This is a genomic window from Mesorhizobium sp. B2-8-3 (assembly GCF_006440815.1).
Classification (GTDB): domain Bacteria; phylum Pseudomonadota; class Alphaproteobacteria; order Rhizobiales; family Rhizobiaceae; genus Mesorhizobium.
On the sequence record NZ_VFTW01000007.1, the window covers coordinates 110,007 to 165,752 of the forward strand.

Genomic DNA, 55,746 nt, shown 5'->3' on the forward strand with positions numbered 1-55,746 from the left:
CGACTGTTCGCCTACAAGACGGTCAAGACGGACGGCCTGGTCAAAGACGACAACCAGGTGGCGGCAGACACCGCCCAACAGAAACAGGACGCCATGCAGAAGACCCTCCTGGAGAAGGCCACCGGCCCTCTCGCCCAGGGCGGAGCCGACATGATCGGCAAGATGGTCGAGCAAGGCAACGTACCAGAAGGAGTGATGCAGAATGGCTGAGAACGCCGAGTACACCAGCCCGGAGACGCCGTTCTCCATCTCCATGGACGCTGACAGCGGCGACCTGGTGAGGAAACCCAAGGACGCCGTTGCGTTCGACAGCGACGACCTTCCAGCCGACGAGGAGAACGACGATGTGCGCACCGACGGGACTACCGATGGGGCTGACGGAGACGAAGCTGAAGGAGCTGACGAGGAGGGAGCAGCAGAGGATGACGGCGAGGGTGGCGAGGAAGACCTGGGAGCCTTCGACCCCGAGGACGCCGACAGCGTAGCCAAGTTCGACGCCAAGTACCTCAAGGAGGACGGCTTCCTGGACCTCGACGGGGTGCTGACCCAGGAGTTCTGGGCCAACCAGGAGGCCGGCAAAGAGGGTCTCAACGACGACACCTACGCCTACCTGGAGGCCCGTGGCATCTCCAAGGCCCAGGTCAAGCAGATCGAGGCCATGGCCCAGACCCAGAAGGCGTCCGACGCCGAGGGAGTGGTCAAGTCCGACAACAAGCTCTTCGAGGTGGCTGGCGGCGCGGACAAGCTCCAGGCGGCCCTGAAGTGGGGCAAGGACGGCGGCTACACCCAGGAGCAGCAGGACCGCTTCAACAAGATCACCAAGGGCAAGGACCAGGCGGCCAAGGAGGAGGCGGTGCTCGCCCTCATGGCCCGCTTCGAGAAGGCCAACCCGGTGACCAAGCCGAAGCTGCCCCTGCGCGACGGGACCAAGGGCCAGGGTCAGAAGGCTCCCTCGGTGAAGCCCTTCAAGGACCGCCAGGAGATGAAGGAAGTCCGTGACGCCATCAAGCAGGGCGACACCAAGGCCTGGGCGCTCTACAACGCCCGCCGCTCCGCCTCGAAGTTCTGACCATGGGATGGCTCGCAGCAATCCCCCTGGTCGAGTACCTCGCGAAGCAGCTCTCCGACTGGTCGGCCCGCCGAGACCAGATCAAGCAGGCGGAGACCGACGCCAAGGTGGCCGAGCTGAAGGCCAAGGCCGAGATCGCCGCATACAAGGTCAAGGCGGACATCGAGTGGGACCTGAAGTGGGCTGACCAAGCGGGGTCGAGCTGGAAGGACGAGTTCATGCTCATCCTCTGGTCGATGCCGATGATCGGGCTCTTCATCCCCGGACTCCGGCCCTTCGTTATCGAGGGCTTCGACTACCTGAAGCTCTTCAACCCTGATGCGCCTGCCTGGTACATGGCAGGATGGGCCATCATCTTCGCCGCAGTGTTCGGCCTCAAGCAGGCCACGGCGCTCATGCTCCCAGGTCAGGCTGGCAAGCTGGCCGGCATCCTGGCGAACATCCCGGACGACATTCCCGATGAGGTGGCCGGCAAGGCTCAATCCTCCATCGATGCCGTCCTGAAGGCAGGCAAAGCCGCGCTCAAGTAGCACGTCCCGACCCTACGCACCTTCACACAGTTGCCCTGGAGGATGGTCCTCCGGGGTTCCCTCATTCATGACAAAGGAACCCGAATGAGTTCACTTACCGACGCCCGTACCCTCCCTGGTAAGAAGGCCGGTGGTACCGATGAACGCGAACTGTTCATGCGGAACTTCACGGACTACACCCTGGAGGCCTGGGAAGAGACGTTCGACTTCAACGACAAGACCCACGTCATCAACATCTCCGCCGGCAAGTCCGAGGTCTTCCCGATCATCGGTCGCAAGCGGAACGCCATCGAGCACATCCCCGGTGAGCGTATCGAGGGCGGTGGCATGGAGCACAACGAGGTCGAGATCAGCCTCGACGCCATCCTCGTGGACTCCGCCTTCATCGCGGAAATCGACGAGCTGATGGTCCACTACCCGCTGTCCCGTCCGTATGCCCGCCAGATCGGCGAGAGCCTGGCCTCGGAGAGCAACAGCCGCATCGGTCGCGCCATGGTCAACGCCTCGCGCGTCACCGTGCCGCCGTATGTGGGTGGTCCGGTTCCGGGCTACGCCTGGCATGCCAACATGGCGACCGACCCGGCCCAGCTCGAAGCCGCTGCCTACTCGGCGGTCGAGTACATCCGCAAGAACGACACGGGCGGCGGCGAGCCGACCTACTGGCTCCCGTGGCAGCAGTACCTCCTCCTGTCCCGCTACACGGGCATTGACAGCGAGGTGACCTCCGGTGCGGGTAACCGTTCGACCGGCAAGGTCGGCCTGGTCGCCGGCATCCAGCCGCGCGGCACCAACTCGGTCCCGAAGACCAACATCACCACGGGTCGCGCCAAGTACCAGGGCGACTTCACCAAGACGGTTGGCATCATCTCCAACCCGATGGCAGTCGGTACGCTCCGCCGCCGTGGCCTCCGCGTCACGATGGACAACCAGAGCGACCGCCTGGGCACCCTGATGATCGGCTCGAAGTTCGAAGGTCACGACAAGCTCCGCCCGGAGTGCGCCTTCGAGGTCGCAAACGCGGCCCGTCCGTAACCCTCTGCCGGCCCCTGGGAGCAATCCTGGGGGCCACCCCTCCCAACCATACGGAGCACGTCATGGCCTCCCTGGAGACCCCCAAGCGCATTTCGGCCCTGGATGCCGTGAACCTGATGCTGGCCAACATCGGGGAGAGCCCGGTGACCATCCTCGGGCCTACCGCCAAGCCTTCCGCCAAGGACGCGGAGACGAAGCTGGCCGAGGAGAGCATCAACATCCAGTCCCAGGCCTACAACTCCTTCCGAGAGGTCAAGCTCACGCTGGACCCGGACACCCTCACCGGGGAGATCGCCCTCCCTGACAACATCCTTTCCTGGTCGCCCGTGGACCGGAACCTCCTGGACCTCCTCACCGAGGCGGATGGCAAGCTCTACAACACCGAGAAGAGCACCTTCGTCTTCACCGAGCCGGTCTATGTCGAGGCCGTCCTGGCGCGACCCTTCGAGACCCTAAGCCAGCCGGCCCGGTGGTTCATCGCCTGTAGCGCGGCCATCGCGTTCGCGAACACCAAGCAGCCCGGTGGGCAATACCTTCGAGTCACTGCCGAGACCTTGAACCAGGCGAAGCGAGCCTTCGAGGCCGCCGACCGCCGCCTCCGTAAGGGAGGGCTCCGGGTCCACAACCCACACTTCCGCCGATTGAGAGGTAACAGATGAGCACTGCCTCCTACAGCAGCCTCATTCAGGGCATTTCGCAGCAGGCCGAGACCTCGCGGGGTACCGCCAGCGCCGACGACCAGGTGAACTGCCTTAACGAGGTCCTGGACGGGGTGGTGAGCCGGATGGGCACCGTCTACAAGGCGAAGATCGCCAAGGACTACAACGAGCCCTTCTTCCACGAGATCACCCGCAGCTCCGGCGAGAAGTACCTCGTCATCATCGAGAGCGGCGACATCAAGATCATCAACAAGGCGACCGGAGTCCTGTCCTCCATCTCGGGCAGCATCGCGGCCTACCTGACGCACACCGGAGACGCCCGCAAGGCATTCCAGGCGGTGACGGTCGGGGACACGACCTTCCTCCTCAACCGCCAAGTCTCCCCCGCCATGGCTGCCACCTTGAGCCCCGCGCGGCCCAACAAGGCAATCGCCCACTTCAAGGCAGGAGGCTACAAGGTCACCTACACGCTCACCATCAACGTAGCCGGGGTGGACTACTCCACGACCTTCACCACGCCGGACAACTCGGCGGCTGGCAACGCGGCGTTCATCACGACCGACTACCTGGCCAAGCAGTTCAAGGACAGCTTCAACAGCACCTTGATCCCGGCCCTCAATGCTGCCGGCAAGACTGGCTTCACGATCACCCAGTACGGCTCGACGCTCATCATCTACGGCGGGGCCAACACGTTCGACATCTCGACAACGGACGGCGTGGGCGACAAGCAGTTCATCTCCCTCAAGGACAACGTGAAGGCGATCACCGACCTCCCCGCTAAGTGCGAGGACGGCTACCAGGTGTCGGTCGCCGGAGACGGCTCCGAGGAAAGCTCCAAGTACTTCCTGAAGTACCAGGGGTCTGTAAGCACTGGCCGCTGGGTGGAAGTCGTCGCGCCTGCCACCAAGACCGACATCAACGCGGCCACCATGCCGCAAGTCCTGACCAACACCGGGCCTAACGCCTTCACTGTGGGGACGGCTGCCTGGGGCAAGCGCCTGGCTGGGGATGGGGTGCTGACCGCACAAGACCCATCGTTCATTGGCGAGTTCCCTTGCACCCTTCAGTTCATCGGCGGACGCCTCGCCGTGGTCACCGAGTACCAGGCCACCATCAGCCGCTCCAGGAATGCATACGTGTTCTTCCCGGACACCGTGCAGACCAACCTGGACAGCGCCCCGGTGGACTATGATGTGTCCAATGGGTCCTCCACCCTGACCACCCATGCCATCGTCGGCGGGGGCAAGCTCCAGTTCTGGGGCGACCGGCAGCAGACCTACCTGGATAGTGGGCAGGACCCCATCCGGGAGGACACCACCGAGATACTGCCCCTGGCCAATTACGAGTTCGACGGCGAGGCAGCTCCCAAGACGGTCGGCCTGGGCTCCATCGTGTTCGGCACCCAGGTCGGCCTCTTCGCCAAGATCGTGGAGGTCTACTTCCGGGGCGGCAGGCCGGACGGCGAGATCGAGATATCCGCCCACGTCCCGAAGCTCCTCTCCGGCTCCCTCAAGCACATTGCCGTGGGCGAGAGCGCCAAGAAGGAGTTCTTCCTGACCTCCGGGGCCTCCAACCTGGCCTACCTCTACCAGTGGTACAACCAGGGCAACGAGCGGGTGCAGTCCGCATGGAACCCCTGGAAGTTCGAAGCTCCGACCCGCGTCCTCTTCGCCTCCATAGAGGGCTCCACCGCATGGTTTGTCTTCAAGTGGCCGAGCGGTACGACCCTGGAGTCCGTCATCCTGGACAGCACCGGGGATGAGAGCACCCAGAAGTTCCCCATCCGTCTGGACCACCGGCTGAGTGAGACGGCGGCCACCCACAACGGGACCTACTTCGTGATCAACCTCCCGTATCCGGTGCCTCTGGCCAAGCGGGGGACCTTCAAGGCTTGCGAGCGGCTGGACGTTGCGGATGTCTCACAGCGTGGCCGCGAGATACCTCTTGAATGGGTCTCCGACACCCAGGTCCGCGTCCTGTCAGCCAACCCAGCATTGACCTGGCACTTCGGCTCCATCCCGGTCGCAAAGCGGAAGTTCTCCAAATTCATCGCCAAGGACCAGAACGATGAGCCGATCCTCCATGACGAGCTGACCGTCCGGTCGATCACCATCGGCCACTACAAGACGGTCGCGTACACGGTGAACGTCACGGCCTACGGGGAGACGGTCTCCCAGCCTTACACCTCGCGCATCATCGGAGACCCGGATGTCCTGAACAACCAGGTGCCGGTCAAGTCGGGCAAGCATCGCGCCCAGGTCGGGCAGCCCACGGATGATGTCTCGATTGAGCTGGTGAACGATACGTTCTTCCCGGCCACCTGGACCTCCGCCAAGTACGACTACGCTCTGACATTGAGGGACGCAGCATGAAGGTGACCGTCGAGGACGCCACCATGGAGCACGTCTTCTCGGTGCTGGACGATATCCGCCTGGAGGACTACGCCGAGTGGTGGGCCGGCACCGGGGAGCCCTTTGAGGAGGCCGTGACGCGGACCTTCGAGCTGGGTGACCCCAAGCGTGTCGCCCTCCTCGACGGCATCCCGTTGTGCTTCTGGGGCTGGCACCCGGACGGCACCGTGTGGCTCTTCGCTACCGACCAGGCCGTCAACTTCGCCCTCCCGATCCAGCGGCACCTCCGCCCCGAGCTGGCCCGCATCCAGGCCGAGCTTCCAGTCATCAAGGCCACCGCCGACGCCAGGAACACGGTCCACCATGTGTGGCTTCGGTGGTGCGGCTTCGAGGAACACGGGGAGGTCCACCTGGCCCCCTTCGGCCTCCCCTTCAAGGTATTCACCAGAAAGGCATCACCATGTGCGTCGGCGCAATCGTAGCCGTTGCCTCCAGTGTGGTCTCCTTCGCCGCCGCCCAGGCCGACTACCAGGCCCGAGCCGAGCAGTGGAAGCAGAACTACGTCAACGCCCTGGCCTCTGGCCGTGAAGAGCAGCAGCAAATCCAGGTTCGGATGATGCAGGAGGAAGCGGCCCACTCCCAGAAGGACCAGGCTTCCAGGATCGAAGGCGCTGAAGTCGCGGCAGAGGCGGAAGTCTCGGCGGGCGCGGCAGGCGTCGGCGGCATCTCCCTGGACAACATCCTGACCGGCATCAACCGCAAGGTGGACATGAAGGTCCAGGCCGACAAGACCAACTACCTCAACACCGCCACCCAGCTCACCGAAGAGCTGAAGGCCACCAACACCAACATCAAGAACCGCATCAACTCCGTCCAGAGGCCGACCGCGCCGAACCCCCTCGGGTACGCGCTCCAAGGCATCGGCGGGGCACTCAAGGCATCGGCGCAAGCCGCATAAGGAGACGACATGGCACGAGCATCAGTCAGGGAGGTCTCCGGCCCCTCCGCCCTCCAGGGCATCGCCGCGCCGGTCAACACCTACGTCAGACCCGCTGAACCGGCACCGAGCAGCCTCCACCAGTTGGCCGAGGGTCTCGCCGCACTGGATGACGGCCTGGGCGACTTCATGGCCAAGCGGAAGACTAAGGACGACGAGGCGGACAAGCAGCGGGCCATCCGGGACGCCTACCTCAACAACGGGGAAGGCTTCGACGCGGCTGTCAAGGCAGGCACCATCCCGCCCCACGAGAGCCCCACCTACATGAAGTGGTACAAGAACGCCCAGGGCGATGTCCGGGGGCGTCAGCTCACCGACCAGTTCGACGTGGCATATAACCAGTGGGAAGGCCGCAACTCGGGAGACCCAGAGAAGTTCAAGCAGTTCGTCAGCGGCTTCCTCCAGGAGCACGTTGGCCCGGAGACCGACCCCGAGGTGCTCGCCGGCCTCAACCCTCACATCGAGAGCATCTTCCAGGGCGGCTACGCGAACTTCACCAAGGATCGCTCCGATGCCGTCTACAGCGGGGCTCTGGCAACCACCGGGGCCTCCATGACGGATCACATCGGCAAGGCCGAGGGTGACGCCAGGGCGACCGGCAAGGGCATCGACTACGAGACCCTCTGGGGCACCCTCATGTCGGAGCGCGGCGAGGCCCTGAAGCGGAACCTGGAGAAGGACGTGGACGGGTACTTGGTGGACAGCGTGATCCTCCAGGCCGAGGAGTCTAGTAACGAGGACCTTCTCACCCTCCTCGACCGCAAGCTCCCCGGCAAGGAATACGCCATGTCGTCGGACCCGGAGGTGCGCAAGAAGATATACGCAGCCCGCGAGCATATCGGCTCCAAGCTGGCCTCCGCAGCCACCACCCAGGCGGCCCAGGAGGAGAAGGAGGACAAGGCGAGGCACAACGCCCTGGTCGCCGGGGAACTCACCAAGATCAACGCCGACCCCAAGTACCAGATACCGGAAGACACCCTGAAGGAGATCAGCAAGCGCGACCCCGAGTTCCGCTCCAAGCTCCCAGGGTATCGTCGGAGCATCCTGGAGGGTGACACGGCGGAGGACCCAGAGGCGCTCATGGAGGCTTTCTCCAAGATCGACACTGGGGCAGGCGGCACGGCCTATGTCCTGGAGCTGAAGGCTAAGGGCGTCATCAAGGACCCCAAGACCCTGACCCAGATGCTCGACCGGGTGAAGACCGTCGAGAAGGCGGCCCAGTCGGACGGCATCCTCCAGTCGCCGGCCTACAAGGACACCGTGAAGATGATCACCAACGCCACGGGCGAGGGGCCGATGAACTTCATGGATAACATCCGGGGTCTGACCGACGATGGGGCCAGGGCGCTCTACGACTACCGCTCCCAGCTCCTCCAGTGGTCCGCCGACAACCCCAACGCCGGCATCATGGAACGCGAGAAGGCGGCCATGGAGATTGGCAAGTCGATCCGCGACCGCATCGTCTCGACCCCGATGGGCGAGCAGCAAGGCACCTATCCGCAGCCAGGCGAGAAACCGCAAAGCCCCGCAGAGGCCCCTAGCAGCCCCGCCAGCGAGCAGCAGCCCGCCGAGCAGCCGCCAGCAGCCGAAACGCCGAGCGATGCCTCTACGCCCCTGCCTCCCGGCCCGCGAGCGGACGCTGCCAATGAGCTGGCCCGCAAGTACAAAATCACGCCGGAAGCTGCCCACCAGATGCTCCTGGACGAAGAGCAGAACGACGCGGCACCCGCAGCAGCGCCGGCCCGGCCCGAGGCCACCCAGGAGGAAGCTCCGGTGAGCGGCTTTGGGATGCTGGGCTCTGTCTTCAGGGGGATCGGCTCCATGCTTGGTTTCGGGGGTGGCTCCAAGGAGCAGCCCCAGAGTCCCGACGACCGCGGTTCCCTCCCTGAAGAAACTCGCACCAGGCTGACCAACCTCCTTCAGAACCCTCCCATGCTCGAGGACGGAAGATCCTCCGCCGGCAATACTCCAGTGGCGCCTCTCTTGAACCTCATCGGCAGGACCGAGGGTACGGATAAGGGCGAGGGGTACAACGAGACCCTTGGCTACGGTGCATTCACCGGGGGCAAGGTCAACCTAACCGGCATGACGCTGGACCAGATCGACCAGCTCCAGACCCGAATGCTGTCCCACCCCGACAACAAGTACGACTCCTCGGCGGTGGGCCGCTACCAGATCATCAGGACGACTCTCCGGGGCCTCCGGCGTGACCTGGGACTGTCCGGCGACGAGGTGTTCGACAAGGACATGCAGGACCGGCTTGGAATGGCACTCTTGGAGCGCCGTGGCCTCTCCCAATGGCAGGCTGGTCAAATGTCGGACCAGGAGTTCATGCGCGGGCTCTCCGCCGAGTGGGCTTCCCTGCCGACCGCCTCGGGCCGTGGCACCTACCGGGGGCAGCGCGTCGGGGAGACAGCCTCGGGCGTCCGCACGGTCCTCGATCAGGTGAGAAGCGGGAAGGGCGTCCTAGACCCGGCAGCCGGCGTGGCGGAAGCGACTACTCCCGCAATCCCCAAGGCCTACTCCAAGATACCGGAGAGGGACCCCATGGGCCTCACCAATCAGCGGGCACAGTTCATGGAGTGGAACTCCGACCCTGTGGCCAACGAGGAGGCCAACCTCAAGTCGGTGAAGCCAAAGCTGGCCGCCGTGGTGCGCCGCGCCAAGGAGCTGGTCGAGGGGACCGACTTCGTGGTCGGCTCCGGGCGGAGGACTTCCGAACTCCAGGCAAAGGCCGTCAAGTGGGGCTGGTCGAAGACCAAGGACAGTGACCACCTGGATGGCTCCGCGCTGGACCTCTGGCCTCTGGATGAGGATGGGGCGGTCGTGTTCGACCCCCGCCGTCAGGCCCAGATCGTAGTGGCCATGAAGCAGGCTGCTAAGGAGCTTGGGGTCACCCTGGACATCGGGGCCGAGTGGAAGGGCTTCAAGGACCGTCCGCACTTCGCCCTCAAATCGTAATCATAAGGATACCCCAGCATGTTTGCATGGCTGTGGCCGTTTGGCCGCAAAGACACTCCGGCTGCCTGCCCGGTGCCGGAACCAGTGGTCGTCCGTGAGGCGGTCCACACCGAGCCGGCCCCAGCGCCGCTCCCTCCTGTCCCTCCGGTGGTCCCAGCCACGGGGGATGTCTACTACGTCTACCGCCCTCTGTTCGACCTCTTCGGCAAGTCCGAGGGGACCGACAAGAAGCGGGGCTACAACGAGACGCTGGGCTACGGAGCCTACACCGGGGGCGACGTGGACCTGGTGAACATGACGTTGGCCGAGATCGACGCCCTCCAGACCAAGATGCTGAAGCATCCGGCCAACAAGATGAACTCCTCGGCGCTGGGCCGGTACCAGATCGTCCGCACCACCCTCCGCAAGATCAAGAAGGCGATGGAGCTGGTGGACAGCCTGAAGTTCGACGCCAAGACCCAGGACTTCTGTTGCCTCTACCTCCTCAATGGTCGGGGCCTCGCGAACTACATGGTCGGCACCCTCTCGGAGGACGCCTTCATGACCAACCTGGCGAAGGAGTGGGCCTCCATCCCGACCCCCAAGGGCACCGGCTACTACAGCAACCAGTCCAAGACCCCGGTCACCCCGGCCCAGGTCCGCGAGGTCCTGAAGGAAGTCAAGAAGCGGGCGACGGCCTAATCGCTAGTATCCACCAGGGGCCTCCGCCGCGTAGGGGGCCTGTACTTCTCCAAGAGCCGGACGGCTGTGCGGTCCACGGTGACCAAAGCCCCTCGCAGGTTCAGGGTCACCTTCCCGTCCTCCCCATCAATCCGGGTCACCTCTCCGGTCAGTTCAATCTCCTGGCCGCGCTTCACCTTGGTATGGTCTCGGATTGAATGCGGGAACCCGTAAGTGGGCAGGCTGACGGCTACCCAGTCTTCATCCACGCGCCTCCGCACCGTGGCGGTGATTGCCACCTCATCTCCAATACCAATGCCCCGAGCCATACACGGATGGTGGGGCTTTGACTGCCCTAGTCAAGGGGTAGCTAATATTCACAGGAGTAATATATGGACCCGATCCAGGCCCCCGAGGCGGATGAGACTGCCGGCATTCAAAGGGCCTTCACCAGGGCAGACGCCAAGCTGGCCCAGCTCCAGAAGGACGGCAAGCTCGACCAGATCGGGCAGCAACCCATGGATGCCCAGGCGGCGGCAGACGAAGCGGAGCTGGTGAGGAACCAGAGCCCCGAGGGCACCAATCCCCTGGAGCGCACCGCCAAGGCCGCCGTCCTGGGTGCCGCCAAGGCCGGCTTCGAGACCTACGATTTCTTCGCGGGCGAGACTCCCGAGGACCAGAAGTCCGGCATCAGAAAAAGCGCCGAGGCCCAGGACCGGGCGTTGCGTCGCCACTCGGTCGGCTATGGGCTGACCTCCGATGTCTCCCAGATGGTCACCGGGCTCATCGGCGCGGGGAAGCTCATGGCTCCCCTCAAGATCGCCAAGTACTCCCGGTTCGGCTTCGAGGTGGCCAGGGGTGCGGCGGCGGGTGCCGTGGTGCTGGACCCGCACGAGGAGCGCCTTAGCAACCTCATCGAGTCCTACCCAGACCTCCAGAACCCGGTCACCGAATACCTGTCCGCCAAGCCGACCGACAGTGCCGCCGAGGGCCGCTTCAAGAATGCCCTGGAGAGCATCGGCGCGGACCTGGCCCTGGTGGGTGTCATCAAGACCATCAAGTACCTCCGGGCCGGCAAGAACGCCGAGGCCGCCAAGGAGATCAAGGCCCTCGAAGCCTACGAGGCCAACAAGCAAGCATTCGGCCTGCCCGAGGCCCCCTCCGTGGGTGGTGAGGTGCGGGCTCCCGAGCCCACGGTGAAGCCGGGGGCGACCATCGAACCGGAAGGAAAGCCCAGTGTCGATACAGGAAGCAGCAGTGCAGCTCCTCCCGCACTACCTACTCGGAGTGCAGATAGCGTTGACTCTCCTGGTACTGTCCCTGGAGAGGTAATCCGGGAGCAAGTCGGCACCAAGCCCGTCCTAGACGAGAAGGGTCAGCCGGTCCTCCCCACCGCCAAGACAGGTCCCGCCCAGATCACCACTCAGGAGATACCCGACGCGGACGTGGAGGCCATCCTCAAGAACTCCGCAGCGGACGCCGACGCGATCAAGAAGTTCGGCTCCAAGCAGGCCGCCGTGGACAGCGGCTACAAGTTCGGCTCCGCGCCGCTCCCCTGGCAGAAGCTCCACACCACGGGCAACGCCGCGTCCCTCATCCAGCGCTCCGCCGAGACCCTGGCCACCAGGTTCAACAAGGCCAAGGGCGGTGCAGTCCTGAAGGATGCCCGCGTGAAGGCCCTGGCGAACGACCTGTCAGAGGCCTACGGCGAAGACCCGGCCATGATCATCGGGCAGCTCGCCAAGGCAGGCCAGGAGGCCCCCATGATGGCGGCCCGGATGGAAGCCGCGCTGCGCATCGGCAACCGCATGTTCAACGACGCGGACACCCTGGCGGCCAAGATACGCAACGGGGACCTCACCGAGTTCGCCGGCAACCGGGATCACGCCATTCAGGAGTTCAAGGCGAGGCTGGGCGTGGCGTTCGATACGCTGGCGGCAGGCAACTCCGTCCTGTCCAACTCGGGCCGCACCCTCCGCAGGGCTCGCACCCAGTTCCGCATCCGTCCGGCTGACCTTCAGAAGCTCCGGGGTCTCGATCCCGAGAAGGCGATGATCATCATGGAGAAGGCCGGGGGTGACCCCAAGAAGGTCGCCATGCTCCTCAACGATACGTGGGCCAACCGCGTCCTCCGCGAGGGCACCTGGCACCTGACCAACGGCCTCCTCTGGATGTGGCCCACCCACCTGGTCAACACCACGACCAACGCCTTCATGCTCGCCGCGAGGCCGACCGAGAAGCTCTTCGGTTCGACGGCCATGAGGTTCCTCGCCAAGGACCCCGGCAAGCGGGCGGAGATGACCTCCGTCTCCAGGCAGGCCATGCGGGAGTACTACTACACGGTTGCCTCACTCTTCGACGGGTGGAGCAACGCGGTGGAGGCCTTCCGTCGCGGGGACAGCATCCTCTCGCCCCAGAACACCGAATTCTTCGACGCCGGGGGTGCCATCCAGACGCAGCCCCTCCCGTGGAAGCCGGTGAACTCCGTCTGGGACTTCGCCCAGAACGCCTGGATGTCGGCCTCCTATCGCAACGTGGTGGGCCTCCCCACTCGGGCACTCGGCGGCGCGGACGAAATGTTCAAGACACTCCGCTACCGGGCAGTCGTCCAGTCGAAGGCGGCAGTGGATGCTACCGACCTCGGGCTCAAGGGCCAGGCCTTCAAGGATTACGTCCAGAAGGCACTCGACAACGCGATCGATCCGGCAACGGGCAGGGCGCTCGACGCCAACGCCATCCGGGAAAGCCAGATGGTCTCCTTCCAACAGGACCTCAACTACGAGACCACCTTCGGCGGGAGCATCGGGCGCGGCCTCCAGAACCTCCGCAAGACGGCACCGATTACCTCCCTGGTGCTGCCCTTCGTGAAGACCCCGGTGAACGTCATCCGGTACGGCATCAAGCTGACCCCTGGGCTGAACCTCGCCCAGAAGGAGTTCCGCGATGCTCTCCTGGGCAAGGTTGGTCACGAGGCCCAGGCTCACGCCATCGGCCAGATGACCCTCGGCAGCATGTTCATGGGCATGGCGGCGCATCTCGCGGCGACTGGCTCCCTGACTGGCTCCGGGCCGAGCGACTACAAGCTCAAGCAGGAGCTTCTGGCGACGGGGTGGAAGCCCTACTCCATCACCTGGACGGGGGACAACGGCAGGCGGAAGTACTTCCAGCTTGGACGCTTCGACCCAGCCGCGACGGTCATGGGCCTGGTGTCCGACATCGTGCATCTCCAGGCCAAGAACCCGGATGCCGACTATTCGGACCTCATCATGGCGACGGGCGTGGCGGTGGCCAAGAACCTGGGCGAGAAGACGTTCCTCCTCAACCTCAACACCATGATGGACGCGGCGCTCGATCCCGAGAACAAGCTGCCGAAGTTCCTGGGCCGGACGGCGGGCTCCATGCTCCCGTTCTCGTCGCTCATGCGTGGCCACAATCCCGACCCGTACCTCCGTGAGGCGCGGACCTTCGTGGACAACGCCATCCGTGGCCTGCCTGGTGCCTCCGAGACCCTGCCTCTCACGCTCGACGTGTGGGGCGACCCGGTGGAGCGCTACGTGGGCGTCATGGATAGCCAGGAGAACGACCTGGTGGAGGCGGAGCACAACCGCATCATGCTCCAGACCGACAAGGGCATCGGCAAGCCCAGCCCCAAGTTCGAGGGGGTGGACCTCCGGGACCTCTCCCTGGCTGACGGCAAGAACGCCTACCAGCGCCTCCAGGAACTCTCCGGGCACATTCCGGGGCAGCCCTCCCTCAAGGCGGTCCTAGCGAAGATCATCAAGACCAAGGAGTACCAGGACCTCGTGGACGGGGACTCCGAGATCAAGGGGACGCGGCTCAATGCCCTCGGGCAGGCCGTCCAACGGTATCGAGAGTCGGCCAAGAAGGTCTTCCTCCAGCAGAACCCCGAGCTGCACTCCCTCATCGGGAAGCGGCAGCGAGAGGTGCGCGGGGCCGTCCTCACCAACCAGCAATCCAAGGGTCAACCAGGACCGGCAGCAAGCGCCATCCTCAAGGCCCTGACCTACTAAGGAGCCGGAATGGCTTATAGCTACAGCGACTTCCCGTCCAAGGTGGCGGGGAACACCATCACCGTGCCCTTCCCCTTCGAGAGCCGAGCCCATGTGTCGGTGACCGTGGGGGGAGTGCTGGTGGCGGCCAACAAGTGGTCCTGGGTCAATGACGGCCTCATCTCGTGCCTGGCAGGGTTTCCTGCCGGGGCGGGGAGGGTGCAGCGCACGACCCCGGACTCCAGCTTCGCGGGGCAACTGGTCGGGACCGCCGTCCTCGACTACCCCATGATCAACTCCAACTTCACCCGTGCGCTCTACATCCTTCAGGAAAAGGCGGACGTGGAGGCCGACCGCCAGGCCCAGATCAATGCGCTAGGTCAATCCGTGACGGACAGCCTGGTGACCTACGCCACGAGCCTTGCGGCGGCCAATGCGGCGCGGGACACGGCGATCACCAAGGCGGGGGAGGCTTCGGCTTCCGCCACCACTGCATCCACCCAGGCAGGCACCGCGACGACCCAGGCAGGCAACGCGGCGGCGAGCGCCACGCTCTCCCAGAAGTGGGCGGCCAACCCCGAGGACTCCGTGGTGAGCGGCGGCCTCTACTCCGCCCTCCATTATGCGGCCAAGGCGGCAGCCTCCCTGGCCAGCGTCGTCAACGGATTGGCTAGCTGGATACACGGGGCCACCTCCAAGGCCACCCCAGCGGATGCCGACGAGTTCCCGCTGTCCGACAGTGCGGGGGCCTGGGGCCTCAAGAAGACCACCTGGGCAAACATCAAGGCAGCAGTTCTCCCTACACGGCTTGGTGTCGTGGCCCAGAGCATAACGGATTGGAACAACGCTCTCGACAACGGCTGGTACATGGGCGGTGGCGCTGCCAACGCACCGAATGGTGACCCCGGTTGGGCTCTTGGTAACGTTGAGGCTCACGGTGCCACCGGCTGGCGTACTCAAACTGTCCACCTCTTCACGGTTGATGGTTCGGCAGACACCAAGGTTTGGCGACGGGCGCAGGACAACGGGACTTGGGGCGCATGGTACAAACTCCAGCTCTCCCAGGCAGAGCAGGACGCCCGCTACGCTCCCTACCGAGGGATCACCATCTCCACGGCAGCTCCCTCGGGCGGCGCGAACGGCGACCTCTGGTTCCAGGTCTGACCACCATGACAGCATACGCCAAGACTTCAGGTGGGGTGTGGGCACCAGACATTCCCTATGCCGACAGTGCGGGTGTCTGGAAGGTGGTCAAGGAGGCCTACGCCAAGGACGCTGGACTCTGGAAGCCCACTCTCAAGTACCCCACGTCCTTCCTCCTCCATGCGGACGGAGTGAATGGGTCCCAAGTGATCCCGGACAATTCGGCACAGGGCATCGCCACGACCGTTCAGGGTGCGAACATCAAGATCAGCACCGCTGCGTCGAAGTTCGGAGCCTCCTCCATTATCTTTGGGGACACGGACAGTGCGTTATACGCCGTCAGCTCCTTGTTCGACACCACGGTCGATTTCACGATGGAGTGCTTCATCAACATTGTGGCACGGAGCGGAACCTTCCAGTGGCCGGTGTTCGATCTACGGTCTGGGTCACCCGGCCTGCGCGTCAGCATCAACAACAACGAGAGCCTAAACTTCTACACCAACGAGACCATCAGGGCATCAACCGGGGTGCTGACAGCGGGGACTTGGTATCACCTCGCCCTTACGCGGGCATCGAGTGTGTTCCGCATGTTCCTCAACGGCAGTCTACAAGGATCGGCCTTCACGGATGCGGCCACCTCCTATCCGGGGGGTACCATCACCCTTGGGCAATACGTTGGGAATTACAGTCCGGGCATCCAGGGCTACCAGGGATATATGGACGAGGTTCGCTTCACGAGTGGGCTGGCCCGCTACACGGCCAACTTCACGCCACCTACCTCCGCGTTCTCCCCGTTCGACTAGTGCCAGTAGACCTCCACCCCGGCCAGCCACTCCAGTCGGTACTTGTGGAACCATGGGCGGCGGCACCAGGTCACTGACACGCCCGGCATCTGCCTCACTCGGTGATTGAAGAACTTCGCAGCCTCCGGTGTGAAGTAGAAGGTCTTGCCCCTCCGTAACATCAGGGCGTCCATCGGGTGTCCTGCGTCAGCAAGGCATAGCTCAAACAGGGACAGAAGCTCCTTCTGTATCCTCCGAGTATCCTCCGCACCTTCTACCTTCAACCACGGCTCTTTGTTTAGGAGTTGCTGAAGTTCTCTAATCATCCACAGCTCGAAAAGGAATTAAACATTGCAGTTCTTGGTCGTAAATAACGATGGCACCCGCGCCGTCAAGGGCGATCCTGGCTGGCTCATTGGTGACACCCCCGAGGACAGCCGCCGCCTGACAGAGGAAGAGCTGGTTGACCTGGGCTTTGGCCTTAAGCTCATCGACCAGCCTCCGCCCTTTGACCCGGCCAGTCAGGTCCTCACCATTGCGCCAATCGATGAGTGGCCTGTGGACGAGCGGACGGCCACTGTGACCTACACGGTGACTGACCTTTCACCTGAAGAAATCCGGGAGCGGATGCCCACGCTCAACCCGGCGCAGATACGCCTCGGCCTCCTCTCCGTAGGCATCACCGAGGCCATGGTCGAGGCGGCAATCGGGAACGATCCGGCATCCCTTATCGACTGGCGCATGAGGCCCTCCTACCGCCGCCTTCACCCGCTGGTCCTCGCCCTTTCGGCCCCCAACAAGTTCAACCTCCCTGCCGACCAGGTGGACGCCCTCTGGGCCTGGGCGAAGGACCTCTGACCATGGGCCGCGATGACGACGACCTGGACGACGAGACCCTGGCGAACCTCTACCACGAGTCCGGCAACGTGCGGGACATGGAGGGTCCGGGGATCGGGGACAACCGCCAGATGGAGCCCGACGAGGCCCTGGATGACCTCGACCTCGACGACCTCATGAGGGAAGGGCGCAAGCTCCTCCTCTCGGACCTCATCAAGCTGGTCAAGTCCGGCCAGGCCACCCCTGCCGAGAAGAACACCCTCCGGCAGATGCTCAAAGACAACGGAATGGTCATGGGAGACCCCAATGAAGGAGCCCAAGCAGGCGGCCCCCCGAAAGAGAAAGCGCCGCTCCCCTCCTTCGGCGACCCTGACTACGCTCGAAGGTAGCCACGAGTACATCAAGACCCTCCAGCGGCAGCACAAGATCACGCTCCGCAAGGTGGCTGCCATCGAGCGGAGGGTCTTCCAGGAGCAGCCCCAGGAGCAGCCCCAGGTGGGCGGCCTCCTCGGGTGGTTCCTGTCACTCATCCACGGAAAGGTTAGACGCGATGGCACAAGGGGATGAAGCACTCCTCCGGGAGCTAGTCGCTGGCCTGGCCGTGACGCAATCCCAGCAGACGGAGATCAACCGCAGGCTGGGCAACATCGAGAAGAAACTCGAAGACGACCTGGTGAGCCCCGAGCGGGTGGCCAGCATCGAGACACAGCTTGAGGAGCGGAAGAGCTGGCTGACCTGGATATTCCAGACGGTCGGCTCCGTGGTGGTCATCACCATCCTGTCCCTCCTCGGAAACAAGATCGGCATCCCGGTAACCAACTGATGCCAACCAACCCTGAAAGGAACTACTGAATGCCCGGTACTATCCAAGTCGGCGGTAAGGCCCTCCTGCCGTTCATCATCAACCAGACGGACCTCCTGGCCGGCACCTCCTTCGAGTTCGTCGCTCCGTTCGACGGCTTCCTCGACGGCGTGGACGGCATTGTGCAGGCGGCCATCGGCACTGGTGGCACTCTCCAGGTCATCAACAAGACGACCAACGTGGCCGGCGCGGTGGCCAACGTCGCGAACGCTGCCGCCAAGGGCACTCCCTTCTCGGCCAAGGCCAACGACCAGGACGCCACCCGTCCGATCAAGAAGGGCGAGCGCATCCAGCTCAAGCCGACCGGCTTCGCCACCTCGGGCGCGGTCAACGGCTACGTCACGCTGAACCAGGGCATGTAAGCCCTACCACCAAGAGACTGACCTCAAGGGGAGCCTTCGGGCTCCCCTTTTTTGTTTCCGAAGGAACCCTCCATGAGCGACAACGAAAAGCGCACCCCTATTGCCACCGTCAAGGACTGCACCGGCCTGGAACTCCAGGTGGGCATCAAGGTCGCCTGGGGTGTCGGCGGCAGATACAACTACGGCCTGGCCCTGGGTGAGGTCGAGTCCATCGAGCAGGTGGACTACGAGGCCAAGCACTACGATTACGCCGAGCGCAAGTACATCACGGCTCCCGCCATCAAGTTCGAGGTCAAGGTCAAGTCCCTCCAGTCCGGCAGGAAGGGCAGGGTCTTCACGAAGCATCGCGAGGAAGACGCGCTGGAGTTGGTCGCGATCACCAACCAGTGGTTCGAGGGTAACCGTGGCTGACCATGAGACACGGCAACCCTGACGCTGACCCAAGGATCAAGAGGGCGAGGCGGGAAGCAGCAGCAGCCAAGAGCAACCTCCGCCGAGTCATCCGCCAGGTCCAGGCCGAGTGCAAGCACCCAGTGGTCGCCCACGCGGACACGAAGCTATCGGACTACTTCTCCCCTCTGCCTGCCACCCGCATCTGCACCTCATGCGGCTTCACCGAGAAGGTTACCTGGGGCACGGCCACCAACTGGTCCGGGCGTCGAGCTGACCCGTGCGGCAAGGAGCTTTCCTACAAGGAAGCCTACGCGCCCCTGAAGCTTGCCAAGAAGCCGATCATCCAGTGCAGCCATGACGACCTCCATAGGTATCGTAATGACTGACCTCCAGCATAGTGACGCTGGCGCCCTCATCGTTGACCCTCTCAAGGCCCCGCCGATCGCCAGGGCCGCGGCCGCCAGTACCTCCCTCACGCCCCTCCACTTCGGGGATCCAATTCGGGATGACTTCCGGGTCTTCCTGACTCTCCTGTGGCGCTACCTCAAGCTACCCGATCCGACGCCCCTCCAGCTCGACATCGCATGGTTCATGCAGCACCACCCCAGGTCGGGGGAGATCGACCACCTTATCATCATGGCCTTCCGTGGCGCGGCGAAGAGCTGGATCACGGGTGCCTACGCCCTATGGACGCTCCTCCGCGATCCCCAGAAGAAGGTCCTCGTGGCCTCCGGTTCCGTCCGCCGCTCCGTGGCCTTCGTGAACTGGTGTCTGGGCCTCATCACCGAGTGGCCTCTCCTACAGCACCTCCGCCCCAAGCCGAACCAGCGGCAGTCCTCCCAGGCGTTCGATGTCGGACCCGCGAGGCCTGACCAGACGCCCTCCCTCTTTGCGGTTGGCATCACGGCCCAGATCGTCGGCTTCCGTGGCGACTTGATCATCGGGGATGACGTGGAGACCAACACCAACTCCGCCACCCCAGACATGCGCGAGAAGCTGTCCGATAGCGTCAAGGAGTTCGACGCCATCATCAAGCCAGGCGGCCAGATCATCTTCCTGGGAACCCCCCAGACGGAGGCCTCGATCTACAACGGCTTGGTGAAGCGAGGCTACATCATCAAGATTTGGCCAGCCAGGTACCCGACCGGGAAGCAGCGCCGGCAGTACGGCGAGAAGCTGGCCACCTGGATCGCCTACCAGCTCGACCGCAACCCGCGCCTGGCAGGGACCTCCACCGAGCCTACCCGCTTCAGCGACGACGACCTGGCAGCCCGTGAGCTGTCCTGGGGCAAGGCGGGCTTCGCGCTCCAGTTCATGCTCGACACCTCGTTGAGTGACGTGGACAAGTACCCCTTGCGGCTGACTGACATGATCGTCATGAGCCTCGACCGCAGGACAGGCCCCGATCTTGTCTCCTGGGGCTCTGGGGACCACCTGGCGCTCAAGGACGTGGAGTGCATCGCCCTGGACGGCGACCGCGTGTACGGCCCTGCAAGCGTCTCTGACGGCTACAGCAAGTACGCCCGCAAGGTGGCCTTCATCGATCCCTCCGGTAAGGGCAAGGACGAGACGACCCTCACCATCGCAGGGGTGCTCCACTCGACGCCCTTCGTGCTCAAGCAGCGAGGGTGGCTGGACGGCTACGGGGAGAAGACCCTGAAGGAGATCGCCCAGCTCCTCGTGGAGTTCGACGTGGCGGTCTGCCGGGTGGAAGAGGACTTCGGCCAGGGCATGTTCGCAGCGCTCCTCCGGCCCTACGTCAAGAAGGCCTGGGAGGACAAGAACGGCCAGCTTCCAAAGAGGCCAGGCGACACGCGCACCATGACGGAGATTGTCTCGGAGCGGGCCGCCAAGGTCCAGAAGGAGCTTCGCATCCTGGAAGTCTTGGAGCCCATCTTCCAGGCCAACCGCATCGTGATGGCCAAGGAGGTCCTCCAGGAGGACTACAAGACGACCATGGGCCGCGACGGCACCGAGCTGCGCGACCGCTACAGCCTCATGTACCAGATCACCCGGCTCACCCGCGAGAAGGACTGCCTCACGCACGACGACCGCGTGGAAGGCCTTGCGGGCGTCTTGGCGATGCTTCTGGAGGAGCTGGGGCTGTCACCACGGGACCAGGCTGCAAAGGCCGAGGAGAGCCGCACAGACGCCTTCCTGAAGCGCCTGGAGGCACAAGAGGCCAGCTTCATGCGGAACGCCACCAGGCGGCCTCTAAGGGCCGGCTTGAGGGGCGGTGGAAGGCGCTGATTGTGGCGACATTGTGCATCAATGCCGACCTACTTCCATCAAGTCATACCATTAAGTAGTAGCCTAGAGTGGAGGCCTTAGAGAGGGGGATGGAGACCCCATCTCCCCCTCATTGCTCCATGAGGTTTCCCTCTAGGCATTAGTGCTCAAGGTGATTGACTTGATGTCCCTCCCTGATGCCCACCCCTCTAGTCGTACCTGGTGCCTGTCCTCCCGGTAGTAGAGGGGTGGGGGATGCTATCCCTCCCTCCTGCTCCTGGTGCTCAAAGTGACTGACTTCCTGTTCTTCCTGCCGTACCTCTGGGACTACCTCCAGCTCCTCGTCGTGAAGTTCCTGGGGTGAGGACCCTCCTCGTCCTCCTCATGCTCCTCCTGCTTGCCGGATCGCCCCAAGGGGTCGGTCACGCGACACATCCGATTTACGTGACAGATGGCGGCATTCCCCCCGTGGGGGGTCGGGTGGCTCCGCTGCCGGCCTCTGGGCCTCATCGAGCCTGACCAGACGGCCTAACCCATTGATTTCATTAGTGGTATCGCTCGATTTCCAAACTAGTAGCCATGCCACTATGGCCCATCCTGCCACCCTCTAGGACTTTCTTCCTACGGTGGGCTCTCCCTCCCTCGTGTGATCCTATCAGTGACCACATCCAATCACATTGCCCACCATCTCCCATGGGTCTCATGCCAGTATGGCGCGGCCTCATGTCCCTGCCTCATGCCACGACCTAGCGGCATGCCTCATGCCTTCCCTTGGGTCTGGGTCTGGGTCATGCCTCATGGTCGCGTCGAGCGGCCTCCCTGCCTTCCCTTGTGTCGGCCTCATGGTGCGGCCTCATGGTTGATCCGCGACCATACGCATATGCACCATGTCGCCGGCTTGCGGGCGGCCTCTGGCGGCCTCATGAGGCCTTGCCATGGGGTATCGAGGGGAAGATGGTCCACCCTCAAACCCTTGCATCATAGGGCTTTGAGACCCTCCCTGAAAAAAAGTTCGCTATCAGTGCATTTTTTTGTTGCACACTGTGTGCGAATGCGTATGATGACCCTCATTCCGCTCCCCCTTGGAGCGAGGGACTTCCTAGCTTACGGGGCTTCGGCCCTAGGGCGGCCTCTGACAGATAGGCCTAAGCACATACCATCTGTTCGCTCGGGTTGAAGAAGCTCGGCGCTGCCCCTCCCATAAGGCGCTTAGGTAGCTAGGTGGAAAGCACGGGATGAGGGGTGGAAAGTCGGTCTCATGGCATTGGTAGCCATGGCTGAACGAGACACCACACGAAACCGACGAGGCAATCACCTTGCGCACCCTCCCTTATGGTAACTCATTCCGTGACCACCACACGGGCAACAAACGGACTGCCTACCAGACACAAGCTAGGGTCTTCGAGGATCGCGAGCTTGAAGGCGACGACATGCCAGTCTTTGACAGATGGGCAACGGGTGGGCGCGGCGAGTATGAGCGGCCAGAGCGGTATGAGGATCGCGTGACCTCGCGGCGCATCAAGAGGCGGTGACAGCAGGCACGACACTAGGCCCACCATCTGGCCGCCGGAGCGCACCGGAGCCGCCCATCTCTTACGACACACGCAACCGCCACGGAGCCCACCCTCATGGTGCATACAGTCCCCATCTCTGACACTCTGGCCTCCTCCCTTGCAGAATGGCTGCACCTCGTGGACCTGGCCCTGCCCAAAGGCATAACCGTGGGCAACCACCTGGCGCTCGCCCTCCACTTCGCCGCCCAGGGCTTCAGGTCCCAGGACGCAGCAGACGCCATCGTCGTCCGCATCTCTTCGCGCTGACACTACGCATCTTCACACGAACCATGAGGTGACCATGACGCTCGCATTTGATACACTGGGCTACTCGAAGCATTTGCGCGAGGCCGGCGTTAAGCCTGCCGAGGCAGACGCCCACGCAGAGGCCGCAAGGGACTACATCATGCCCCAGATCGCCACCAAGGCAGACATCGCGGAGCTGAAGCACCTGATCGAGCGCCAGACGCTCTCACTGACTGTGCGCCTGGGCACGATGCTGGGTCTCGGCCTGGCGATCATCGCGGGCCTCCAGAAGTTCCTCCAGCCCTAACCCTCCCAGACCATCCGCACCGGAACCACGTCAGGGCCGCTTTGTGCCCTGACCCTACGCATCTTCACACGGAGGAACACACCATGTTCAACATCAGGACCATCAAGGTCGGCGGCCTCCGCTTCATCAAGGTCGGTCGCCTCTGCATCTCCTTCTGCATCCAGAGCGAGTTCAAGGAGTTCGGTCGATGAGGGGAGGTTGGAGACAATGGTCCTACCAAGGCGGGCAGTTCGCCCTCATCAAGGACCTCGTAGCTACCGGAGCGCACCGGATCGAGGCGTGGGGTAACAGCAAGGAAGGCTGGTGGCCATACCTGGTGAAGGACAACGCGGGCGTCCAGATCGGCCCCTACTTCGGGCCTGACGATGGGTCCCGCCTCAAGGACCTCAAGGCGGCAGCAGGCCGCGCATATGGGATCGACCCCAAGGACGTGAAGCTGGGCCGCAACTGGGCCTAGCTACGCCTCCACACTACGCATCAACACACGGAGCAACACCATGGAACGAACAGCTCACACCCAGGCCATGATCAAGTGCATTGAGGAGCAACTTTCAGGCAAGCCGGACACCGAGGGCTGCCGGTACATCCTGCGCACCCTCTCGCGGGACCAGTTGAACAGCGTCAAGGATTTCATCCTGTCCTTCAACGAGGCCTACGAGGACGACGAGGTGGTGTCATGAAGGACCTCCTCCGGGACATCGCCAGCGGCCTCGCCATCGTCGCCTTCTGCATAACGGTCTGCATCTGGGCCGGAGCACTCGCATGACACGCTCCGCCACGCCCGAAGAGACCACCCAGCTTGAGCAGCTCCTCGACGCCATCGGCATGGAGCGCCTCCTTACCGCACTCTCGAACATATGCGCCGAGAAGCAAGCCCATGTCGAAGCCAACTGGCAGGACAAGGCACTGGCTACCGCCTGGGGCCGCATGGCTGACCGCCTCGACGCCTTCCTCACTCGTATACCTGGAGAACTCGCATGAGCAGTCACAACGAGGTCGCCCACGCCTGGGCCAACCAGACAGGCAAGCACCGCAAGGGTCACGCCATGTTCTACGAGGGTGACACCATCTACTCCTGGGGTCATCACTTCGCGATTGCCCGCCGCGTCCAGACCGCCGAGGGGATCGTGGTACTCCTCACCAACCGGACCTACTCGGTCTCGACTACCCAGCATACCAGCAAGGTCCAATCGGCTTCACTCCACTTCAAGACCTTCCGGGTGGTCAACCCTCGGGGCGAAAACCACCACTTCAACGTCCGGCATTACCTCCAGGAAATCTCGGACACCCTGGAGAAGTCTAAGCGAGCGCGGTCCAACAAGGCGTGGCACTACGACCGCGCGGTAGCCATGATCGAGGAGGTCAAGGACTACATCCGGGTCTTCGAGGTTGAAGGCTTCGAGTCCATCAACCTGGACCCCGAGGGGATCGTTACCGGCGTCCGCGAACTGGCCGAGGCCTCACGACGCATGGAGGAAGCCACCAGGCTTGCCCGCGAGCACCAGGCCAAGAAGCGCTACCGTGAGGAGGTCTGGCCCAAGCTCAAGGCCTGGCTGCGCAATGAAACCGGCCCCGTCAGGTTCAACACTCACACCGCCCGCCCGCTGCCCCGCATCGAAGGCGACCAGGTGGTGACCACATGGGGTGCCACGGTGCCTCTGCCCATCGCGACCAGGCTTTACTGGATGGCGGTCAAGTGCCGCCGTGAACACCAGGGCTTCGTGCCCACCATCGAGTATCGTGTCGGCGACTTCACCCTCCGCCACATCAAGAAGAACGGGGACATGGTGGTCGGGTGCCACGACATCCCCTTCTGGTTCATGCACTACGCGGCGCGGACAGGGGGCATCCCCTCCCAGCCCCTCTATGTGCTGGCTGAAGAGACCCGCAAGTCTCTCGCTTTGATCTAACCCTACGCATCTTCACAGAAAGGAAGGACAATGACACTCCACCACACCATCAGACAGCGGGCCTTCGACACTCCGCCACCGGAACGCGTCTTCACGCGGCACGGCTACGGCCAGGTCGCCACGGGGAAGAGCCCCGAGGAAGCCACCCAGGCTCTCTGGGAGAAAATCCGCCAGGCACGGGAGGCATGATCATGAAGCACACCCGGACGCTGCCCACCCTCGCGGCTGCCCTCATGCGCAGCTTCATGCCGCCACCGTCCATGCCCATCAGCCTGGACCCGAAGATGATACCGCTGTCCGACCGCAAGCCGCTCCCCGCTGACGCCACACCGGCACCCAGCGTCGGCCCGGTGTCGCGCCAGGTCCGCCGCCAGGGCGAGCGCCAGGAGGCCAAACGTCAGCGCAGCCGCGACAAGCTGGTCCAGCGCATGGCGGCCAAGGCCTGGCGCAGCAAGCAGCGCAGTGCTCGAAAGGCCACAGCATGACAAAACGTACTGCGGTCGTACAAAACGTACTTGACGGGGACGTAGGAATATTGTCCCATAGTGAGCGTCAAGTCACTCCTCACCATGTCCCGAGGGATTACACCCTCATTACCCACAACCGCACGACGACCTTCGTCCAGGAGGAAGGCTTCAAGCCCTCCATCATCGGCAAGGTCGAGCAATACGTGCCGGGGAGGTTCCGTTGCGTACTCTATACCAAGCCTCCGAAGACTTTGGAGGCAGCCCTCAAGCTTCCGCCTACCGAGGGCACCCTCCTCGAACATCGGTACACGCGGCGGTCACTCGCCGTCTTCGCCCTCAAGACGCAGCACGAGGCCCGAGCATGAAGCTCCTCCTCAAGCGCCTGGGCGAGCTGGCCAGTGCCGGCACCCCATACGAGCTGGACTACCTGACCATGAAGTCCGGCTTCGTCTACCGCCACTGCCAGGTCCTCTCGCACGACGAGGAGACCCTCATGGTCACCCAGGAGACGTTCCCGGAGACGGCACTCAGCCTGTCCGAGATCGCTTCCGCCCGCATCATCCTCATCTGATCAATCACAAGGAGAGACTGACATGACGAAGACCCCGAAGACCACCGCCGCCCCGAGCCTCATGGACGCCATCAAGGGCGGCGAGGAGCTGGAGAAGGCGAAGCAGGAGAACACCGAGACCTCGACCGAGGGCGGCCAGACGGAAGGCGGCACCGAGGAGGGTAAGCAGGAGGAGCCCAAGCCCGTCGCCTGGGGTGCCTTCCAGATCGAGGTGGGCATCGCCCCGCCGTCGCGCTCTCAGGCCAACACGAAATACGATTGGTCCACATTCCCCGCGCCGAGCAACCCGAGCGACCCCAAGACCTGGCCTTCGGTCTTCATCAAGGATGTCGGTGGCAAGACCATCAGCGGCAGCATCAAGACCTTCAGGGACCGCCTCCAGAAGGAGGGCAAGACGGCACCCGAGTTCACCGTGTCGGTCTCCAAGGACCCGAAGGGCGTGAGGGTCTTTAGGAAAAAGTAACCATACGCATTCGCACACACTGCCCATTGACGTAGTGTGTTTAGAAAAGTTAATAGTGGATCACGGCTTTGTAAGCGGGGTCGTGGTCCACAGGGGAGGGGCGCTATCCGTCCTTCGAGCTGTCCTCCCCGGGACCATCCAGGAAGAAGGACTTTTCAGGAGCATACGAATGAGCAAGCAGATCATCATCACGAAGACCGGCGAAGAGGGTGCCATCTTCATCGACCACCTGGAGGGCAAGGTCCTCACGGCGGCGGACGAGCGTCCCGAGTGGGCGGACGGCCTGGCCAACGCCATGCTGGCCGAACGTTCCGGCTGGTACGAGAAGCGCCTGGGCAAGCAGCTCTCGGCGGAGCTGGCGCGTCCCGAGACCATCGCGTTCGAAGACCTGGAGTGGATCGGCATCGACGCCGAAGGTGATGAGGTCCACCTGGAAGCCGACCAGGACTACCGGATGGACAAACTAGCGGAAATGATGGGCATCGATCGCCAGGACTTCGACGGCGAGAAGAACTTCAAGAACGCCATTGCCTCGGCGGAGGTCGCCCACACCTACGCCACCCAGCCCACCTCGGAGGCCACCTTGGAGGAGGCTGAAGGCCAGTCGTTCACGGAGGCGGCCAAGGCGGCAGCGAACGGCTAACCACAATTGTTAACCGGGAGGGGGTGGCTCTTGTTGCCCCCTCTTGGCACCTGATAGCGGCAACCGTCGAAGACCGTAACACGAGGAAACACAAGTTGATTGCCCATACGATAGCCCACCCATCCGCTGTGGCGGCCATCATGTTCGCCCTGGACTGCTTGGAGCCCTTTGAAATACGAGACTACCTCCTTGCCTGGCGTAGGAAGGAGGACCTGACCCCATGGGTGGAGGCCCATGAGGAGGACAAGCGGAGGGCGCTGGACTTCAATACAGATATGACGTAATTGTGCGTATGCGTAGTGCATAAGGGAGACGTTGAATGACGCCGGAACAAGAAGTTTTGAGGGCCTACCTGGAAGCCAACAAGAGGGTCCAGGCCACCCAGACAGACGGGCAGATAATGCCGCTGGCTATCCTCAATACCCTATTGGGTGCGGCCATATGGGGCGATGATCCGGTACGTGGTGGTCCCGCCACTCTTGAAGAACTGGCAGGGAGGCTGGGTATCGGTCCGACCACCCTGTCAACACACCTTCGGTACCTGGGCGACAAGTACCGGAGCGACAAGGATGGTCTCGGCCTGGTACAGGTGGAGGAATATCCCCTCAACCGTCGCATGAAGACCGTGGGGCTGACCCATAAGGGGAAGGCCTTGGTGGACCAACTAGCGTACATCCTAAGCGGGGTACGGGGGAGGGTGCATGCCAATTCAGCCTAATGGCAGAAAGTTCTTGGTGACGGTCAACAGGGCCGCCGCCAAGGAGGGCTATCAGCGCATCAGGAAGGCCGCCGACACCTACAAGGAGGCTCAAGACCTAGAGAGGGAGATCGAGGCAGCCCTGACGGCCTACGGTATGTGGCCCGTTCCTGCCACCCAGGAGCCCCTCTCCGAACCGCTCGAAGCCTACCGTCACGCGGACACCAACGAGTACCGCAATCCGACCCACAAGACAGGCACCCTCCGCGAGGCAGCCCGCATCGCGCTGGAGACCCACTGGCATGGCATGAGGTCCGCCAAGTCGGTCGAGCCCTGCTTGTGGCGCATGGTCTACTTCTTCGAGGCTCTCGGGAAGTACGACATCGACATGATGGTGAGTGCCGACCTCCACGCCTTCGTCAAGAAGCTCCGTGAGGGTGGCAACTCCCCCTCCTTCATCAACCAGCAGCTCTCCCACTTCCACATCGTCAACGAGATCGCGAGCAAGCAGACGCCGGCCCTCTGCACCATCGTCCTATCGATGCCCCGCGAGGCGACACGCATAGTGGAGAAGTGGTGGCTGCGCCCCGAGGACCAGGACCGGGTAAGCACCTGGCTGCGCGACCCTCTGTCCACCTACACGGATGCTATGTTCGCAGACCTCATCGACTTCATCTGCTACCAGGGTCTCCGCGTCGAGGAAGCGCTCCGCCTGGAGCCGCGCCTCTTCACCGGCCTCAATGGAAAGGACCCCTGGCTCCAGCCCGATGGAACCAAGACGGTCAACGCCCAGAACTCCATCCCCGTCTTCCCGGAGGCCGCCGAGGTGGCCAAGAGGGCAGTCGCCAGGGCCATCGACAATAGGTGGGACAAGCTCTTCCCGATCACCCCGAGGCAGGCCGCCGATAGGTGGGGCAAGGTGCGGGCATTCCTCCAGGTCGAACACATCCCGACCGCCACCATGAAGGCGCTCCGCCGCACGTTCGCCTGGTACGCCAACGACCGGGGGATGCCCACGGCCACCCTCCAGCGTGTCATGCGTCACCGTCAGATCAGTACCACGGCGGGCTACCTGGAGCTTATCGGGGGCGGGGACCTGTCTCGCAGCCGGGAGTACTTCCGCGTCGAGCAGCCCGAGCCAGAGGCACCCAAGGGGAGCAACGTTGGGGAGATCATCAAGGCCTATGTCGCCACGGGTGCGAGCCCCGAGGACGTGGCCAGGTTCGCCAGGGAGTTGATGGTATGAAGGCGCGGACACCCAAGCCAAAGCGTGAGTACCTGGAGATGCTTGATGGTCGGAAGTTCTTCTCGGAGGACAACTGGCACACCATCTGGCAGTACCGGGGTCACACCAACGGCAGCAGCCACCGTAAGGTATTAGACAAGGGGGAGGCGGATCGCATCCGCTTCCTCGTCATCGCCCAGGGGAGCGCCGGACCATGAGGACACCGCCCATCACCGAGGAAGAGTTCCTGACAGCGCTGGCCGATTGCTCCGAGGGAGGACCGTTGTTCCATGTTGACCCGGACGATATGGGGGCCTTCCTCCACGCCCAGGTGAACCTCACCCAACTCGTCACCGCGCTCAATAACCTGACCTTCGAGAAGGAAACCTTACGTAGGGTGGACGAGCAATGAAGCACCCATACCACGACACCCTACGCGCTGCCGCCATGGAGCTGGGGCAGGCAACCCTAGGGGCGCACTTCGGGACCAGCGAGGCGCACATCCGCCATCGCATCGCGAAAGCCAGGAAGTTTCTGGATGAGGCCGAGGCAATGATGGTGCCCCCTTCCGGGGTCGAACCGGAACTCCCGAAGGAACCGGATTTTGAGTCCGGCGCGTCTACCAATTCCGCCAAAGGGGCATTACGATGAGGGCCTATAGCGGAGGGGTCCTTATGCCGTCAACTGACAACTCAACCACCTGGCTCGTGCTTGGAGCCATCGCCCTAGTCGTGGCCTACAGCATCGGCAAGACTGACGGGAAGTCCACGGCACACCAGGACGCGCTCAACGACCTTCAGCTCAAGTGCCAGGCCCACGGCGAGTATCTCATCTGCCCCCAAGAGCTGACCTGGAAGTAACCGCCACCAGTGGCAGACGACCTCCGAGCTAACTCCTTGAAATACCTAGCTGCCACCAGTGGCGGCTCTAGTCTCAAAATCGAGTTCCGCAAGGAGTGCTGGTTCGATCCCGGCTAGGGGCACCACCACCTTTGGATGCAGCCTTCCTCAGGCGAGGCCAAAAAATCGCTGACGCTTTTCGATGCCAGCGATCTTGTCCAGCATCTCGATCAGGTCGTCGGACTTTTTCTTGTGCTCCAGAAATTGAGCCTTCTTGAAGGCATCGGTCAGCGTAGGCGGGCGCCCTAAGAAAAACAGCTTATCCCTCGAATAGACTTGCGTTATCTGGTTAATCCAATCCACCATCCAAGGCGGAGCGATCATCGACGCGCAATTCGGTGAAGAACGCATTGTCATCGGTGTGCAAAAATATATGCAAAGGTCGGGCGTCAGAGAGATAAGAGCCCGACCGCTTGTCTTGTTGGTGACCAAACCGTTAGTTATCCAGTCTAAGCTTCCATCACCAAAGATGAATTTCTTGAGAGGTGACCGGAGAATAATAAAGCATTGATTGGAAATTATGCCATTTAGACATAATTTCTTTGCAATACGATATCTTTGAGACATATTTATTTTACCTACCTCCTCACTTGGTGGTAATCCCATCATTCCAGGATAATTCTCATACCGTGATCTGCTTGCTGGGCTTCGAATTAGGATAGAATATATAAGGAGCAGTAAGGTGCGATGGTTTCGTTCGTCTATTTGAAAGAATTTGCAATAGTCCTTTAAAGATCTATCTTTTTTGAAGAGAAGCTGAGCGATCTTGAGCCAATCCGACGGTGAGTAACCCAGCGGCTTTAGTTTCCTAAAGGCCAGGATTGTGTTGTGAACCTCGTTGTCAACGTCAAACTCGTCTTCGAACTTGTGCTCCCACTCGCCGACCTTAAAAAGCGTGTGGCCGTGGATTTTGTAGCCGATCTTTCTGTTCGCAGCCCGCTTGCGGTCGACTGTCCCGCTAGGTTCGATCCATGAGACGTCGCCTGCTTTGTCAGTCCAATAGCTTTGCAACCCGACCGGCCACCAATGATGGTTCTTCGAAGTGTCGGCGCTCGACATACATTACCCCGCAACCCAGCGCCATTCTAGCGATCAGACGCCAGAGTCTTCAAGGCAACTCCGCCAACATCCCATCTAGCGATAGACCAACCTTCGCGGCAGGTCTAAGCACTATCGGCCGTGCGTCGATATTCGGGTGGCTGAATAACGATCGTGATCTTTGTGGAGGTGCCCGGTCATCGTCAGCGCGTCGCGTCGCGAACAGCAGGCGCAGGCCGATCACGGCCAGCCTGCGCCTTTGTCGCGCGGTCAGAGCGAGTGCTTGTAGCCGATCGCGATGTTGAGCTTGTCGCCGGCGAGATCGTCGTAAGGCGCCGACGTCGTATCGGTCTTTTTCCACGAATAGCCGAGGTTGGCATAGACGGCATTGGTAGAGTCGATGTTGTAGGTCACGCCTGTGGCCAGCTTCGGCGTTTCCCAGGTGGTGCTGGAGGCGTTGCGGTAGCGGAAGTTGAAGACATTCCACGTCCATTGCTTGGACAGCTTCCAATCTCCAGCGAGATACAGGGCGTAGTAGGGTATCTGCGCATTTGCGTCGGCGTCCTTGACGATGCCGGTGTCATGCCAAGTGTAGCCGAGCGCAACGCTGGGAGTGACAACCCGGCCGGTCGCTATGCATTACTGCATCTGAACCTGCAGTGTTCGACGACGGAAGATCAGCCAGCCCAAGCTGCAGGCGAGCCCGACGTTCAGCAACGCCAAAGCGGCGAGAGCTGCAAGGGTGCCATGAGGGCCGACTTGCTCCAACAACAACGCTCCCACGGACGGCGCTGCTGCCTGAGCGATCAAGCTGGGCATAGCGAGACGTCCCATGAGCCTCGCATATCCCGCAGGGCCAAACAGAGCGAGCGGCAGCGTGCCCCGCGCTATCGTTTCGAGGCCGATACCAGCCCCGTAGAAGGCAAGCGCCACAGCCACAACCGGAACCCCGACCCAGAGCGCACCAATGCCGATGGCGACGAATGTCACGGACGCGAACTTGGTCCAGATGGGATGATGGTAGCGGGCGATGAACATCTCGACAGCACGCGCCGACACTTGAGCGGGGCCGACGAGTGCCCCGAGCCCAACGGCGGCGACAAGCGCCATGCCGCCAGCCTGCAAGATGGTGAGCAGATGAACTGACACCGTCGACGAAATGACCGCCGCCAACGTCAGCGTGGCAGCCAGGAGAACCGTGATCGGAACCGAGGTCGCCGCAGAAGGGACCGCAGCCTGTGTCTTTCCCGGCCGGTCCGGGACGCTCGGCGGAGGCACCCCACGCGGCAGCATTGCGAGATAGAGGGGGAGGGCGAACAACAACTGTACCGCGGCATAGACGAGGCAGGTGCCGCGCCAGCCCGTCTCGCCAATCAGGAAGGCCGAGATCGGCCAACAGATGGTGCTGGCGAACCCGCCGAACAACGAGAGGGTTGTGATAGCGGAGCGCGCGCCGTGCCCATAGAGCCGCCCGAGGGTGCCGAAGGCGGCGTCGTACAAGCCTGCCCCCATGCCAAGTCCCACAACGACCCATGCCGCGATGTAGGCGACGAGGTTTGGGGCGGCCGCAAGCCCGATCTGGCCGACGCCGATCGAGCACGCGCTGAACGCAAGTACGTTTCGGCCGCCGTGCCGTTCAATGGATGAGCCGACATGAGGCGAGATCAAGCCGGCGACGAGCAAGCCGAGCGACAATCCGCCAACGACCCAAGTCAGCGGCCAGCCAGTGTCGGCGGCTACCTTCGGTGCGATGACCGCCGGCAAGTAGTAGGTGGACCCCCAAGCCATGATCTGGGTCAGTCCAAGGACGGTTATGATCGTTCGCCGACTGCGCTCCATCGCGGTTTGGTTCGTTCATGCTGCTGCGTTGCAACCGCAGCCGCTCTTGCCAGCGGCTTTCGCTTCAGCGTCGGCGACACAACAGGCGTCAGCCTCGGAAGGAGCTGGGCCACCACAACACCCGCCACCCGTCGCGCGTATGGTTGAGGGAGGGACGGTGCAGACGCCTGTTTCGGGTAGCACCAGTTGCACGGCATCCGCAGCCGCCATCTCGCCAGCGAGGGCTGCCGCGACCGACCGTACCTGTTCATACCCGGTCAGCAGCAAGAAGGTCGGAGCGCGGCCGTAGCTCTTGACGCCGACGGTGTAGAAGTCGGGCTCGGGATGGCTCAGTTCGCGATGGCCGTGCGGGGGAACGTCGCCGCAGGAGTGCTCGTTGGGGTCGATCAGAGGCCCCAGCGCCTTGACGCTCTCAAGCCACGGGTCAAGGTCCAGCCTAAGTTCGCGCGTGAGGGAGAGATCGGGCCGCTGGCCGGTCGCGGCGATGATACGGTCAACAGGCCCCAGCACTTGTAAGCCGTCCCGCGTTTGACCTTCAACGGTCAGGCGGCCGTTTGAGCCGCGGATGGCCAGCGTTGCGAAGCCGGTGACCATCGTTGTGCCGCCACTTTCCACCAGCTCGCGAGCATCGGCACCCAGCTCGCCACGAGCGGGAAGTTGGTCGGCGTCTCCACCACCATAGATGCGAACAAGATCGGTACTGCGTGTCACCCAGAGAGAAGCGGTGCCCGGCTCGTCAGCAGCCAGTCTATCGAGTTCCAGCAGAGCGTTGGCGGCCGAAAGGCCGGAGCCAGCAACCAGCGTCGTGCGACCGGCATAGAGGTTGCGGTCGCGGCCGAGAATGTCGGGGATGCCGTAAGCGATCTTGTCAGCGAACTCCGCTTCACCCTCCGCCGTGATACCACCGCCCCCAAGTGGGTTTGGCGTCTGCCATGTCCCGGACGCATCAACGACGGCGCGCGCGCGGTCGCGCCTGATCCCGTCGGCGGTCTTCACGACCAACAGGAAGGGCCTTGCCTGTCGATCCTTGCTCAATACCTTGTCCGCACCCCAGCGGGAGATGCCGACCACGTTGGCGTTGGTCTCGATAGACGTTGAGAGTTCAGGCAGCCTTGCGAGCGGTTCAAGGTAGTGCGCAATCAGCTCGTCAGCGGTTGGGAACGCCTCAGGATCGGGCATCGTCCAGCCACTGCGCTCAAGAAGCCTTACCGCCGTCCGATCCACACAGTAGCGCCAAGGCGTGAACACCCGGACATGACCCCAGTCGCGGAGATTGGTGGCGACTTCCGCGCCGGCCTCGTAGACCTTCACGGGGAGCCCACGCTGAACGAGATGGACTGCAGCCGCCATGCCGACCGGGCCGGCTCCGATGACGGCGACAGGGAGGGCGTCATGGTCATTCATCGGCATTGTTTCCGTCCTTCCGGGATCATCGAAATACGAAACAAAAAAATATGCGCTATGCCGCTGCTTCGCCCTCGGCGGCACCGCAAGCGGCGTCAGCGCAGCACTCGTCAGCCAGGAAGCCGATCAGCTCCCTCATGATAGGGTAGTTGGCCCGACAGATCAGGGTCGTTGCCTGCCGCTCTTGCGTCACGAGGCCGGTCAGAATGAGGCGATGCAGATGGTGGGACAGCGTCGAGGCCGCGATGCCAAGGCTGTCCTGCAAGTACCCCACGGGCCGGCCTGCTTCGCCGGCTCTGACCAGTGTGCGATAGAGCTTGAGCCGTGTCGGGTTGCCGATGGCTTCGAGCTGTTTTGCTGCTTGTTCGAGTTTCATGGAAATAACACTGCACCCGCCGCCGGCACAGGTCAATACCTATTTCGACAAAGATCGAAATATGATCAAACGACCCGTTTACCGGTCGCGTCGATAACGACCTCGCCGTCTTCCTTGGTGAAGGGGCCGATGTCGGGATTGGGCAAAATCGGGAGGACCGCCTCAGAGGGTCGCGCAAGGACCGCGCCCAGCAGGGTCACCACGATTGGGCGGTTGATCAGGATCGGATGCTTGAGCATGGCGTCGATCAGATCGTCGTCTGACCACTTTGGGTCCGCGAGCCCAAGCTCCTCATAGGGCGTTCCCTTCTCCCGAAGCAGCGCACGGGTAGTGATCCCCATGGCTGCGATCAGCTCAACCAGCTTTGCACGTGAGGGAGGCGTCTTGAGGTATTCGATGATCTCGGGCTCTTCGCCGCTCTGCCTGATCATGGCCAGCGTGTTTCGCGAGGTGCCGCACTGGGGGTTGTGATAGATCGTGATGGTCATTCGGCGGGTTCCTCATTGGTGATGGCTTGGGGTTCCGCAAGCAGCCAGCCGGCAAGCGCCATTGCCACCAGAGCCCCGGCAAGCTGGGCTGCGATGAAGGCCGGGACATCGAGCGGCCGGATGCCCGCGAAGGTATTGGAGAGGGCGCGGGCCACGGCCACGGCCGGGTTTGCGAACGATGTCGAGGCAGTGAACCAATAGGCGGCCACGATGTAGAGGCCAACCAGCCACGGGATGGCATCAGAGCGAAAGCGGAGACCGGCAAGGATGGTGAAGACGAGGCCGAAGGTCGCAACCGCCTCAGCGATCCACAGACCAGGCCCCCAGCGCACCGTGGTCGAGAGACTGAAGAGCGGCATGTCAAACATGGCATGAGCCGTCAGTGTGCCGAGTATGCCTCCCGCGAGCTGGGCTGCCACGTAGGTCAGGGCCACATCGCGGGCCATTTGGTGCCTCAGGCTGAACACGAGCGTGACCGCTGGGTTGAAATGCGCACCGGAAATCGGGCCGAGGATAGTGATCAACACGATCAGTATCGCGCCGGTCGGCAAGGTGTTGCAGAGCAAGGCGAGCGCCACATCATGGGTCAGCCGGTCGGCCATGATCCCGGAACCGACCACGGTGGCGACCAGCATCGCAGTTCCAAGTCCTTCGGCAGCGAGCCGTCGCGGCAGGTCAGCGGACACGGTGCCGAGCCTCCATTGAGATCGTCAGCATTTACAGGTCACCGCCTGGATGACCGGCCGGCAAAGCTCCGGGGCGCCCCTGCAGCAGTCTTCCATCAGGTAGGCCAGCAGATCGCGAAAGGCGTTCATGTCGACGACATACCGGATGATCCGCCCCTCCCGTTCGGCGCGAACAAGCCCGGCGCGGTCGAGGACCTTCAGATGCGCAGACATGGTGTTCTGCACCGTTCCCAGCTGCGATGCGATCTCGCCGGCTGGAACGCCTTCGGCACCCGCTTGCACGAGCAGCCGGAACGTCTCTAACCTTGTGTCCTGACCAAGCGCGGCCAGCGCCAGCAGAGCAGTAGTCTTGTCCATCCATCCATCCATCCGGATTTGTGGATGTGTAGGTCCGCAGCATGACGGTTGGATGACAGGCTGGTGGGGGTCGGAATATTTTGGCCAAGGATTTGCGCGCCCAATCCGATTATCAGCACGCGCCACGTTCCCCTGCCGGGTCTCCGGCCTATTGGGAGCGCATTGCGGTCTTGGGACTTTCTGGAGGTGGCCTCAGAGCCGCAAGAGCTGCATTGCGGGCGTGGGGCGCAGGCCGACGACGGCCAGCCTGCGCCTTTGTTGTTTTCACGCAATTCCGGACGAAAAACCGCTACACACTTTTCCTGGAATTGCTCTAGCGATCAGAGCGAGTGCTTGTAGCCGATCGCGATGTTGAGCTTGTCGCCGGCGAGATCGTCGTAAGGCGCCGACGTCGTATCGGCCTTTTTCCACGAATAGCCGAGGTTGGCATAGACCGCATTGGTGGAGTCGATGTTGTAGGTCACGCCTGTGGCCAGCTTCGGCGTTTCCCAGGTGGTGTTGAAGGCGTTGCGGTAGCGGAAGTTGAAGACATTCCACGTCCATTGCTTGGACAGTTTCCAATCTCCGGCGAGATACAAGGCGTAGTAGGGGATCTGCGCATTTGCGTCGGCGTCCTTGACGATGCCGGTGTCATGCCAAGTGTAGCCGAGGGCAACGCTGGGAGTGAGGGTGAAGGCGTCCGTCAGCTTGATCTTGTAGCCGAGACTCGCCTCGCCGTAATATTGTGTCTTTCCACCGGTCTTGAAGGTCGGCTGGATGAATATCCCGCCGACGAAATTGTCGGCGAAATTGTGCGAGACGCTGAACTTGAAGTAGGTGTCGGCGAGCGATCGCGCTTTGTTGCTGCCATTGTCGATGGCGTAGAACTCGGGACTTCCCTCGATCCCCAGAGTCCAGGTCGGTGCTGCCGGCGGGGGTGCTTCGACAAGGTCGGCGGCGAAGCTGGATGATGCCATGGACAGTGAGATGCCCAGTGGCGCGATAATGGCACGAAAAAGCATGGTCTTTCCTCGATGTAGGAAGTGGCGGGAGATGTGTGCCGGCGATGCGGCGAGGAACCCGCTAGGCGCGCCGGATTTCAGTTGTGTGACGATGTGCCATTTGTGCAGACACAAGGACATCACGAAGTTGGGATCGCCGGATTGCCAGCCTTGGTCAGTTCGATGGGCACCCTGATCGGTCGGACGCAACAGTCGCCATTTCGACGCCATGTCGGCGGCATCCCTGGCTGGGCATCCCGCAGGAACTCGTCCGGCCCGGTGGGCTCACCAGCAATCTCATGCCGATCGGGCATCGGCGCAGCCCGGCCTGAACTGCTGTGTTGGAGCTGGCTGCTACCGCATATTCCCCGTGTGTCCCTGCGAGTAGCGCCCCGGCTGTGGCCACACCGTCAGCCCATGCGGCTCGACGCCGACGCGTATTTTCGTCACGCCGCCGCTGGTGGTGTCGATCATATAGACGTCGCTGTCGAAGCGGCCGGAGAACCATAATTGCTTGCCGTCGGCGCTGACATTGCCCATGTCGGGGCTGCCGCCGCCCGGGATCGGCCATTGCGCGACCACGGCGCGGGTGGCGAAGTCGATCACCGTCACGCTGCCCCGGCCGTTGGCCTTGCCCTGTTCCATCTTGTGCGAGCCGCGGTTCGAGACATAAAGGCGTTTGCCGTCGCGGCTGACGACGAAGCCATGCGTGCCGATGCCGGTGGGGATGAAGCCGATTTCGCGAAAACTGTCGCCGTCGATCAGGAACACGCCATCATTCATCATGTCGGCGACGTAGAAAACCTTGCCGTCGGGCGAGAGGCGGATGTCCTGCGGCATGCCCATCTTGGAGAGGTCGAGGTGGCCGAGCACCTTCTGGTTCTTCAGGTCGATCTTGGCCAGGCCGCCATCGCCATATTCGCAAGTGAAGATCGCGTAGGAGCTGTCGACCGAGAAATCGGCATGGTTGATGCCGGGGCAGGTCGGCGTCGGCAGGCTCGATTTCAGCGCCATGGTGTGCGGGTCGCGGAAATCGAGCCGCTTCATCGCCTCGTCGACGACGATTGCCGCGCTGCCGTCTGGCATGAAGTAGAGATTATAGGGGTCGTCGACCGGGATCTGCTGGCCGGGCTTGGCCGTCATCGGGTCGATCGGCGTCAGGCTGCCGTTCCTGCCGGTGCCGTTGTTGGCGACCCAAAGCGTCTTGAGGTCCCAGGACGGCACGACGTGCTGCGGCTTGCTGCCGACCGGGAACCGGCCGACTTCCTTCAGGGTGACGGTGTCGATCACCGAGACGCTGTTGGAGGAGCGGTTCGGCACATAGACACGCGGCAGTGCGCCGGCCGTAGCGGGGCTCAGATAGCCGCCCGTGGTCTGGCTGTAGATGCTGACCGGGGGAGGCAGCGGATCGGAGCAATCCTCCGGGCAGGTATCGGCCCAGGCCCGGGCAGGCATGAGCGCAGTCAGCAGCACGGCCGCACGGAAACTGGTGTGACACAAACGACTTCTGATCATCTGGATGGTTTCGTGTAGGCCGGCCCGAGTTCGCCGCGCGGACCCATAGCTTGTGTCCCGCCGTTGATCTAGCGCCTTTTCAAAAGGCTCCGCATGCGGTTGCGCAGGATGCGCGCCATGTTGCGGGTCTCACGGTAGAGATGCAGTTGCGAGGCCGCCTGACGTGCCAGCCGGTCGGCATCCGGCGTCAGCCCGACCACCAGCGTGCCCATCGGCTTGCGCTCGCTCCACAGCCGGCTCATCACCGGGTGGTCCGGAACCGCGCAGGAATCGGTCATGACGATGTTGGGATCGTCGAGATGCTGCTTGGTCACCTCGATCATCAGCAGCGTGCCCGGCGAATAGGCGGAAAGCGCCTCGTCATAGGCCGTCTTCCAGGTGTAGGCGACGCCGGCCTCGACGAAGACGACCAGGCAGGCGACGGTGCGGCCGTCGAGCGTCAGCAGATGGATGCGGCACATGTCCTGCTCGGCCAGCCTATGCACGGCTTCGCGGGCGAAGGCGGCGCGGTAACGGTCGATCGCCATCGCGGTGCGCTCGCGGCCTTTCCAGCCGGCCGCTTCAAGCGTCAGGAAGCTCTCGATGGCATGGCGTATCTCGTCCTGCCCGCGTGCCACGATGTGCTCGAGCTTGCCGAGGTCGGCGAGACGCCGCTTCAGGCGGCGGAACTCGCGATAGTGGTGCGCGCGCAGCGAGGCCTTGAGGTAATCCTCGCCGTCGGCATCGCTTTCCAGCACCGGCCGCTCGACCTTGCCGGTGGTCACCATGGTCAGGCCGCGGCTGTCGGCAAACGAGGTCATGAGGCTCGCTACCGGACCGTCGAGCTTGATGTCGGGCAGCACGAAGACCTTGGGTAGCTTGAGATGCGGCCGCGACAGCATCGAGAAGAAATCCTCGATGACGCCGACCGGATCGTCGCGATCGACCAGCGGCGTTCCGAGCGGGCCGAACGGGCTCGACCATGTGCGCATCACCGGGACGCCGAGCGGGATCGCCGGCCGCTCGACCGAGAACGGCGCCAGAAGCCGAAGCCGGTTGCGGTATTCGTCGCCGTCGCGGATGACGGCAAGCCGCACCTCGCGGTCTTCCAGCCGGGGCATCGCCGGCGCCAGGAAGCGCGGGTTGAAGAAGACGTTCGGCTCGATCGTGCGGGCGCTGAGATAGTCGAGTTCCTCGACAAGTTCGAAGCCCGCCGAGGCTGGGTAGATGGCGAGCTTGCGCTCCGGCCGGTTGCTGGCGAAGAGCTCGATATGGGCGGGGTCGACCTCGCGCGCCAGGCCGGCAAGGTTGGAGACCATGGCGCCGGCGGTGCCGCCGCTGGTCTCTTCGAGCAACGGGACGGCGGCCATCAGGCGATTTCCTTGTTTGCGGGCACGAAGATCGCCATCACGATGCCGAGCTTGCGCCAGACGGTGAAGGACAGCGCACTGGCCTCGAAGACCATGGCGAGGCTGGTGGCGATTGCCGCGCCCCAGAGGCCGAACAGCGGGATCAACAGCACGTTGAGGCCGATGTTCAGGGCAAGCGTCATGGCATAGACGGCGGCGCAGATGTTCTGGTTGCCGCTCATGGTGAGCAGGCTTTCGCAGGGGCCGACGGCGGCGCGCGCCACGACGCCCAGCACAAGCAGGAAGAGCAGCGGGTAGCCAGCGGTGAATTCGGGACCGAACAGCATCAGCATCGGCTCGCCCAGCGCCAGCACCATGAGCGCCATCAGCAACGAGGGCCAGAAGGTCCAGGACACGGTCTCGCGAGCGAAGGCGGCGAGCTTGTCCGGTTCGCCATGGGTGAACTGCGCGTAGCGCTGGGCAACGCCGGCCTTGACCGCGAAATAGACGAAATGCACCAGCGCCAGCGTCTTCACCGTGGCGAAATAGACGGCGACATCGTTGGGGTTCATATAGGCGCCGACCATCAGCACGTCGGCATTGGTGAGCAGGAAGAAGAAGCTCTCGACCAGGAATATCGGCAGCGAAACGAGGATCCACTGGCCGAAATGCACCGCCATCGGCCCGGCCGGTATCTTTTTCTCCATGCGCGAGGTGACGGCCATCAGCTGGCCGAGCGTCGTGACATAGGTGGCCGCGATCGAGGCGAAGATCGCGGTCTTGGCGTCGGGCACGTAGTGCAGGCCAAGCATCAGCGCCATGAACGCCAGAATCAGCACCGGCCGCACCAGATAGGTGGGCGAGAGCGCCAGCAGCGCCCAGGAATTGGCGCGCGCCAGCCCCTGCAGGAGATCGCCGAGCGCGATCATCGGCAGGCAGATGACGCCGAGGATGAAGGGGATGACGTAGTAGTTCTCGATCCAGTCCGAGGCGAGCCACACGCCAAGGGCGCCGAGGCCCGCGATCAGCGTCGAAGCAGCGAGCACGAACAGGCGGCTGGCGAGCACGATGCCGCGCAGTTCGGCCAGCATGCCGCGTTCGCGATATTCGGGAATGAAACGAATGACCGAGGTGTGGAAGCCGAGGCAGGCGAGGTTGCCGACGATGACCATCGTCACCCAGACCAGCACCGAGATGCCGTATTCGAACGAGCCCATCCAGCGCGCCATCAGCACCTGGCTGACGAAGGCGATGAAGGCGCTGATGATACGGATCGAAAAGGCGATCAGCGACATGCGCCCGGCTTCGCCGCGCTCGTCGGCGGTGAACAGCACTGCGTCGATGCGGCCAAGCAACGGACGCATGCGCAGCGCCCAGCGCTGCGGCAGGAACCGCCCGGCAGTCGTCGCCGCGGAAAAGCGCACCCAGAACTCTCCGTTTTCCGCCTCTTTCCAAGGTTTCGGTCTATCCGAAACACCTTAAGAAAGGGTGGGTGGGGTGCCGGCGGGCGTATGAGGGGCAGCGCGGGCTTTCGGAAATTGCGCTGAAGTGCGCAAGCCGTAGAAAGCTAAAAAGCTGCGCGGGCATGATAGCAAATAAGCAGACATCTCGTACGGGAATTCGCGCTGAATTTTCCCGTGTCGGGACAAGATTTTTGGGAATATCTGGGAGGTCATTCTCGAATTAAGGGTGACGGAATAACCTTTCTCCAGATTGCCTACGCCATGATTGCGGTCTCGTACCTTGTTGCCGTTTTGGCACTAATTTCAGGTCACTAGCTGCGAAACGCGGCCAATCGCAATCGCCGGCGCTGCCCCTCATCCGGCCCTTCGGGCCACCTTCTCCCCGTCAAACGGGGAGAAGGCAAGGGCGCTGCTTACATCCCCTTCATAGCGTCGCAGGACACATTCGGGTTCATGTCGGCGAAGGCGCCGGTGGGGTTCTGCTTCCAGGCCCAGACATGCAGCTCGTAGAACGGGCCGAGGCCGTAGCGGTTGGGGGCGCTGTTGAAGTTGAACAGCTGGCCTTCGAGCGAGGCCGGACCCTTCGAAGTGATATATTCGACGGCGACCAGCTTCAGCGTGCCGTCGGCCATCGGCTCGTACATGACCGCCTCCGGCTTGGCGACGTCGACGGCGTCGTCCTTGAGGTAGGTCGCATTGACGTAGTGGATGCCCATGGCGCCGCCGGTGATGCCGCTGGCGCAGGGGATCGGCGCGTAGCCTTCAGCTTTCGCCACCGCGACGTCCTCGAAGCGGCTGTCCAGCGCCCGCACCTTTTCGGCAAGCGGATTGACGGTTTCGGCGTGGGTGGCGCTTGCCGCCATGACGGCCAGGGCCGATGCGCCGATGAAATATCTGGTCAGGCTGGGGATGCTCACTGTTCTCTCTCCAATTCCGTTAAGCGCGCGCGCAAGGGCAGGGCCGGTCTTTTTCAAGGCCGGGCCTGCGACGCTTGGCGCGCGTGTCATTCGAAGGGCGAGACCGCGAGGTCCCGCCAGGGCCGGTATGGAACATCAGTAATGCCACCAATATTCCCAGTATTCGCGCGGCAATTCCCGCTCACGGAGGCCGATGTCGCGCCTCAGATGGTGATCCTGCGGGAGAGGCCGGCGGCGCCTGTTTCGCACAGGCGAAAACAGTGCCGACACGAGCCGCCGCATGAAGCCGCGCCGCGGTGCGAGAGTATCCGCCGCGGCGGATACTCCCTCGCTGTCCGGCATGACAACAGGTCCGCCATCGACAAGGACGATCGTCTCATCGTTTTGTCGTTCATCTGCCCGATCAGCGATAAAAGTAGGGGTCAAGGACCCGCACCTCCGTGATCTTGTCGACGGGAAGCGCATTCTTCTGCGCGGTGCTGCGGATCGCCTCCGGCGAGGGCGCGTCATAGATGCAGAAGCTCTTCGACTTGTCCGGCGAGACGAAGGATTGCACCCAGGTTACGCCTTTCTCGGCGTTGCGGGCGATGACGCCGCCCATCGCGGTCGCGCCGGCGTCGTTCATCGGCACATGAAGCCCATCGGGAAAGGTACGTTCAATCAGGTAACGAGGCACGATAGGGGTTCCTTTCGTTGGTGAGTTGCGCTCGGTTCAAGCGCGACCCAGCAGAAATCACCTTCGCGGAAGGCGCGCATCGGCACCTTTCCCCATATTTGACGGGACGATTCCCTATCTTTGGAGCGTTCTATGTGGAAGCAGGCACTGGAACGTGTGGAAGGTCACATTTCCACAGCTTCGTACCGACTATCCAGCGGCATCCGCCGCGCCAACAATCCCATTCGCGAGAGTGACGATGCTTCTGGAAAGACAGACGCAACTGAACCAACTGGAGGCCGTGCTGGCCGGCACCGTGCGAGGCCACGGCCGCGTCGTGGCGCTGTCCGGCGAAGCCGGCGCCGGCAAGACGACGCTGGTCGAGGCGTTCACGGAGCGGATGACGGCAGGCGTGAAGCTGTTGCGCGGTGCCTGCGAAGACCTCTCGATTCCCGACCCGCTCGGCGCGCTCTACGATCTTGCGCGCGAGGCGGGATGGGAGTTGCCGCAGGCGATCGATGCCCGTCAGGGGCAAAGGCTGCCGTTCTTTTCCGACGCGCTCGACGTTTTCGAGACGAAGGGTCCAAGCGTCCTGGTCATCGAGGATCTGCACTGGGCGGATGATGCGACGCTCGATTTCGTGCGCTTCCTGGGCCGGCGTATCGCGAGCACCCACATCCTGCTTCTGATCACGGCGCGCACCGACCGCAGCGAGGGGCAGATGCGGGTGCGCCGGGCGCTCGGCGAAATCCCGGCCGGCAACGTCCATCGTATCGAGGTCCCTTTGCTCAGCGAGACGGCCGTCCTGTCGCTCGCCGAGGCCGCCGGCCGCGACGGCGGCGCCATCTACCGCGCCACGGCAGGCAATGCCTTCTTTGTGACGGAGTTGCTGGCCGGCGAGAAAGACGGCCTGCTGCCGGTCAGCGTGCGCGACGCGGTGCTCGCGCGCGCCGAGCAGCTCTCCTCCGGCGCCCGCTCGATGCTCGACGCGGTCTCGGTGTTCCCGCGCCGCGCCGACGCCTGGGCGCTCAGCGGCCTTTGCGGAATTGCCGCCGCCGGCCAGCTCGCCGAATGCGTCGCCAACGGCCTGCTCGAGGATTTCGGCGACGGCTATGCCTTCCGCCACGAGATCGCCCGCACGGCGATCGAGATGGCGCTGACGCCCAGCAAGAGACGGGAGTACAACGAGCGCGCCTTGGCAGCGTTGCGGGAAAATCCGCAAGTCGCCACCGCAAGGCTGGTGCATCATGCCGTGGAGGCGCAAAGCCTGGACGTGGTGCGCGAGCTGGCGCCGGTCGCCGCGCGCGAGGCTTCCCGCGTCGGTGCCCATCGCGATGCGGCGGGTTACTACGAGGTCGCCCTGCGCCACGCGGATATCCTGCCGATCGAGAAGCGGGCGGAGCTTTATGAAGGCCATGCCTTCGAGTGCCATCTGATCGGCCGCATCGACGCGGCGATGGAAGCGCAGGACCGGGCGCGCCAGCTGCGCCGGGCGCTGGGCGATCGGCTCAAGGAAGGCGACTGCCTCAGGTGCCTGTCGCGCTTTGCTTATCTGCTCGGCGATCGCGAGGCAGCGGACCGTTTCGGCGAGCAGGCCGTGGAGCTTCTGGAGACCGCTCCCGACAGCGCCGAGCTGGCGATGGCCTACTCTAACCTCTCGCAACTGGCGATGCTGGCCGAGCGGCTCGAGGACACGCTTTCGCTCGGCGGCAAGGCGGCCGAACTGGCGGAGCGGCTCAACCGGGCGGACATTGTCTGTCATGCGCTGAACAATGTCGGCGCCGCCGGACAATGGCTGGATTTTGCCAAAGGGCGGCGCGATCTCGCACGCAGCCTTGGGATTGCGCTGTCGGGCAACTTCCAGGAGCATGCGGCGCGCGCCTTCACGAACTGCGCCTGCGTCGAGATGAATAGCCTCAACTTCAAGGAGGCGGCGTCGTTCCTGGATCGCGGCATTGGCTATTGCGTCGAGAACGATCTCGCGACATGGCGCGACTACATGCGCGGCGTGCAGGCGCAGCTTTTGCTTCGGCGCGGCTTTTGGGACGACGCCGCGACAATGGCGCATGAGGTTGTCGACGACGACGCAACGACGCCGCTCGTGCGCTATCCGTCGCTGGTGGCTCTGGCGAGGCTGCGCATCCGCCGCGGCGACCCATCGGCCGAGCCGATCGTCGAAGAGATGAGGCGGTTCCTGGACAAGGGCATGGAGCTGCAGCGCCTTGTGGCGTTTGCCGAGGTGCTGGCTGAGTTGGCCTGGCTTGGACAAGCCGACAGGCAGGAAGCCTTGCGCCTGATCGCGGTTGCCGAAAGCCTCGCGCCGACGCCGGCCGTGTTCGGCGAACTTGCCACCTGGCGGCAGCTGTTGTCGCCCGGATCCGACCCCGGCGATACGAACGGCATGGCGGAGCCGCACCGCCTGCAACTGACCGGCGACTGGCGCGCCGCCGCAGCGCTATGGGCCGAAATGGGGGCGCCTTTCGAACAGGCACTGGCCTTGCTGCGCGGCGACGAAGCGGCGCAGCGCGAAGCGCTTGCCATTTTTGAGGACCTTGGCGCGAGGGCGGTCGCGCAGCACGTCCGCGGCCTTATGCGGGAAAGCGGCGTCAGCCACATCGCGAGAGGACCGCGACAGGCGACGCGCGCCAACCAGGCCGGCCTCACGCAGCGCCAGATGGAGGTGCTGCAGCTGATCGAACGCGGCTTTTCCAACAAGAAGATCGCCGCGCATCTGACCATCTCGCCAAAGACGGTCGATCATCACGTGTCGGCGGTGCTGGACAAGCTGGAGGCCGTCTCGCGCGGCGAGGCGACGGCGGCCGCGCGCGATTCGGGATTGATCTAAACTTGATTGTACCGCACAAACCAATGGTGATGGAGGAGCCAACTTACGTCATTCCCGCCGCGCGGCTGAAAGAGTTCGTCGCGACTATTTTCGCGACCGCCGGCTGCGCGCGGGACGAAGCGTATCGGATCGGACACTACCTTCTGTCGGCCAATCTAGCGGGCCATGACAGCCACGGCGTGATACGCACTCCGCGTTATCTCTATTGGCTGCGGCAGGGTTATGTCCTACCGGGGCAGACGCTGACGGTGGTCTCGGAGGGTCCCTCCTTCGCCACAGTGGACGGCAATTGGGGCTTCGGCCAGACAATCGGTCCGTTGGCCGTCGACACGGGCGTGGAGAAAGCCAGGGCCGCGGGCGTTTCGATGATCGGCCTGCGAAACTCCAGCCATCTCGGCCGGATCGGCGACTGGGCAGAACGGGCCGCCGATGCCGGTCTGGTTTCGTTGCATTTCGTCAATGTGGGCGGCGGTGAGCTGGTTGCGCCGTTCGGTGGGATCGATCGACGGTTTTCCACGAATCCAATCTGCATAGGCGTTCCGTCGGACGGCAAGGAACCTATGTTCCTGCTTGATTTCGCGACGTCGCTTGTTGCCGAAGGCAAGGTACTGGTCGCATCGAACGGCGGCAAGCCAGTGCCGGAGGGAGCACTGGTCGGGCTCGACGGAAAGTTCACCTCGGACCCGTCAGCACTTTACGGACCGATCGTGCCGGGCGGCGTTCGGGACTTAGCGCATGGCGAGGGCGCTCTCGTCGCTTTCGGTCTGCACAAGGGCTCCGGCCTTGCCTTCATGTGCGAAATCCTGGCGGGCATCCTGGCTGGAGGCGCGACGTCCGGTCCTATCCCTGGCGGCAAGCGCGGCCGCATAAGCAACGGCATGCTGTCGATCTACCTTGACCCGGCCCGCTTTGGAGAGCCGGATTTCCTGCAGAGAGCGCGCGCTTACGCCAACTATGTGAAGGCCTCGCGACCGACCACGCCCGGTACTCCGGTCCTGGTTCCTGGCGAGCCGGAAGCCCGGTCCCGCGAGGAGCGCCTGCGCTCCGGCGTTCCGCTGCAGAAGCAGACATGGGATGCGATCTGTGCAGCCGCGTTGTCGCTCGGGGTCCAACCTCCGACGTTGTAGGACGCGATCTTCGATAGAATTGTTTGCCGCGTCGTGTCGATATCCGACGCCATGACTGCAGGCTTTATGGATGAATTGAAGTTAAGGTCGTGCAGTTGGAAGTAGTCGGGCACGCCGGGCACGGCTTTGAACCTGTTCAGCCCCTTGCGAAAGTTGTCTGGGACTGGGATCATATCCGTTGAAAAGTCCCGGCGAAAGCCGGGACTGAAGACCTGCTCAGGCGAACGTGCCGTGGCAGTGCTTGTACTTCTTGCCGGAGCCGCAGGGGCAGAGCTCGTTGCGGCCGACCTTGCCCCAGCTCGCGGGGTTCTTCGGGTCGCGGTTTTCCGGCGCGACGACGGCGTTGGTGTCCTGACGCATCAGAAGCGCGGTCTCGCCGCCCTGGAAATCATCCTCGCCGGTGGAGCCGTCGATATGGCTGCCGAACATCTCGGGGGCTTCGGGCGGCGGCGCGTCCGCCGCCTGGCGCACCAGCTCGACGCGCATCAGCTGCGCGGTGACGGCTTGGCGCAGGTTGCCGAGCATGCCCTGGAACAGCTCGAAGGCCTCGCCCTTGTATTCCTGCAGCGGGTCGCGCTGGGCGTAACCGCGGAAGCCGACGACGGAACGCAGGTGGTCGAGATTGACGATGTGCTCGCGCCACAGATGGTCGAGCGTCTGCAGCACCACCGAACGTTCGACATAGTTCATCACGTCGGGGCCAAAGCGATCGGCGCGCTCCTTGGCGGCGGCGTCGGCCGCGGCCGCGATGCGCTCGCGGATGTCGTCCTCGGCGATGCCCTCTTCCTTGACCCATTCCTCGATCGGCAGGTCGAGGTTGAGATACTGCGCCGCTTCCTCCTTGAGGCCGGCGACGTTCCACTGCTCGGCATAGGCGTTTTCGGGAATGTTCTTGGCGACGATCTCCTCGATGACGCCCTCGCGCATCTCGGCGATCGTCTCCGACAGGCCTTCGCCGTCCATCAGCTCGATACGCTGCTCGAACACCACCTTGCGCTGGTCGTTCGAGACGTCGTCATATTTCAACAGGTTCTTGCGGATGTCGAAGTTGCGCGCCTCGACCTTCTTCTGCGCCTTCTCCAGCGCCTTGTTGATCCAGGGATGGATGATCGCCTCGTCTTCCTTGAGGCCGAGCTTCTGCAGCATGCCATCCATGCGCTCGGAGCCGAAGATGCGCATCAGGTCGTCCTGCAGCGACAGGAAGAATTTTGACCGGCCGGGATCGCCCTGTCTTCCTGAACGACCTCTAAGCTGGTTGTCGATGCGGCGCGATTCGTGGCGTTCGGTGGCCAGAACGTAAAGGCCGCCGGCGGCCAGCGCCTTTTCCTTCAGGCGCTCGACGTCGTCGTTAATCTCTTTTTCCCGAGCCTCGCGCTCGGGTCCGGGCGGCATGTCGCCCAGCTCCTCGGCGATACGCATCTCGGCGTTGCCGCCGAGCTTGATGTCGGTGCCGCGGCCGGCCATGTTGGTGGCGATGGTGATGGCGCCGGGCTTGCCGGCCTGGGCGACGATAGCCGCCTCGCGCTCGTGGTGACGCGCGTTCAGCACTTCGAAGTCCTTGAAGCCATCCTTGCGCAGGCGTTCGGCCAGCTGCTCGGATTTCTCGATCGAGGTGGTGCCGACCAGCGTCGGCTGGCCTTTGGCGCTGGCCTCGCGGATTTCCTTGACGATCGCCTTGTACTTCTCTTCGACCGTACGGTAGACCTCGTCGTCCTCATCCTTGCGGATGACCGGCAGGTTGGTCGGGATCTCGGTGACCTCGAGGCCGTAGATGTTGCCGAATTCCTCGGCCTCGGTCAGCGCGGTGCCGGTCATGCCGGCAAGCTTCTTGTAGAGGCGGAAATAGTTCTGGAAGGTGACGGAGGCCAGCGTCTGGTTCTCCGGCTGGATCTGCACATGCTCCTTGGCCTCGAGCGCCTGGTGCAGGCCTTCGGAGTAGCGGCGGCCCGGCATCATGCGGCCGGTGAACTCGTCGATGATGACGATCTCGCCGTTGCGCACGATGTAGTCGCGGTCCTTCTGGAACAGAAGATGCGCCTTCAGCGCGTTGTTGACGTGATGGACGATGGCGACGTTCTCGACGTCGTAGAGCGACTCGCCTTTCAACAGGCCGGCGTCGCGCAGCATGTTTTCCAGCTTCTCGGTGCCGTCCTCGGTGAAGATCGTCGTCTTCTGCTTCTCGTCGACCTCGTAGTCGGCCGGGCCGAGCTTCAGCATGAAGGCGTCGATGGTGTTGTACATTTCCGAGCGGTCCTCGAGCGGACCGGAAATGATCAGCGGCGTGCGCGCCTCGTCGACCAGGATGGAATCGACTTCGTCGACGATGGCGTAGGCATGGCCGCGCTGCACCATCTGCGAGCGCTCATATTTCATGTTGTCGCGCAGATAGTCGAAACCGAGCTCGTTGTTGGTGGCATAGGTGACGTCGGAGGCGTAAGCCTCGCGGCGCTCGTCGTCGGAAAGGCCGTGGACGATGATGCCGACGGTCAGGCCGAGGAATTTATAGACGCGGCCCATCCATTCGGCGTCGCGGGTGGCGAGATAGTCGTTGACGGTGACGACATGGACGCCCTGGCCGGCAAGCGCATTGAGATAGACCGGCAGAGTGGCGACCAGCGTCTTGCCCTCGCCGGTGCGCATCTCGGCGATGCCGCCATTGTGAAGCACCATGCCGCCGATCAATTGTACGTCAAAGGGACGCATGCCAAGCACGCGGCGGGCCGCCTCGCGCACCGTGGCGAAGGCTGGAACCAGCAGGTCGTCGAGCGCGGCGCCGTTGGCGAGATCCTGGCGGAATTTTTCAGTGCGTCCCGAGAGCTCGGCGTCGGAAAGCGCCCGCATCTCGTTTTCCATGGCGTTGATGGCTTCGACCCTGGGCCGGGTCGACTTGACACGGCGGTCGTTGGAAGAACCGAAAACCTTACGGGCGAGACCGCCGAGACTGACCATCCAATGGTCCTTTCGATAGCAATTTAGCCGTTTGCGACAGGCGCCTGGCGGGCCCATCAAATCCGCGTGAATGCGGACAAACGCAAAAAGCGCCCGGAAAACGGTTCTGGACGCCAAGTCGATGGACAGATAAGAGGGGGCTCAATCGATGTCAACGCCGCGTTAGCCCTATGGGCAGCGCCAAATTCCGCCACAATCCGACTGATTTGGAACCCTTCCGCTCACGCGGTCCTTATTGGCAATCCCCATTGGAGTTATCTTGATGTCCCTGTCGTTCCGCCGCGCCTCGCTCGCCAGCCTCGGTCTGGTCTTCGGGCTCTCGGCTCTTAGCCTGTCGCCGCTGATGGCGCAGGAGACCAAGCCCGCCCAGGACGCCACAGCGCCGGCGGCGGCTCCGGTCGATCCCAATGCCGTGGTCGCCACCGTCAATGGCGAGAAGCTGACCGAGGCCGATCTTCAGCTCGCCGAAGGCGAACTGTCGCAACAGTTCGCGCAGATGCCGCCCGAACAGCGCCGCGCGGCTGCCCTTTCGGCCGCGATCGAAATCCGCGTCATGGCCAAGAAGGCGGTCGACAGCGGCCTCGACAAGGACGCCGACTTCCAGCGCCGCATGGCGTTCCTGCAGGCTCGCGCCCTGCATGGCGAGGTGGTCGAGAAGGAAGTGGTCGACAAGGTGACGGACGCCGAAGTGCGCGCCCGCTACGACCAGGAGATCGCCAACACGCCGCCGGTCAACGAAATCCACGCCCGTCACATCCTCGTGAAGACGAAGGAAGAGGCCGAGGCGATCATCAAGCAGCTCGACGGCGGCGCCGACTTCCAGAAGCTCGCCAACGAACACACCAGCGATCCAAGCGGCAAGACCAGCGGCGGCGACCTCGGCTGGTTCGGCCCGGGGCAGATGGTGCCGGAGTTCGACAAGGCGGCCTTCGCGCTCGACGTCGGCAAATATTCGAAGGAGCCGGTGCAGTCGCAGTTCGGCTGGCACGTCATCAAGGTCGAGGACAAGCGCGCCAAGCAGCCGCCGGCCTTCGACGACGTCAAGGACCAAGCCAAGCAGGCGGTGATCCGCGACAAGTATTTCGCCATGGTCAAGGAGCTGCGCGCGGCCGCCAAGGTCGAGATCCCGGACGAGAAGCTCAAGAAGGACATCGACACGCTGGAAGCCGGCAAGTAATCCGCTTGCGGCTGGATAATTCTAAAGGGCGCCTTCGGGCGCCCTTTCGCTTTCGGGGGTCAAGCGTTCATTATACCCCGCGTGATGTAGCGTATGGCGGCGCGGATCAGCGCGTCGTCCTCGTCGAGCCGTCCGGCCAGAAGATGCCGCCAGGCGAAGGAAGCGATCAGATCGGCGACGATCCCGGCATCGACATCGGCCGCCACCTCGCCCCGCGCCTTGGCGCGCTCGATCATCCGGCCGGTATGGCTGCGGCGTCCTTTCGAATATTCTGCAAGGGCGGCCGCGGCTGTCTCGTCCGATTGCGCCTCCGCGATCAGCGAGCGGAAGATGTTGCCCGACGGGGTGTCGCGCCAATGCGCGAACAGGTTCTGAAGGAAGCCGGCCAGATCGTCCTCGATGTTCCCGGTGTCGGGCGTCTCGACGCGCTTCTGCCGCTGGTAGACCTCGATCAGCAGCGCCGCCTTGCTCGGCCACCAGCGATAGATGGTCGGCTTTCCCGCCCGCGCCCGCCGGGCGACGGCCTCGATCGAGAAGCCGGCATAGCCCGCCTCGCGCAACACCGCCTCGGCGGCCTTGACGATGGCATCGGCGCTCTCGGGATTGCGTTTCGCGCCGATCGACTTGCGCCCGCGAGCGGCGGCTTCGTCCATCGAGGTCTTCCTTAGCCGGTGAATCTGGCGCCGATCATATTGGCTTCGGCGACGAAACGAAACGACGCGTTTCCAACTGCCAAGCCGCCGGCCAGGCCGGGAAGGCGCGGCCAGAACGCCCCTTGCGCCGACGCGCGCTATCGGGCAAACCGGCCTTCCTTTCGCGTTCTTGCCGCTCCGGGGTTCCGATGTCCGCTACGATTTCGCCGCTTGCACCGAAGAAATATCCAAAGATGCCGGTCATCGAGGGTGTGCGCATCGCGACCGCCGAAGCCGGCATCAAATACAAGAACAGAACCGACCTCTTGGCCATGGTCTTCGATCCGGGCACGGCTGTCGCCGGCGTGTTCACCAAGTCGAAATGCCCGTCGGCTCCGGTCGACTTCTGCCGTCAGAACCTGCCCGCCGGCAAGGCGCGCGTCCTGGTGGTCAATTCCGGCAACGCCAACGCCTTCACCGGCAAGAAGGGCAAGGCTTCGACCGCGCTGACCGGCGAGGCGGCGGCGAAGGCCGCCGGATGCTCGCAGAGCGAGGTTTTCCTGGCCTCGACCGGCGTCATCGGCGAGCCGCTCGACACCACCAAATTCAGCCATCTGCTCGCCGGCCTGGCCAAGGACGGCAAGCCGGATCTGTGGACCGAGGCGGCCAAGGCGATCATGACCACGGATACCTATCCGAAGGTGGCGACGGCGACGGTCAAGCTCGGCGACGCCGACGTCACCATCAACGGCATCGCCAAGGGCGCCGGCATGATCGCGCCCGACATGGCGACGATGCTTTCCTTCATCGCCACCGACGCGCCGATCGCCGCCCCCGCACTGCAGGACCTGCTTTCGCGCGGCACGGCCAAGACCTTCAATGCGGTGACCGTCGACAGCGACACCTCGACCAGCGACACGCTGCTCATCTTCGCCACCGGCAAGGCCGCCGCCCGCGGCGCGCCGGCGATCAGCGATCCCAAGGATGCGCGGCTTGGCGCCTTCCGCCGGGCGCTCGGCAAGGTGCTGAAGTCGCTGGCGCTGCAGGTGGTGCGCGACGGCGAGGGCGCGCGCAAGCAGGTCGAGGTCACGGTCACCGGCGCGAAGTCCGCCCGCTCGGCCAAGCGCATCGCGCTTTCGATCGCCAATTCGCCGCTGGTCAAGACGGCCGTCGCCGGCGAGGACGCCAATTGGGGCCGCGTCGTCATGGCGGTCGGCAAGGCCGGCGAACCGGCCGACCGCGACCGGCTGTCGATCTGGTTCGGCGACAATCGGCTCGCGCATGAGGGCGAACGCGATCCGAGCTATTCGGAGGAAGCGACCTCGGCCTATATGAAGCGCGACGATATCCGCATTCGCGCCGATCTCGGCATCGGCCGCGGCAAGGCGACGGTGTGGACCTGCGACCTCACCAAGGAATATGTCGCCATCAATGGCGATTACCGGAGCTGATGGCGCCGGTGTCCGGGCATCCGGCAAGCGTGTTGGCGGTCGTGCGCCGCTACGAGGCGGCGGGCTTTCGGGCCTGGCCGGCGGCCGCCGTCCATTATGACGGGACCTGGGTGGTACGGCTCACGGCAGGACACCCCGCCAAGCGCCTGAACTCGGTCAATCCGCTCGATCCGGGCGACACGCACGCCATCGAAGAGCGCATCGGCCGCGCCGCGCGGCGCTTCGACGCCTATGGCCGGCCGCTGACCTTTCGCATGTCGCCGCTGTCGGGACTGGTTCTGTCCACGCATCTCGACAAGGCCGGCTGGAACAGGTTCGACGAATCCCTGGTCATGCGGCTGCCGCTGAAGGAGGTCGGGCTCGGCGCGGCCATGGACCAGATTCCGCTCAAGGACATCAGCCGCTTCATCGGCGCGTCGCTGAGGACGAGCGGCTCGGACGCCTCGCTGCGGCCCGGCCTGTCCGAGGTCATCGGCGCGATCCAGCCGGAAGCGGGGCTGTTCGCGCTCGAGGAGGGCAACGAGCCGCTGGCGACGCTGATCTGCGTGCATGACGGCGATCTGGCGGGTCTGTTCGAGGTCGCCACCGAAGAATCGGCGCGCAAGAAGGGCCATGGCCGCAATCTCATCCTGTCGGCGCTGAAATGGGCGCGGCTGCGCGGCGCGCGCGAAGCCTGGCTGCAGGTCGAGGCCAGCAACGAGCCGGCGCTCTCGCTCTACCGGTCGCTCGGCTTCGAGGAAGTCTATCGCTACCATTATCGACGGCCGCCGGGCGCATGAGCGAGAGCAAGCCAACCGGAAAGCGTCTGCTGTTGGTCGCCGCCTGCGCGCTGGTCGACACCGACCGGCGCGTGCTCCTGGCGCAGCGTCCGGAAGGAAAGCAGCTTGCCGGCCTGTGGGAGTTTCCAGGCGGCAAGGTCGAGCCCGGCGAGACGCCGGAGGAATGCCTGGTGCGCGAATTGCATGAGGAGCTCGGCATCGAGACGGAGATCCCGTGCCTGGCGCCGCTCACCTTCGCCAGCCACTCCTATGACGATTTCCATCTCCTGATGCCGCTTTATGTCTGCCGCCGCTTCCGCGGGATCGCGCAGCCCAAAGAAGGGCAGGGACTCAAATGGGTCAGGCCCCGGCAGATGCGCGACTATCCGATGCCGCCGGCCGACGCGCCGCTGATCCAGTTCCTCATCGACCTTCTGTAGTTTCGCGGTTCGCCCTTGCGACAGCTTACCGTTTCCCGGAGACGGTGAATGTTTCCGCACGTTTCCCGGGAGCTGCTTTAGCCAGCGTTAATGGAAGATTTATCTCGATGTGAAAAATTGCACGAGGCCGTTTCGCGCGGCGATATCGTCGATGACTGGGAAACACGGCATGAGCCTCGAAAGAGACTGGGACTCGATCCGGCCCGACCGCGGCTTCCGCGCGGTGGACGCCGGCATGGGCATCCTGCGGATCACGCTTCTCTTCGGCTCGGCCGCGGTGGCGCTGGCGCTGATCGCAACGCCTTTCCTGGACAGCCAGACCCGGCCGCAGAGCGCTCGCGACGGCTTCCCTGGCGGGCTCGACATGACGGCGACCGGATCGATCGGTCATCGTCCCAATACATATACGCTGCGCCGCAGCGTGCTGCAGCCTTTGCCCAGTTCAATCTGTGTCATCCGCAATGACGGCAGCCGCAGCGGCGAGTGCTGACTTGGTTAATGATTTCGCGGCACGGCGGCGTTTCACTCGCTGTTAAGCTTTTGCCGTTAACCTTTCTTAACGGGTAAGACATTAGAGTTTCTGCATGAGGGATCGATGATCATGAAAAACCTGCTGCAGCAATTCATTGAAGATGAAACGGGCGCCACGGCCGTCGAATATGGCCTGATCGTCGTGGTGTTGTCGCTCGCCATCATCGCCGGGGTCAAACAGGCGGCCGATGGGCTCGTATGGCTGTTCACCGACAACAACAGCAAGCTGGCCAACGCCTTCGCTCACTGACGACGGGTGCGCTCAAGTCTTAGGCGGGTTCTCCAGGACAGCCTTTAGCGAGACCTTGGCCGACCCAGGTCTGAGCGGTTTTTGTTGCGAGGCGTCTGGCGCCCAGCCGGACATCCAAACAATCGAAAAACTTGCGCGGATACGGCCGTCCGGATCCGAGAATCGCTCGGCATAGATTTCGGCCGCGCGGGCAAACAGGCGTCTGCCGGCCGACCGGCGGCTGCGATCGATGAGCACGTTGGTTTCGCCCATGGCGCGGAGATCGGCCGCGAGATCGAACAGCGTATCGTAGCGCACCGCGACCGTTTCGACATCGGCGACCGGCAATGCCAGGCCGGCGCGCTGCAGCAGCGCGCCCGCGTCGCGCACGTCGGTGAAGGGAAGGATGCGCGGGCTCGCGCCGCCGTAAAGCTCCGTCTCGGCCGCAAGCATGCTCTCGCGTAGTTCCGCCAATGTGCCCGCGCCAGTAAGAGCGCCAAGGAACAGCCCGTCCGGTCTCAACGCCCGGCGGATTTGCGCCAGCACGCCGGGAATGTCGTTCACGGCGTGCAGCGAGAGCAGGGAGACGGCGAGGTCGAGGCTGCCTTCCTCGAACGGCACGGTCTCCGGCGGCGCCACCAGGCCGGGGCCGCCGGCCAGAAGCGCTTCGTCCATCTCGACGCGTACGACCTCGCCGACCTTG

59 protein-coding genes and 1 tRNA gene (2 of these 60 running past the window's edge) are annotated in these 55,746 nt (G+C 63.5%); 42 read left to right on the forward strand and 18 right to left on the reverse strand.

Annotated features, from left to right (window positions below; all coding sequences use genetic code 11):
- The 34 genes from FJ418_RS13655 to FJ418_RS13825 all read left to right on the forward strand — a co-directional run.
- Positions 1 to 210, forward strand: partial view of a portal protein gene (locus FJ418_RS13655; protein ID WP_140866182.1) — the 3' portion only. It extends 1,422 nt beyond the left edge of the window; 210 of the gene's 1,632 nt are visible here — the last part of the coding sequence; the start codon falls outside the window, past its left edge; its stop codon occupies positions 208 to 210.
- Positions 203 to 1,069, forward strand: a complete 867-nt coding sequence (locus tag FJ418_RS13660; protein ID WP_140866186.1) for a hypothetical protein — start codon at positions 203 to 205, stop codon at positions 1,067 to 1,069. Before FJ418_RS13655 ends, FJ418_RS13660 begins: the two co-directional genes overlap by 8 nt.
- Positions 1,070 to 1,071: 2 nt before the next feature.
- A complete protein-coding gene (locus FJ418_RS13665) occupies positions 1,072 to 1,599 on the forward strand; it encodes a hypothetical protein (RefSeq protein WP_140866189.1) in 528 nt (175 codons plus the stop codon).
- An 84-nt stretch (positions 1,600 to 1,683) separates the two neighbouring features.
- A complete protein-coding gene (locus FJ418_RS13670; RefSeq protein ID WP_140866192.1) occupies positions 1,684 to 2,631 on the forward strand; it encodes a hypothetical protein in 948 nt (315 codons plus the stop codon).
- Positions 2,632 to 2,693: 62 nt separating this feature from the next.
- A complete protein-coding gene (locus FJ418_RS13675; protein ID WP_140866195.1) occupies positions 2,694 to 3,290 on the forward strand; it encodes a hypothetical protein in 597 nt (198 codons plus the stop codon).
- The gene (locus FJ418_RS13680; RefSeq protein ID WP_140866198.1) at positions 3,287 to 5,662 is read left to right on the forward strand and encodes a hypothetical protein; all 2,376 of its coding nucleotides are present in this window, start codon (positions 3,287 to 3,289) and stop codon (positions 5,660 to 5,662) included. Before FJ418_RS13675 ends, FJ418_RS13680 begins: the two co-directional genes overlap by 4 nt.
- Complete coding sequence (locus FJ418_RS13685; protein ID WP_140866201.1) at positions 5,659 to 6,123, forward strand: hypothetical protein; 465 nt, start codon at positions 5,659 to 5,661, stop codon at positions 6,121 to 6,123. Before FJ418_RS13680 ends, FJ418_RS13685 begins: the two co-directional genes overlap by 4 nt.
- A complete protein-coding gene (locus FJ418_RS13690) occupies positions 6,102 to 6,599 on the forward strand; it encodes a hypothetical protein (RefSeq protein ID WP_140866204.1) in 498 nt (165 codons plus the stop codon). Before FJ418_RS13685 ends, FJ418_RS13690 begins: the two co-directional genes overlap by 22 nt.
- 9 nt (positions 6,600 to 6,608) lie before the next feature.
- Positions 6,609 to 9,599: a M15 family metallopeptidase gene (locus FJ418_RS32180; RefSeq protein ID WP_210243150.1), complete on the forward strand. Its 2,991-nt coding sequence runs from the start codon at positions 6,609 to 6,611 to the stop codon at positions 9,597 to 9,599.
- A gap of 18 nt (positions 9,600 to 9,617) precedes the next feature.
- Positions 9,618 to 10,280: a hypothetical protein gene (locus FJ418_RS13700; protein WP_140866207.1), complete on the forward strand. Its 663-nt coding sequence runs from the start codon at positions 9,618 to 9,620 to the stop codon at positions 10,278 to 10,280.
- 371 nt (positions 10,281 to 10,651) lie between these two features.
- On the forward strand, positions 10,652 to 14,290 hold the full coding sequence (locus FJ418_RS13710; protein ID WP_140866213.1) for a hypothetical protein: 3,639 nt from the start codon (positions 10,652 to 10,654) through the stop codon (positions 14,288 to 14,290).
- Positions 14,291 to 14,299: 9 nt separating this feature from the next.
- A complete protein-coding gene (locus FJ418_RS13715) occupies positions 14,300 to 15,433 on the forward strand; it encodes a phage tail fiber protein (RefSeq protein WP_140866216.1) in 1,134 nt (377 codons plus the stop codon).
- Positions 15,434 to 15,438: 5 nt separating this feature from the next.
- Complete coding sequence (locus FJ418_RS13720; RefSeq protein ID WP_181166930.1) at positions 15,439 to 16,215, forward strand: LamG domain-containing protein; 777 nt, start codon at positions 15,439 to 15,441, stop codon at positions 16,213 to 16,215.
- Between the two features lie 330 nt (positions 16,216 to 16,545).
- Positions 16,546 to 17,052, forward strand: coding sequence for a hypothetical protein (locus FJ418_RS13725; protein WP_140866222.1), 507 nt, complete (start codon positions 16,546 to 16,548; stop codon positions 17,050 to 17,052).
- A 2-nt stretch (positions 17,053 to 17,054) separates the two neighbouring features.
- Complete coding sequence (locus FJ418_RS13730) at positions 17,055 to 17,420, forward strand: hypothetical protein (RefSeq protein WP_140866225.1); 366 nt, start codon at positions 17,055 to 17,057, stop codon at positions 17,418 to 17,420.
- Positions 17,421 to 17,632: 212 nt separating this feature from the next.
- The gene (locus FJ418_RS13735) at positions 17,633 to 17,854 is read left to right on the forward strand and encodes a hypothetical protein (RefSeq protein ID WP_140866228.1); all 222 of its coding nucleotides are present in this window, start codon (positions 17,633 to 17,635) and stop codon (positions 17,852 to 17,854) included.
- A gap of 29 nt (positions 17,855 to 17,883) precedes the next feature.
- Positions 17,884 to 18,255, forward strand: coding sequence for a hypothetical protein (locus FJ418_RS13740; protein ID WP_140866231.1), 372 nt, complete (start codon positions 17,884 to 17,886; stop codon positions 18,253 to 18,255).
- 72 nt (positions 18,256 to 18,327) lie between these two features.
- On the forward strand, positions 18,328 to 18,666 hold the full coding sequence (locus FJ418_RS13745) for a hypothetical protein (protein WP_140866233.1): 339 nt from the start codon (positions 18,328 to 18,330) through the stop codon (positions 18,664 to 18,666).
- A gap of 360 nt (positions 18,667 to 19,026) precedes the next feature.
- The gene (gene terL, locus FJ418_RS13750; protein ID WP_140866236.1) at positions 19,027 to 20,898 is read left to right on the forward strand and encodes a phage terminase large subunit; all 1,872 of its coding nucleotides are present in this window, start codon (positions 19,027 to 19,029) and stop codon (positions 20,896 to 20,898) included.
- Between the two features lie 1,607 nt (positions 20,899 to 22,505).
- Entirely contained in the window at positions 22,506 to 22,697 is a 192-nt protein-coding gene (locus FJ418_RS13755; RefSeq protein ID WP_140866239.1) for a hypothetical protein, read from the forward strand.
- A 34-nt stretch (positions 22,698 to 22,731) separates the two neighbouring features.
- Positions 22,732 to 22,983 carry a hypothetical protein gene (locus FJ418_RS13760; RefSeq protein WP_140866242.1) on the forward strand — a complete coding sequence of 84 codons (252 nt, stop codon included), beginning with the start codon at positions 22,732 to 22,734 and terminating at the stop codon, positions 22,981 to 22,983.
- A gap of 187 nt (positions 22,984 to 23,170) precedes the next feature.
- Positions 23,171 to 23,440, forward strand: coding sequence for a hypothetical protein (locus FJ418_RS13765; RefSeq protein WP_140866245.1), 270 nt, complete (start codon positions 23,171 to 23,173; stop codon positions 23,438 to 23,440).
- 40 nt (positions 23,441 to 23,480) lie between these two features.
- The gene (locus tag FJ418_RS13770) at positions 23,481 to 23,663 is read left to right on the forward strand and encodes a hypothetical protein (RefSeq protein WP_140866248.1); all 183 of its coding nucleotides are present in this window, start codon (positions 23,481 to 23,483) and stop codon (positions 23,661 to 23,663) included.
- 82 nt (positions 23,664 to 23,745) lie between these two features.
- Positions 23,746 to 23,964: a hypothetical protein gene (locus FJ418_RS13775; protein ID WP_140866251.1), complete on the forward strand. Its 219-nt coding sequence runs from the start codon at positions 23,746 to 23,748 to the stop codon at positions 23,962 to 23,964.
- Complete coding sequence (locus tag FJ418_RS13780; RefSeq protein WP_140866254.1) at positions 23,961 to 24,893, forward strand: hypothetical protein; 933 nt, start codon at positions 23,961 to 23,963, stop codon at positions 24,891 to 24,893. The genes FJ418_RS13775 and FJ418_RS13780 overlap by 4 nt, the downstream gene beginning before the upstream one ends.
- 30 nt (positions 24,894 to 24,923) lie before the next feature.
- Entirely contained in the window at positions 24,924 to 25,082 is a 159-nt protein-coding gene (locus FJ418_RS31910; RefSeq protein WP_181166931.1) for a hypothetical protein, read from the forward strand.
- Positions 25,079 to 25,378 carry a hypothetical protein gene (locus FJ418_RS13785; RefSeq protein ID WP_140866257.1) on the forward strand — a complete coding sequence of 100 codons (300 nt, stop codon included), beginning with the start codon at positions 25,079 to 25,081 and terminating at the stop codon, positions 25,376 to 25,378. The genes FJ418_RS31910 and FJ418_RS13785 overlap by 4 nt, the downstream gene beginning before the upstream one ends.
- Positions 25,379 to 25,721: 343 nt before the next feature.
- Positions 25,722 to 25,931, forward strand: a complete 210-nt coding sequence (locus tag FJ418_RS13790; RefSeq protein WP_140866260.1) for a hypothetical protein — start codon at positions 25,722 to 25,724, stop codon at positions 25,929 to 25,931.
- Between the two features lie 22 nt (positions 25,932 to 25,953).
- Positions 25,954 to 26,394: a hypothetical protein gene (locus FJ418_RS13795; protein WP_140866263.1), complete on the forward strand. Its 441-nt coding sequence runs from the start codon at positions 25,954 to 25,956 to the stop codon at positions 26,392 to 26,394.
- A 169-nt stretch (positions 26,395 to 26,563) separates the two neighbouring features.
- Positions 26,564 to 27,037 (forward strand): hypothetical protein, encoded by a 474-nt coding sequence (locus FJ418_RS13800; RefSeq protein ID WP_140866265.1) that lies wholly within the window; start codon positions 26,564 to 26,566, stop codon positions 27,035 to 27,037.
- Positions 27,038 to 27,356: 319 nt separating this feature from the next.
- Positions 27,357 to 27,755 carry a hypothetical protein gene (locus FJ418_RS13810; RefSeq protein WP_140866271.1) on the forward strand — a complete coding sequence of 133 codons (399 nt, stop codon included), beginning with the start codon at positions 27,357 to 27,359 and terminating at the stop codon, positions 27,753 to 27,755.
- Positions 27,739 to 28,980 (forward strand): tyrosine-type recombinase/integrase, encoded by a 1,242-nt coding sequence (locus tag FJ418_RS13815; protein WP_140866274.1) that lies wholly within the window; start codon positions 27,739 to 27,741, stop codon positions 28,978 to 28,980. Before FJ418_RS13810 ends, FJ418_RS13815 begins: the two co-directional genes overlap by 17 nt.
- Positions 28,977 to 29,177: a hypothetical protein gene (locus tag FJ418_RS13820; protein ID WP_140866277.1), complete on the forward strand. Its 201-nt coding sequence runs from the start codon at positions 28,977 to 28,979 to the stop codon at positions 29,175 to 29,177. Before FJ418_RS13815 ends, FJ418_RS13820 begins: the two co-directional genes overlap by 4 nt.
- Complete coding sequence (locus FJ418_RS13825) at positions 29,174 to 29,371, forward strand: hypothetical protein (protein WP_140866280.1); 198 nt, start codon at positions 29,174 to 29,176, stop codon at positions 29,369 to 29,371. Before FJ418_RS13820 ends, FJ418_RS13825 begins: the two co-directional genes overlap by 4 nt.
- Before the next feature lie 144 nt (positions 29,372 to 29,515).
- Here FJ418_RS13825 and FJ418_RS13830 read toward each other — a convergent pair.
- The 15 genes from FJ418_RS13830 to FJ418_RS13900 all read right to left on the reverse strand — a co-directional run bounded on the left by FJ418_RS13830 (position 29,516) and on the right by FJ418_RS13900 (position 42,925).
- Positions 29,516 to 29,600 (reverse strand) — tRNA-Leu (locus FJ418_RS13830).
- A 366-nt stretch (positions 29,601 to 29,966) separates the two neighbouring features.
- Positions 29,967 to 30,917, reverse strand: a complete 951-nt coding sequence (locus tag FJ418_RS13835) for a hypothetical protein (protein ID WP_140866283.1) — start codon at positions 30,915 to 30,917, stop codon at positions 29,967 to 29,969.
- 249 nt (positions 30,918 to 31,166) lie between these two features.
- Positions 31,167 to 31,310 carry a hypothetical protein gene (locus tag FJ418_RS31915; protein WP_181166932.1) on the reverse strand — a complete coding sequence of 48 codons (144 nt, stop codon included), beginning with the start codon at positions 31,308 to 31,310 and terminating at the stop codon, positions 31,167 to 31,169.
- Positions 31,311 to 31,535: 225 nt separating this feature from the next.
- Positions 31,536 to 32,735, reverse strand: coding sequence for an MFS transporter (locus FJ418_RS13840; protein WP_140866285.1), 1,200 nt, complete (start codon positions 32,733 to 32,735; stop codon positions 31,536 to 31,538).
- A gap of 15 nt (positions 32,736 to 32,750) precedes the next feature.
- Positions 32,751 to 34,139, reverse strand: a complete 1,389-nt coding sequence (locus FJ418_RS13845) for an NAD(P)-binding protein (protein ID WP_140866288.1) — start codon at positions 34,137 to 34,139, stop codon at positions 32,751 to 32,753.
- A gap of 55 nt (positions 34,140 to 34,194) precedes the next feature.
- Positions 34,195 to 34,515, reverse strand: a complete 321-nt coding sequence (locus FJ418_RS13850; RefSeq protein WP_140866291.1) for a metalloregulator ArsR/SmtB family transcription factor — start codon at positions 34,513 to 34,515, stop codon at positions 34,195 to 34,197.
- Positions 34,516 to 34,580: 65 nt separating this feature from the next.
- Entirely contained in the window at positions 34,581 to 35,003 is a 423-nt protein-coding gene (arsC, locus tag FJ418_RS13855; RefSeq protein ID WP_140866294.1) for an arsenate reductase (glutaredoxin), read from the reverse strand.
- Complete coding sequence (locus FJ418_RS13860) at positions 35,000 to 35,689, reverse strand: MIP/aquaporin family protein (protein WP_140866297.1); 690 nt, start codon at positions 35,687 to 35,689, stop codon at positions 35,000 to 35,002. The genes arsC and FJ418_RS13860 overlap by 4 nt, the downstream gene beginning before the upstream one ends.
- A gap of 24 nt (positions 35,690 to 35,713) precedes the next feature.
- Complete coding sequence (locus tag FJ418_RS13865; protein WP_140645227.1) at positions 35,714 to 36,046, reverse strand: helix-turn-helix transcriptional regulator; 333 nt, start codon at positions 36,044 to 36,046, stop codon at positions 35,714 to 35,716.
- 320 nt (positions 36,047 to 36,366) lie between these two features.
- On the reverse strand, positions 36,367 to 37,047 hold the full coding sequence (locus FJ418_RS13875) for a hypothetical protein (protein WP_140866303.1): 681 nt from the start codon (positions 37,045 to 37,047) through the stop codon (positions 36,367 to 36,369).
- A gap of 333 nt (positions 37,048 to 37,380) precedes the next feature.
- Positions 37,381 to 38,541, reverse strand: coding sequence for a YncE family protein (locus tag FJ418_RS13880; RefSeq protein WP_140866306.1), 1,161 nt, complete (start codon positions 38,539 to 38,541; stop codon positions 37,381 to 37,383).
- A 68-nt stretch (positions 38,542 to 38,609) separates the two neighbouring features.
- Positions 38,610 to 39,890, reverse strand: a complete 1,281-nt coding sequence (locus tag FJ418_RS13885) for a GNAT family N-acetyltransferase (protein WP_140866309.1) — start codon at positions 39,888 to 39,890, stop codon at positions 38,610 to 38,612.
- Positions 39,890 to 41,293, reverse strand: a complete 1,404-nt coding sequence (locus FJ418_RS13890; protein WP_140645231.1) for a lipopolysaccharide biosynthesis protein — start codon at positions 41,291 to 41,293, stop codon at positions 39,890 to 39,892. Before FJ418_RS13890 ends, FJ418_RS13885 begins: the two co-directional genes overlap by 1 nt.
- A gap of 452 nt (positions 41,294 to 41,745) precedes the next feature.
- Positions 41,746 to 42,195, reverse strand: a complete 450-nt coding sequence (locus tag FJ418_RS13895; RefSeq protein WP_226892223.1) for a hypothetical protein — start codon at positions 42,193 to 42,195, stop codon at positions 41,746 to 41,748.
- 457 nt (positions 42,196 to 42,652) lie between these two features.
- Positions 42,653 to 42,925 carry a DUF4242 domain-containing protein gene (locus tag FJ418_RS13900; RefSeq protein WP_140658868.1) on the reverse strand — a complete coding sequence of 91 codons (273 nt, stop codon included), beginning with the start codon at positions 42,923 to 42,925 and terminating at the stop codon, positions 42,653 to 42,655.
- Between the two features lie 238 nt (positions 42,926 to 43,163).
- Between FJ418_RS13900 and FJ418_RS13905 the strand changes: the two genes are divergently transcribed.
- The gene (locus tag FJ418_RS13905; protein WP_140866311.1) at positions 43,164 to 45,749 is read left to right on the forward strand and encodes an AAA family ATPase; all 2,586 of its coding nucleotides are present in this window, start codon (positions 43,164 to 43,166) and stop codon (positions 45,747 to 45,749) included.
- 23 nt (positions 45,750 to 45,772) lie between these two features.
- Complete coding sequence (locus FJ418_RS13910; RefSeq protein WP_246683040.1) at positions 45,773 to 46,876, forward strand: malate/lactate/ureidoglycolate dehydrogenase; 1,104 nt, start codon at positions 45,773 to 45,775, stop codon at positions 46,874 to 46,876.
- Positions 46,877 to 47,092: 216 nt separating this feature from the next.
- Here FJ418_RS13910 and secA read toward each other — a convergent pair whose 3' ends face one another.
- Positions 47,093 to 49,825 carry a preprotein translocase subunit SecA gene (gene secA, locus FJ418_RS13915; protein WP_140866314.1) on the reverse strand — a complete coding sequence of 911 codons (2,733 nt, stop codon included), beginning with the start codon at positions 49,823 to 49,825 and terminating at the stop codon, positions 47,093 to 47,095.
- A gap of 262 nt (positions 49,826 to 50,087) precedes the next feature.
- On the opposite strand from secA, the gene FJ418_RS13920 reads away from it, so the two are divergent.
- Positions 50,088 to 51,002, forward strand: a complete 915-nt coding sequence (locus FJ418_RS13920; protein WP_140645235.1) for a peptidylprolyl isomerase — start codon at positions 50,088 to 50,090, stop codon at positions 51,000 to 51,002.
- Positions 51,003 to 51,061: 59 nt separating this feature from the next.
- Here FJ418_RS13920 and FJ418_RS13925 read toward each other — a convergent pair whose 3' ends face one another.
- The gene (locus FJ418_RS13925; RefSeq protein ID WP_140645236.1) at positions 51,062 to 51,655 is read right to left on the reverse strand and encodes a TetR/AcrR family transcriptional regulator; all 594 of its coding nucleotides are present in this window, start codon (positions 51,653 to 51,655) and stop codon (positions 51,062 to 51,064) included.
- Positions 51,656 to 51,843: 188 nt separating this feature from the next.
- On the opposite strand from FJ418_RS13925, the gene argJ reads away from it, so the two are divergent.
- The 5 genes from argJ (at position 51,844) to FJ418_RS13950 (ending at position 55,064) form a co-directional block, all read left to right on the forward strand.
- Complete coding sequence (gene argJ, locus FJ418_RS13930; RefSeq protein ID WP_140866317.1) at positions 51,844 to 53,085, forward strand: bifunctional glutamate N-acetyltransferase/amino-acid acetyltransferase ArgJ; 1,242 nt, start codon at positions 51,844 to 51,846, stop codon at positions 53,083 to 53,085.
- The gene (locus tag FJ418_RS13935; RefSeq protein ID WP_181166933.1) at positions 53,085 to 53,864 is read left to right on the forward strand and encodes a GNAT family N-acetyltransferase; all 780 of its coding nucleotides are present in this window, start codon (positions 53,085 to 53,087) and stop codon (positions 53,862 to 53,864) included. The genes argJ and FJ418_RS13935 overlap by 1 nt, the downstream gene beginning before the upstream one ends.
- Positions 53,861 to 54,283 (forward strand): (deoxy)nucleoside triphosphate pyrophosphohydrolase, encoded by a 423-nt coding sequence (locus FJ418_RS13940; protein ID WP_140645238.1) that lies wholly within the window; start codon positions 53,861 to 53,863, stop codon positions 54,281 to 54,283. The genes FJ418_RS13935 and FJ418_RS13940 overlap by 4 nt, the downstream gene beginning before the upstream one ends.
- 169 nt (positions 54,284 to 54,452) lie before the next feature.
- Entirely contained in the window at positions 54,453 to 54,773 is a 321-nt protein-coding gene (locus FJ418_RS13945) for a hypothetical protein (protein WP_140645239.1), read from the forward strand.
- Positions 54,774 to 54,884: 111 nt separating this feature from the next.
- The gene (locus tag FJ418_RS13950) at positions 54,885 to 55,064 is read left to right on the forward strand and encodes a Flp family type IVb pilin (protein WP_140543577.1); all 180 of its coding nucleotides are present in this window, start codon (positions 54,885 to 54,887) and stop codon (positions 55,062 to 55,064) included.
- Positions 55,065 to 55,076: 12 nt separating this feature from the next.
- Here the strand turns inward: FJ418_RS13950 and FJ418_RS13955 are convergent, their stop codons facing one another.
- Positions 55,077 to 55,746, reverse strand: partial view of a methyltransferase domain-containing protein gene (locus FJ418_RS13955; RefSeq protein ID WP_140858544.1) — the 3' portion only. It continues 203 nt past the right edge of the window; 670 of the gene's 873 nt are visible here — the last part of the coding sequence; the start codon falls outside the window, past its right edge — the gene reads right to left on this strand; it ends in the stop codon at positions 55,077 to 55,079.

Excerpts from the sequence above, each read along its gene's own strand:
- FJ418_RS13660 (WP_140866186.1), top strand. The coding sequence starts at position 203 with ATGGCTGAGAACGCCGAGTACACCAGCCCGGAGACGCCGTTCTCCATC.
- FJ418_RS13665 (WP_140866189.1), top strand. The coding sequence starts at position 1,072 with ATGGGATGGCTCGCAGCAATCCCCCTGGTCGAGTACCTCGCGAAGCAG.
- FJ418_RS13670 (WP_140866192.1), top strand. The coding sequence starts at position 1,684 with ATGAGTTCACTTACCGACGCCCGTACCCTCCCTGGTAAGAAGGCCGGT.
- FJ418_RS13675 (WP_140866195.1), top strand. The coding sequence starts at position 2,694 with ATGGCCTCCCTGGAGACCCCCAAGCGCATTTCGGCCCTGGATGCCGTG.
- FJ418_RS13680 (WP_140866198.1), top strand. The coding sequence starts at position 3,287 with ATGAGCACTGCCTCCTACAGCAGCCTCATTCAGGGCATTTCGCAGCAG.
- FJ418_RS13685 (WP_140866201.1), top strand. The coding sequence starts at position 5,659 with ATGAAGGTGACCGTCGAGGACGCCACCATGGAGCACGTCTTCTCGGTG.
- FJ418_RS13690 (WP_140866204.1), top strand. The coding sequence starts at position 6,102 with ATGTGCGTCGGCGCAATCGTAGCCGTTGCCTCCAGTGTGGTCTCCTTC.
- FJ418_RS32180 (WP_210243150.1), top strand. The coding sequence starts at position 6,609 with ATGGCACGAGCATCAGTCAGGGAGGTCTCCGGCCCCTCCGCCCTCCAG.
- FJ418_RS13700 (WP_140866207.1), top strand. The coding sequence starts at position 9,618 with ATGTTTGCATGGCTGTGGCCGTTTGGCCGCAAAGACACTCCGGCTGCC.
- FJ418_RS13710 (WP_140866213.1), top strand. The coding sequence starts at position 10,652 with ATGGACCCGATCCAGGCCCCCGAGGCGGATGAGACTGCCGGCATTCAA.
- FJ418_RS13715 (WP_140866216.1), top strand. The coding sequence starts at position 14,300 with ATGGCTTATAGCTACAGCGACTTCCCGTCCAAGGTGGCGGGGAACACC.
- FJ418_RS13720 (WP_181166930.1), top strand. The coding sequence starts at position 15,439 with ATGACAGCATACGCCAAGACTTCAGGTGGGGTGTGGGCACCAGACATT.
- FJ418_RS13730 (WP_140866225.1), top strand. The coding sequence starts at position 17,055 with ATGGGCCGCGATGACGACGACCTGGACGACGAGACCCTGGCGAACCTC.
- FJ418_RS13740 (WP_140866231.1), top strand. The coding sequence starts at position 17,884 with ATGCCCGGTACTATCCAAGTCGGCGGTAAGGCCCTCCTGCCGTTCATC.
- FJ418_RS13745 (WP_140866233.1), top strand. The coding sequence starts at position 18,328 with ATGAGCGACAACGAAAAGCGCACCCCTATTGCCACCGTCAAGGACTGC.
- terL (WP_140866236.1), top strand. The coding sequence starts at position 19,027 with ATGACTGACCTCCAGCATAGTGACGCTGGCGCCCTCATCGTTGACCCT.
- FJ418_RS13755 (WP_140866239.1), top strand. The coding sequence starts at position 22,506 with ATGGTGCATACAGTCCCCATCTCTGACACTCTGGCCTCCTCCCTTGCA.
- FJ418_RS13760 (WP_140866242.1), top strand. The coding sequence starts at position 22,732 with ATGACGCTCGCATTTGATACACTGGGCTACTCGAAGCATTTGCGCGAG.
- FJ418_RS13765 (WP_140866245.1), top strand. The coding sequence starts at position 23,171 with ATGAGGGGAGGTTGGAGACAATGGTCCTACCAAGGCGGGCAGTTCGCC.
- FJ418_RS13770 (WP_140866248.1), top strand. The coding sequence starts at position 23,481 with ATGGAACGAACAGCTCACACCCAGGCCATGATCAAGTGCATTGAGGAG.
- FJ418_RS13775 (WP_140866251.1), top strand. The coding sequence starts at position 23,746 with ATGACACGCTCCGCCACGCCCGAAGAGACCACCCAGCTTGAGCAGCTC.
- FJ418_RS13780 (WP_140866254.1), top strand. The coding sequence starts at position 23,961 with ATGAGCAGTCACAACGAGGTCGCCCACGCCTGGGCCAACCAGACAGGC.
- FJ418_RS31910 (WP_181166931.1), top strand. The coding sequence starts at position 24,924 with ATGACACTCCACCACACCATCAGACAGCGGGCCTTCGACACTCCGCCA.
- FJ418_RS13785 (WP_140866257.1), top strand. The coding sequence starts at position 25,079 with ATGATCATGAAGCACACCCGGACGCTGCCCACCCTCGCGGCTGCCCTC.
- FJ418_RS13790 (WP_140866260.1), top strand. The coding sequence starts at position 25,722 with ATGAAGCTCCTCCTCAAGCGCCTGGGCGAGCTGGCCAGTGCCGGCACC.
- FJ418_RS13795 (WP_140866263.1), top strand. The coding sequence starts at position 25,954 with ATGACGAAGACCCCGAAGACCACCGCCGCCCCGAGCCTCATGGACGCC.
- FJ418_RS13800 (WP_140866265.1), top strand. The coding sequence starts at position 26,564 with ATGAGCAAGCAGATCATCATCACGAAGACCGGCGAAGAGGGTGCCATC.
- FJ418_RS13810 (WP_140866271.1), top strand. The coding sequence starts at position 27,357 with ATGACGCCGGAACAAGAAGTTTTGAGGGCCTACCTGGAAGCCAACAAG.
- FJ418_RS13815 (WP_140866274.1), top strand. The coding sequence starts at position 27,739 with ATGCCAATTCAGCCTAATGGCAGAAAGTTCTTGGTGACGGTCAACAGG.
- FJ418_RS13820 (WP_140866277.1), top strand. The coding sequence starts at position 28,977 with ATGAAGGCGCGGACACCCAAGCCAAAGCGTGAGTACCTGGAGATGCTT.
- FJ418_RS13825 (WP_140866280.1), top strand. The coding sequence starts at position 29,174 with ATGAGGACACCGCCCATCACCGAGGAAGAGTTCCTGACAGCGCTGGCC.
- FJ418_RS13835 (WP_140866283.1), bottom strand. The coding sequence starts at position 30,917 with ATGTCGAGCGCCGACACTTCGAAGAACCATCATTGGTGGCCGGTCGGG.
- FJ418_RS13840 (WP_140866285.1), bottom strand. The coding sequence starts at position 32,735 with ATGGAGCGCAGTCGGCGAACGATCATAACCGTCCTTGGACTGACCCAG.
- FJ418_RS13845 (WP_140866288.1), bottom strand. The coding sequence starts at position 34,139 with ATGAATGACCATGACGCCCTCCCTGTCGCCGTCATCGGAGCCGGCCCG.
- FJ418_RS13850 (WP_140866291.1), bottom strand. The coding sequence starts at position 34,515 with ATGAAACTCGAACAAGCAGCAAAACAGCTCGAAGCCATCGGCAACCCG.
- arsC (WP_140866294.1), bottom strand. The coding sequence starts at position 35,003 with ATGACCATCACGATCTATCACAACCCCCAGTGCGGCACCTCGCGAAAC.
- FJ418_RS13865 (WP_140645227.1), bottom strand. The coding sequence starts at position 36,046 with ATGGACAAGACTACTGCTCTGCTGGCGCTGGCCGCGCTTGGTCAGGAC.
- FJ418_RS13875 (WP_140866303.1), bottom strand. The coding sequence starts at position 37,047 with ATGCTTTTTCGTGCCATTATCGCGCCACTGGGCATCTCACTGTCCATG.
- FJ418_RS13880 (WP_140866306.1), bottom strand. The coding sequence starts at position 38,541 with ATGATCAGAAGTCGTTTGTGTCACACCAGTTTCCGTGCGGCCGTGCTG.
- FJ418_RS13885 (WP_140866309.1), bottom strand. The coding sequence starts at position 39,890 with ATGGCCGCCGTCCCGTTGCTCGAAGAGACCAGCGGCGGCACCGCCGGC.
- FJ418_RS13895 (WP_226892223.1), bottom strand. The coding sequence starts at position 42,195 with ATGGCGGCAAGCGCCACCCACGCCGAAACCGTCAATCCGCTTGCCGAA.
- FJ418_RS13905 (WP_140866311.1), top strand. The coding sequence starts at position 43,164 with ATGCTTCTGGAAAGACAGACGCAACTGAACCAACTGGAGGCCGTGCTG.
- FJ418_RS13910 (WP_246683040.1), top strand. The coding sequence starts at position 45,773 with ATGGTGATGGAGGAGCCAACTTACGTCATTCCCGCCGCGCGGCTGAAA.
- secA (WP_140866314.1), bottom strand. The coding sequence starts at position 49,825 with ATGGTCAGTCTCGGCGGTCTCGCCCGTAAGGTTTTCGGTTCTTCCAAC.
- FJ418_RS13920 (WP_140645235.1), top strand. The coding sequence starts at position 50,088 with ATGTCCCTGTCGTTCCGCCGCGCCTCGCTCGCCAGCCTCGGTCTGGTC.
- FJ418_RS13925 (WP_140645236.1), bottom strand. The coding sequence starts at position 51,655 with ATGGACGAAGCCGCCGCTCGCGGGCGCAAGTCGATCGGCGCGAAACGC.
- argJ (WP_140866317.1), top strand. The coding sequence starts at position 51,844 with ATGTCCGCTACGATTTCGCCGCTTGCACCGAAGAAATATCCAAAGATG.
- FJ418_RS13935 (WP_181166933.1), top strand. The coding sequence starts at position 53,085 with ATGGCGCCGGTGTCCGGGCATCCGGCAAGCGTGTTGGCGGTCGTGCGC.
- FJ418_RS13940 (WP_140645238.1), top strand. The coding sequence starts at position 53,861 with ATGAGCGAGAGCAAGCCAACCGGAAAGCGTCTGCTGTTGGTCGCCGCC.
- FJ418_RS13945 (WP_140645239.1), top strand. The coding sequence starts at position 54,453 with ATGAGCCTCGAAAGAGACTGGGACTCGATCCGGCCCGACCGCGGCTTC.
- FJ418_RS13950 (WP_140543577.1), top strand. The coding sequence starts at position 54,885 with ATGAAAAACCTGCTGCAGCAATTCATTGAAGATGAAACGGGCGCCACG.